The organism is Pseudomonas sp. MF06569 (assembly GCF_059862735.1).
On the sequence record NZ_JCBCUZ010000013.1, the window covers coordinates 57,672 to 112,992 of the forward strand.

Genomic DNA, 55,321 nt, shown 5'->3' on the forward strand with positions numbered 1-55,321 from the left:
CATCGTGCCAACGGTGGGTTTTTGATTCTTGAAGCCGAGAAAATGCTCAGTGAGCCCTTTGTGTGGGATGCCCTGAAGCGTGCCCTGCAATCGCGCAAGTTGAAGATGGAGTCTCCGCTGGGCGAGATGGGCCGTCTGGCGACCGTCACCCTCAACCCGCAAGTCATTCCCTTGCAGGTCAAGGTCGTGATCATTGGTGCCCGCCAGCTGTATTACACGCTGCAGGACCTTGATCCGGACTTCCAGGAGATGTTCCGGGTGCTGGTGGACTTCGACGAAGACATTCCGATGGTCGATGAAAGCCTTGAGCAGTTCGCTCAGTTGCTGACCACCCGGACTTCAGAAGAAGGCATGGCGCCGCTGACCGCCGATGCGGTAGCGCGTCTGGCGACCTACAGCGCACGCCTGGCCGAGCATCAGGGGCGTTTGTCGGCGCGTATCGGTGATCTGTTCCAGCTGGTCAGCGAGGCGGATTTCATTCGTCACCTGGCGGGCGATGAGATGACCGATGCCGGCCATATCGAGCGTGCGCTGAAGGCCAAGGCCACGCGTACCGGTCGAGTGTCGGCGCGCATTCTTGATGACATGCTGGCAGGGATCATTCTGATCGACACCGATGGCGCGGCCGTGGGCAAGTGCAACGGCCTGACCGTGCTGGAAGTCGGCGACTCGGCCTTTGGTGTACCTGCGCGGATATCCGCCACGGTGTATCCGGGAGGCAGCGGTATCGTCGATATCGAGCGTGAAGTTAACCTGGGTCAGCCGATTCACTCCAAGGGCGTGATGATTTTGACCGGGTACCTGGGCAGCCGTTATGCACAGGAATTCCCGCTGGCGATTTCAGCCAGTATCGCGCTGGAACAGTCCTACGGTTATGTCGATGGCGACAGTGCCTCGCTGGGTGAGGCCTGTACGTTGATTTCGGCGCTGTCCAAAACGCCACTCAAACAGTGTTTTGCCATCACCGGTTCCATCAACCAGTTTGGTGAAGTGCAGGCGGTGGGCGGGGTCAACGAGAAGATCGAGGGCTTCTTCCGGCTCTGTGAAGCGCGGGGGCTTACAGGCGAGCAGGGGGCAATTATCCCGCAGGCCAACGTGGCGACCCTGATGCTGGATGAGAAGGTGCTGCAGGCGGTGCGTGATGGCAAGTTCCACGTGTACGCGGTGCGTCAGGCCGATGAGGCGTTGAGCCTGTTGGTGGGTGAGCCTGCCGGTGAGCCGGATGAAGAGGGCCAGTTCCCTGAAGGCAGCGTCAATGCGCGCGTGGTAGAGCGGTTGCGTGTGATCGCTGAAATGATCAACGACGACGACCTCAAGGAGGCCGAGAAGGAGTTGCTGGCTGAGGCCCTGGCAGCGAAGAAACCGGCCTGACCCCCTGAAAGATGTCATGTGTGGGGGCGGGCTTGCTCGCGATCCGATCGCGAGCAAGCCCGCTCCCACAAATCACCGATACCCATCGAATAAGCCGTTGGTCATTGGCGACTTTTCTTATGCGCTTTTTCTTCTATTCTCAGGGCATGGACTCCACTGTCGTCACCGGACGATGCAGCCCGTAGTGTGCGGCTGAAGACAGGATCTATCGAGGGTCGCCGCCATGTCGCGCAACCTTTGCCTTACTCGCCAATGCTTGGGCCTGGTGACTCGTATTGAATGCAGCATTCGACCGCTGGCAGGCAATAACGGGATGTGGACGCTTCTCTTTGCTGCAGGTCTGGCAGGTGAGCAGCCCTCTACAATCAAGGCGCAAGGCCCGTTCACAGGGCCTTTCGTGGCCGAAACCATTCTTGAATCAATCGTTGAAAGCCTGACGTTGCACGGTTATCGGCTCGCGGACGATCCGCAGATCTGGTGCCTGCATGTGCAGGCCCAGTTGCGTCAGATCAATGGCGGGCGCTGCAGCGCGTCCCACTAAAACGGCGGTTTTATTGGGGGGTGCTGGCTGGCGCAGCTTTGTCGAGTTTGACTTCAAACCCATATTCGACAGGGTTCAGGGCTGTGCGTGCATAGCTTTCAAGTTGAGTCGGCTGACCATAAAAGTAATGCACGTCGAACACTGGCGGGCCATCTGGCTCGGCGCTATGGCTGACAGCTACCACTTCCTTCAGGTAGTTACCCGTGCCGTCTTTTGCATAAAAGCGCCAGGCCTCTTCCGGGAACAATTTTTGATCAACGATCAGGGTATTGCCTTTGAGCTCAAGGCCTTTGGGCAGGTGGGCGACATCCAGTACCTGCTTGTCTATGTCCGCGATAAACAGCGGGATTGAGCCAATCGCATAGGCCGGTGTTTCGGGGAACAGGTTCAGGTCGTAGGTGATGACACCCGCGTTGGGGTCCACATCAAAGGCTTCGATGGGCAGTTCGAGCGGCTCGCTGCGGTTGCCATTTTCATCTTCGGCAAAGAAGGTCACGGGTGCGTCGGATTTTTGCGGGAGCGCCCCGAGCATTTCGTCGTTGAAGGTGGCCGGGTGGCTGAACTCAAGGGTTGCCGCGCTGGCATCGTCCACTGACTGGCTGATCACCACGCTCTTTTCCAGTTGCTCCGGGTCAAGGGTGGCGTTCTTGAGGTAGCTGGCGGCCTGGTCGTCATACACCACAACGTTGATCGGGAGCGCCTGAATCTCTTTGCCCACCACGTTTTTGTCGAGCTTGAGCACTGGCAGGTCGAGGGATTTGCGGGTGACATTGGCCGTGGAGAAATCGAGCACGTTGATATCGACACTCTCTACCGTGCCGTTGAAGTACACCTTGCTGTAGTGGTGGGGGTGCTTCTGCTCAAAGGCTTGTTGCTCGTTATCCAGTTGCTGCTCAAAAGCCTCGCTCCAGGCGGTTTGCTTGAGCATTTCGGCCAGTTGCTGCTGATAAAAGGCCAGTTGTTCGGCGTTTTCGTTAATCGAACCCGAGCGTGACAGAAACTGTCCGGAGTGGTCGCGGGCCTGGATGATCAGCGGGTTGAGCGGGGTATCTCGTACCTGTTCTGCCAGCGGGGCGCTGTTGACGATATCCACTTCGGCATAGTTTTGACCCAGCGTCAGCAGGGTCACGCTGATTGTGCCGTCGGTACGGGTTTTGCCCACATCCTTGGCATTCAGGTTGAAGTTGACCACCTTGCCTGGCGCGATCACTTCCACTTTGCCATGCAGGATCAGGGGTTGGGGTTGTCGAGTGTTCTCGACCTCAAGCCCGTCAATGTAGGGGTAAGTGACGGTCAGGTCGTCCGGGTTGCTCAGGTTGGCGCTGGAGGGGCTTAGCTGGATGCCTGGGTCGGTTTCAGACCACTCGGGAGCAAAGGGCACCACCTGCTTGTTGCTCAGGGTCACGGACTGCCATTCCAGCGCGTGGGGGAACGGGAATTCGGACGCGCTATTGAGCGGGAACGGGAAGACGGGTTCCAGGTCCGTCAAGTAATCGGAGCTGGAGTTTTTGCGCAGTACAAACAGACCGTTGATATAGGTATCGCTTAACGCCTGGCTGCTGGGGTAGTGCTTAAGCAGTGCAAGGTCGTCCGTGGCGTATTCGGTCTCGATGGGTTTGTCTTGAAGCTTGAGGCGCGCACGCTCCAGCAACAGCAAAGAACCGCCCAGGTCGGCGATTGCATCTTTGAGCTGTTGATCCTTGATGGTGTCCAGGCTCTGTTCAAACGCAGCACTGCGTTCTTCCAGAGTGGCCTGCTGGTGTTCGTCGTCAGGCGAGCAGCCGGCAATGGCGAGCACAGCCATCGAAAACCCAAAACAGGCCAAGGGAAATCGCAGATCCATGGTTCGGTTTTCCTGTCCGTAAACAATGCTTGAGAGGAGGACACTAGCAGAAAATGTTTTTACAGGCTGTTTCGAAGCCTTTAACTATGCGGTTTTCTCACTGATATACTCGCGCCCATTTTTTTAATTCCTGTGAGATTCAATGGAACGCTTTATCGAAAACGCAATGTACGCCTCGCGCTGGATTCTGGCGCCTATTTACTTCGGGCTCTCGCTGGGTCTGTTGGCTTTGGCGTTGAAGTTCTTTCAGGAAGTGTTTCACGTAATCCCCAACGTGTTTGCGTTAAGTGAGTCGGATTTGATCCTGGTCATTTTGTCGCTGATCGACATGGCACTGGTGGGCGGCCTGTTGGTGATGGTGATGATTTCCGGATACGAGAACTTCGTCTCGCAACTGGACATCGACGACCACAAGGAGAAGCTCAGCTGGCTGGGCACCATGGACTCAACCTCGCTGAAGATGAAAGTGGCAGCGTCGATCGTGGCGATCTCCTCGATTCACCTGCTGAGAGTGTTCATGGATGCGCGCAATATCGAGACCGAGTACCTGATGTGGTACGTGATCATTCACATGACCTTTGTGGTATCGGCCTTTGCGATGGGCTATCTGGATAAATTGACCAAACACTGACCCCAAGCCTGTGCGCGCACACGAACCCGGGCTGCGAAGGCTTTGAGGGCTGTGGTAGTCTGCTGGCCCTTTTTTGGTTCCGGGTGTTCGGGGGCTGCGGTTAACGTGGCATTTTCCGGGCACCCCCACAGCGGAGCAGTGTTATGTCCGAAGTAAATCTGTCGACCGACGAAACTCGTGTTAGCTATGGCATTGGCCGTCAGCTGGGCGACCAACTGCGCGACAACCCGCCACCGGGCATCAGCCTGGATGCAATCCTGGCTGGCCTGACTGACGCTTTCGCGGGCAAGGAAAGCCGTGTAGGTCAGGAAGAAATGTCGGCCAGCTTCAAAGTGATCCGCGAGATCATGCAAGCTGAAGCGGCTGCCAAGGCAGAAGCTGCTGCAGGCGAAGGCAAGGCATTCCTGGCTGAAAACGCCAAGAAAGACGGCATCACCACCCTGGCTTCCGGCTTGCAATTTGAAGTTGTGACTGCAGGTGAAGGCGCCAAGCCATCCCGTGAAGACACTGTACGTGTTCACTACCACGGCACCCTGATCGACGGCACTGTGTTTGACAGCTCCTACGATCGTGGTCAGCCAGCTGAGTTTCCGGTTGGCGGCGTGATTGCCGGCTGGACTGAAGCCCTGCAACTGATGAACGCCGGCAGCAAATGGCGCATCTACGTGCCGAGCGAACTGGCTTACGGCGCCCAAGGCGTTGGCAGCATTGCTCCGCACAGCGTGTTGGTATTCGACGTTGAGCTGCTGGACGTTCTGTAAGAACCCGGTGCTTTAACGTTGGCTGCGGGTTTGCTGGCAAACCCGCAGCTGCACCGGCCACGTCATATGTGTATTTTGGCGTTGTGCTGATGAGTGTCAGTCGTGCCGCAAGGGCGCAATGCTCGGGCATAGCAAAATAGAAACAAATTGCGCACCAGCTCCTTGAGCACTACCGGTTCGCTTGAGTTGAGCCCGCTGAAATCCAGGTCGCCCTGGTCCTGCAGTTCGTTCAGCGCTTCTTCTTCCAGTACCGCACAGACTTCCCCGGTTTCCCGATGCAGGATTCGCAGATAGGGATGTGGACGGTCCAGCCAGGCATCAATTAAATAAGTCATGGTCGTCATCTCCTTGATGAATACCAATGAGAATAATTCTTATTCAATTAATAGCAAGTGCCTATTGGCGGATTTATCGTCTTTGTGCGTTAGAGCTGCTGCGGATCAAGGTTGATGGCTTTTTGATGTTGCGCGGGAGTGTTGCGAGGGAAATTGCACCTTCCTGCGCTAAACGCAGGAAGGAAAGCAACAGGATCAGACTTTACGCACGAACTCGGATTTGAGTTTCATGGGGCCGATACCGTCGATCTTGCAATCGATATCGTGGTCGCCATCGCACAGGCGAATGTTTTTGACCTTGGTGCCCACTTTGACCACCAGGGACGTGCCCTTGATTTTCAGGTCCTTGATGACGGTGATGGTGTCGCCGTCGGTCAGTACAGTACCTGCGGAGTCCTTGTAGACTTTTTCATCGCTGGCTTCTTCCGCTACGCCATTGGCAGACCACTCATGGGCGCATTCCGGGCAGATCAGCTGGGCGCCGTCTTCGTAGGTGTATTCGGAATTGCATTTTGGGCAGGGCGGCAACGTGCTCACTAAAGCTCCTTAAGAGTCAGGATGGCTAAAAGGCGCGCATTATATAGGGTTTTAGTGCGGGGCGGGGAATGGCGGGGCAGATTGACCGTGTGGGAGCGGGCTGCCCGCGATTGGAGCGCCGCGGTGGCGGCGCTTGCATCGCGAGCAAGCCCGCTCCCACAGGCAGTTAGTGCGTGCGCGCTACTGCAAATTCGCTCAGCTCAACCAGTGCGTCGCGGTATTCGCTTGGCGGCAGGGCTTGAAGGCAAACAATTGCGCGGGCTACGTAGTCACGAGCCAGTTGAGCGGTGTACTCCAGCGAGCCGGAGGCCTCAACGGCGGCACGAATGCTCTCCAGGTCTTCAATGCCACCTTTCTGGATGGCCTTGCGCACCAGGGCTGCCTGTTCGGGCGTGCCTTCGCGCATGGTGTAGATCAATGGCAGTGTCGGCTTGCCTTCGGCCAGATCGTCACCGACGTTCTTGCCCAGGGTTTCGGCGTCGCCGCGGTAGTCGAGCAGGTCATCCACCAACTGGAAGGCTACGCCCAGGTGATCGCCAAAGGTTCGCAACGCTTCGCTTTGTTCTGGCGTGGCACCGGCCAGTGCTGCGGCACTGTGGGTCGAAGCCTCGAAGAGCATCGCGGTTTTGCCGCGAATGACTTCCATATAGGTTTCTTCAGTGGTGCTGGCATCGCGCACTTTGGACAACTGCAACACTTCGCCTTCGGCAATGATGCGGGTGGCTTGCGACAGGATTTTCATCACTGGCATCGAGCCCAGCTCAACCATCATTTCGAAGGAGCGCGAATAGAGGAAGTCGCCAACCAGAACGCTGGGCGCGTTGCCCCACGTTGCATTGGCTGTTTTGCGACCACGGCGCATGCCCGACATGTCGACCACGTCGTCGTGCAGCAGAGTGGCGGTGTGCAGGAACTCGATGGTCGCGGCCAGCAGGCGCATATCGTCGCCTTCGCGGCCAAGGGCCTTGCCGCACAGCAGCACTAATAAAGGACGCAGGCGTTTGCCGCCGGCTGAAGTAATGTAGTCGCCGATTTTTGAGACCAGCGGTACGCGTGAAGTCAGCTGCTTCTTGATGATGCCATCGACGGCGCTAAAATCGTCCGCCACCGCGCGGTAGAAAGCTTGGGGTTGCATCAGCGACAGGTGCTCCAGAAGGGTTGCGCGGCATGCTAGGTCGGGGGGCTGGGCCTGTCAAGGCGCGATAGACGGCCCCTTGCAACCCCGGCATGGCTTGCGTACAATCGCGCACCCTGAACTTCCTGGGCAGCACCTGCCTTACGCAATTGCACTTGGGCCGTTCCAGCCCCATGCAGCCATGCCAGCCAATACCTTTACCTATAAAGCGCTGGGTGAGCAGGATTATCGGAGAAATACCATGTCGTACGCAGTAATCGTTACTGGTGGCAAGCAATACAAAGTAGCTCCAGGTGAATACCTGAAGATCGAAAAACTGGAAATCGCTACCGGCGAATCCGTAACTTTTGATCGCGTTCTGTTGGTCGCCAATGGCGATGACGTGAACATCGGCGCTCCAGTTGTTCCTGGCGCCACTGTTGTTGCTGAAGTGATCTCCCAAGGTCGTCACGATAAAATCCGCATCATCAAGTTCCGTCGTCGTAAGCACCACATGAAGCGTATGGGCCACCGCCAGTGGTACACCGAGATCAAAATCACCGGTATTCAGGCTTAATTTCAGCCTAATTCCTCACTAGGAGAATTGACTCATGGCACACAAAAAAGCTGGTGGTAGTACCCGTAACGGTCGCGACTCAGAAGCCAAACGCCTTGGCGTGAAGATGTATGGCGGCCAGGCTATCATTCCGGGCAACATCATCGTGCGTCAGCGCGGCACCCAATTCCACGCTGGCTACGGCGTTGGTATGGGTAAAGATCACACCCTGTTCGCGAAAGTGGAAGGCGTGATCAAGTTCCAGGTTAAAGGCGCCTTCGGTCGTCGCTATGTAAGCATTGTTCCGAAGACTGCAGTCGTCGCGGCGTAATAGCTTGGTAGCTGGAAGAGCCCTGTCTTGCGACGGGGCTTTTTCGTTTGTGGGGTGAGTCTCTTGCAAAACTGTTTGTATGGGCTGCTGGCGCTGGATTTTACGGTCGTTGATTGAGGTCGCTGCGCTCATTTTTGCAAGAGTCTTATGTCTTGGTTTTTATCGGCTCGTCCTGATGACGAGAGGCGTGTTTTGTTATGAAGTTTGTTGATGAAGTATCGATCAAAGTAAAAGCAGGCGACGGTGGTAACGGTTGCATGAGCTTCCGTCGTGAGAAATTCATCGAAAACGGTGGTCCGAACGGTGGTGATGGTGGTGACGGCGGCTCGATCTACATGATCGCCGACGAAAACCTCAACACCCTGGTTGATTACCGCTACACCCGTCACTTCGATGCCCAACGCGGCTCGAACGGCGGCAGTGCAGATTGCACAGGTCGCAAGGGTGAAGATCTGGAGCTGCGTGTTCCGGTCGGCACCACGGTGATCGATGCGGGCACTCAGGAAATCATCGGCGACCTGACCAAGGCCGGCCAGCGTTTGCTGGTGGTTCATGGTGGTTGGCACGGTCTGGGCAACACCCGTTTCAAATCCAGTACCAACCGGGCTCCACGCCAGACCACTCCGGGTAAGCCGGGTGAGCAGCGTGACCTGAAACTGGAGCTGAAAGTGCTGGCTGACGTTGGTCTGCTGGGCTTGCCGAATGCCGGTAAAAGTACCTTTATCCGTTCGGTGTCTGCGGCCAAGCCAAAGGTAGCGGATTATCCGTTCACCACGTTGGTGCCAAACCTGGGTGTAGTCAGCGTGGATCGCTGGAAGAGCTTTGTGATTGCCGATATTCCCGGCTTGATCGAAGGTGCTTCTGATGGTGCGGGCCTGGGGATTCGCTTCCTCAAGCACTTGGCGCGTACCCGTCTGTTGCTGCACCTCGTCGACATGGCGCCGGTTGAAGGCAGTGAAAGCGCTGCTGATACCGCAGAAGTCATCGTCAACGAGCTGACCAAGTTCAGTCCGTCCCTGGCTGAGCGTGATCGTTGGTTGGTCTTGAACAAGTGCGATTCGTTGCCGCAAGACGAGCATGATGCGCGTGTTAAAGAAGTGGTCGATCGTCTGGAGTGGGCGGGTCCGGTTTACGTGATTTCGGCCATCGCCAAAATCGGTACCGACAAGCTGTGCCACGACATCATGCGTTATCTGGAAGATCGTGCTGACCGTCTGGCCAATGACCCGGCCTACAAGGAAGAGTTGGCTGAGCTTGATCAGCGCATCGAAGATGAGGCGCGTGCGCAGTTGCAAGCGCTGGATGACAAGCGTGCCCTGCGCCGCAGCGGCGTGAAGAGCGTCCACGACATCGGCGACGATGACTGGGATGAAGAAGACGTTGAAGACGATGATGGTCCTGAAATCATTTACGTCCGCGACTGATTCGTTGCAGTAAACTACAGCGCCGCTCAATGAGCGGCGTTTTAGCATCTACGAGTTGGTAATCAAAAATAATTCCATGGGTAGCGCTCGGTCGCGCTGCTCTCAGGCATAGGTTGGATGATGATGCGGAGCAAGGTGACGGGTGCGCAGCGCTGGGTGGTCAAGATCGGCAGCGCGTTGCTGACAGCGGATGGCAAAGGCCTGGATCGCGTAGCGATGGGGGTTTGGGTCGAGCAGATGGTGGCGTTGCACGAGGCTGGCGTTGAGCTGGTGCTGGTGTCTTCGGGTGCGGTTGCGGCCGGTATGAGTCGATTGGGCTGGACGGTGCGACCGAGTGCCATGCACGAACTGCAGGCGGCTGCGGCCATTGGTCAGATGGGTCTGGTGCAAGCCTGGGAGTCGAGCTTTGCCGAGCACTCCCGGCATACCGCACAAATCTTGCTGACCCATGACGATCTGTCTGATCGCAAGCGTTACCTCAACGCCCGCAGTACCTTGCGTGCGCTGGTGGAGTTGGGCGTGATCCCGGTCATCAATGAAAATGACACGGTGGTCACGGACGAAATCCGCTTTGGCGACAACGATACGCTGGCGGCGCTGGTGGCCAATCTGGTCGAGGCGGACCTGCTGGTGATTCTGACCGATCGCGACGGCATGTTTGATGCCGATCCGCGCAATAACCCCGATGCAAAAATGATTTACGAAGCCCGTGCCGATGACCCTGCGCTGGATGCAGTGGCGGGCGGTACGGGGGGTGCGCTGGGTCGTGGCGGCATGCAGACAAAGTTGCGTGCGGCGCGTCTGGCGGCCCGTTCGGGTGCGCATACCATCATCGTAGGTGGGCGTCTGGAGCGTGTGCTGGATCGTCTGAAGGCTGGCGAGCGCCTGGGCACGTTGCTGTCTCCTGAGCGTGGCCTGCTGGCAGCGCGCAAGCAGTGGCTGGCCGGGCACTTGCAGACCCGCGGCACGCTGGTGCTGGATGAGGGGGCTGTCGCGGCCTTGTCCAAGGGCAATAAAAGCTTGTTGCCGGTAGGGGTCAAGGCGGTTCAGGGCGGTTTCCGTCGCGGAGAAATGGTGGTGTGTGTGGCGCCGGACGGGCGAGAAATTGCCCGTGGCCTGGCTAACTACAGCGCTGCGGAAGCGCAAAAAATTATTGGGCAGTCATCGGATGCGATTGTCGGCTTGCTGGGTTATATGGCGGAGCCAGAGCTGGTTCATCGCGATAACCTGATCCTGGTTTGAATGTGAGGTGTGGCATGCGCTTGATTGGCGGTTTGTTGGGGTTGATGTTGGCGATGCCATTGCTGGCGTCGGCTGAAGAAATTGGCACGGTGTCGACGGTATTCAAATTTGTCGGGCCGAACGATCGCATTGTGGTCGAGGCGTTCGATGATCCGAAGGTCGATGGCGTGACTTGCTACTTGTCTCGTGCCAAGACGGGTGGGATGAAAGGCGGGCTGGGTTTGGCTGAGGATCGCGCTGAAGCCTCGATTGCGTGCCGTCAGACCGGTCCGATCAGCTTCAAGGGTGAGCTCAAGGATGGTGAGGAGGTGTTCAAGGAGCGCACTTCGCTGGTGTTCAAGACCATGCAGGTGGTGCGTTTCCTCGACAAGAAGCGCAATACGCTGGTGTATCTGGTGTACAGCGATCGCCTGATCGAAGGGAGTCCGCAGAACGCAGTGACGGCGATTCCTATCTTGCCGTGGGCGCACGAGTAACGGGTCTCAATTAAAAAAGCTGCGGTTATCGCAGCTTTTTTTTACCCATTTTTTACTGTGTTGGTGCTTTGACGCTTTGACGTTTTTGTAGTCGTTGACGAGCGTTGTGTTCAGAAGGGGGCAAATCACAGGCAATAAAAAACCGACCCTGAGGTCGGTTTTTTAAAAAGCTTATCGCTTAAGCGGCGGTCGCAAGGTTCAAAGCCTTGACGTGGCCATTCAGGCGGCTCTTATGGCGAGCAGCTTTGTTCTTGTGGATGATACCTTTATCGGCCATACGGTCGATAACAGGAACAGCCAGAACATAAGCAGCTTGCGCTTTAGCAGCGTCTTTTGCGTCGATGGCCTTAACTACATTCTTGATGTAGGTACGAACCATGGAACGCAGGCTGGCGTTGTGGCTGCGACGCTTCTCAGCCTGTTTTGCACGTTTTTTGGCGGAAGGTGTGTTGGCCACCGTCGAGCTCCTCGAAAGACTTTTGGGAAATAACAAACAAAATAGGCCGCGAATCATGCCGATGACGAGAACTCTTGTCAAGGGCGTTTGATGCGATCCGCTGAGTGGTGGATCGAGGCAGACGGGATATTTATTTCCGGCGCTTGACCTGTAAACTCGCGAGCTTGGCTCTGTGCTGTTGCGGCGCGCAGTATCGCATAAGTGGGCGCTTTGTTCGCCTGCTCTTTCTCTATAGGCAAAAACTCTTTCAATGAACCTGCTCAAGTCGTTGGCTGCCGTCAGCTCAATCACCATGATTTCCAGGGTTCTGGGCTTCATTCGCGACACGATCATTGCGCGTGCCTTTGGTGCCGGGATGGCCACGGATGCGTTCTTTATTGCCTTCAAACTGCCTAATTTGCTGCGCAGGATTTTCGCCGAGGGTGCTTTTTCCCAGGCTTTTGTGCCGATTTTGGCGGAATACAAGAGCCAGAAAGGCGAGGAGGCGGCCCGTACATTTGTGGCGTATGTCGCCGGGCTTTTAACCCTGGCACTGGCCATTGTTACCGTGCTGGGCATGGTCGCTGCTCCCTGGGTCATCTGGGCAACCGCCCCGGGCTTTGCCACGACCCCGGAAAAATTCGAGCTGACCAGTGACATGCTACGGGTCACGTTCCCTTATATATTGCTGATCTCGCTGTCATCGCTGGCGGGGGCGATCCTCAATACCTGGAACCGATTTGCAGTGCCGGCCTTCGTGCCGACCCTGCTCAACGTCAGCATGATCATTTTTGCGCTGTTCCTGACGCCGTATTTCGATCCGCCGATCATGGCGCTGGGTTGGGCGGTGCTGGTCGGCGGCCTGGCCCAGCTGCTGTTCCAGCTGCCCCATCTGAAGAAAATCGGCATGCTGGTGCTGCCGCGCCTCAACCTGCGTGACACCGGCGTCTGGCGGGTGATGAAGCACATGGTGCCGGCCATTATCGGTGTCTCGGTCAGCCAGATTTCGCTGATCATCAATACGATATTCGCGTCTTTCCTTGTTGCGGGCTCTGTGTCCTGGATGTACTACGCAGACCGCTTGATGGAGTTGCCGTCAGGAGTGCTGGGCGTGGCGCTCGGGACGATCCTGTTGCCGACCCTGTCCAAAACCTACGCCAATAAAGATCGCCAGGAATATTCGCGGATTCTCGACTGGGGATTGCGCCTGTGCTTTGTATTGGTGCTGCCGTGCTCGTTGGCGTTGGCCATTTTGTCCGAGCCGCTCACCGTTTCGCTGTTCCAGTACGGTCAGTTCACCGCCTTTGATGCGGCCATGACCCAGCGTGCATTGATCGCGTATTCGCTTGGGTTGCTCGGGATTATCATGATTAAGGTCCTGGCGCCGGGCTTTTATGCGCAACAAAACATTCGAACGCCGGTGAAAATTGCGATTTTTACCCTGGTGGTGACGCAGTTGCTCAACCTGGTATTTATTGGGCCTTTGCAGCACGCCGGTTTGGCGTTGGCCATTAGCGTGGGTGCCTGTATCAATGCCGGTTTGCTGTTCTGGCAGTTGCGTCGCCAAAAGTTGTTTGTCGCGCAACCGGGCTGGACCAAATACCTGTTCAAGCTGGTGTTGGCGGTGCTGGTGATGTCCGGGGTATTACTGGGCTTGATGCATCTGATGCCAGCCTGGGATCACGGCAATATGCTGGAACGGTTTATCCGTCTGGGCGGGTTGGTCATCGCGGGCGTGCTGGCTTATTTCGGCATGCTGCTGCTGTTGGGCCTGCGTTTGAAAGATTTCGCACGCAAGTCTCTTATGTAAGGTAATTGCAGGTCAGACGTCGATTTTGTCGAATTGACCTGATTTGCCGTGCGCTGTTGCCTGTCGTACCGGGCTGGGTGTGGTTATAATCGACCACTTTATGAGCAAGAAGCGCGTTATGCAGCTGGTTCTAGGCCTTCACAATTTGCGGCCCCAGCATCGGGGCTGCGTCGCCACTATTGGCAACTTTGACGGTGTACACCGTGGTCACCAGGCTATCCTGGGTCGGCTGCGTGAGCGTGCGCTGGAGTTGGGCGTGCCCAGCTGCGTGGTGATTTTTGAGCCGCAGCCGCGCGAGTTCTTCAATCCAGATACGGCTCCGGCACGTCTGGCCCGGTTGCGCGACAAGCTGCAACTGCTGGCCGACGCCGGGGTTGACCGGGTGCTGTGCCTGGCGTTTAACCAGCGTCTGTGCAAGCTCAGTGCTGCCGAGTTCGTCGATACCATCCTGGTCGATGGCCTGGGTGTGCAGCACCTGGAGGTCGGTGACGACTTCCGTTTTGGCTGCGACCGGGTTGGCGACTTCGACTTTTTGCAGCAGGCCGGCCAGATGCAGGGCTTTACCGTCGAGGCGGCGCAAACGGTCGAGCTCGATGGTGTGCGAATCAGCAGCACCAAGGTACGTGATGCCTTGGCTGATGCAGACTTCTCCCTCGCAGAACGTTTGCTGGGGCGCCCTTTTCAAATTACTGGCAGGGTATTGCACGGGCAAAAACTGGCGCGCCAATTGGGTACGCCGACCGCCAATATTCAGCTCAAGCGTCGCCGTGTTCCGTTGACCGGGGTTTACCTGGCCAGCGTCGACATCGATGGCAAGACCTGGCCCGGCGTCGCCAACATTGGCGTCAGGCCAACCGTAGCAGGGGATGGCAGCGCCCATCTTGAAGTACATCTATTGGATTATGCCGGTGATTTGTATGGCCGGCGCCTGACCGTGGCATTCCACCACAAGCTGCGTGATGAGCAGCGTTTCGCCTCCCTGGAGGCGCTCAAGACGGCGATCAATGCGGACGTCGCCGCCGCCCGAGCCTATTGGCTGGGTCAACCGCTTAAAAAGAGCCTGAAATGACCGACTACAAAGCCACGCTAAACCTCCCGGACACCGCCTTCCCAATGAAGGCCGGCCTGCCACAGCGCGAACCGCAAATTTTGCAGCGCTGGGACAGCATTGGCCTGTACGGGAAGTTGCGCGAGATTGGCAAGGATCGTCCGAAGTTCGTACTTCACGACGGTCCTCCATACGCCAACGGCACGATCCACATCGGTCATGCGCTGAACAAGATCCTGAAAGACATGATCATCCGCTCCAAGACCCTGTCGGGTTTTGACGCACCGTACGTGCCGGGCTGGGACTGTCACGGTTTGCCGATTGAGCACAAGGTTGAAGTGACCCACGGTAAAAACCTGCCCGCGGATAAAACCCGCGAGCTGTGCCGTGCCTACGCGACCGAGCAGATCGAGGGCCAGAAAGCCGAGTTCATCCGCTTGGGTGTTCTGGGTGACTTCGCCAACCCTTACAAAACCATGGACTTCAAAAACGAAGCCGGTGAAATCCGTGCCCTGGCCGAAATCGTCAAGGGCGGGTTCGTGTTCAAAGGCCTCAAGCCTGTGAACTGGTGTTTTGATTGCGGTTCGGCCCTGGCTGAAGCGGAAGTCGAGTACCAGGACAAAAAGTCCGCGGCCATCGATGTTGCCTTCCCGGTTGCCGATGAAGCCAAGCTGGCCGAGGCCTTTGGCCTGGCAGCCCTGAGCAAGCCGACAGCGATCGTGATCTGGACCACCACCCCGTGGACCATTCCGGCCAACCAGGCGCTCAACGTACACCCGGAATTCACCTACGCGCTGGTCGACGTGGGCGACAAGCTGCTGGTACTGGCTGAAGAGCTGGTCGAGTCCTGCCTGGCGCGCTACAACCTGCAAGGTTCGGTCATCGCGACCACAACCGGTGCAGCGCTGGAGCTGATCAACTTCCGTCACCCGTTCTATGATCGCCTGTCGCCAGTTTACCTGGCCGAGTACGTTGAACTGGGCGCTGGCACGGGCGTGGTTCACTCCGCCCCGGCTTACGGCGTAGACGACTTCGTGACCTGCAAAGCCTATGGCATGGTCAACGATGACATCATCAACCCAGTTCAAAGCAACGGCGTGTATGTGCCATCGCTGGAGTTCTTCGGTGGCCAGTTCATCTGGAAGGCCAACCAGAACATCATCGACAAGCTGATCGAAGCCGGTGCGCTGATGTTCACCGAAACCATCAGCCACAGCTACATGCACTGCTGGCGCCACAAAACTCCGCTGATCTACCGCGCGACTGCGCAGTGGTTTATCGGTATGGACAAGCAGCCGACGACCGGCGACACCTTGCGTACCCGTGCGATCAAGGCCATCGAAGACACCCAGTTCGTTCCGGCATGGGGTCAGGCTCGTCTGCACTCGATGATTGCCAACCGTCCTGACTGGTGCATCTCGCGTCAGCGCAACTGGGGCGTGCCGATCCCGTTCTTCCTGAACAAGGAAAGCGGTGAGCTGCACCCACGTACCGTCGAAATGATGGAAGAAGTGGCCAAGCGCGTTGAGCTCGAAGGCATCGAAGCCTGGTTCAAGATGGACGCTGCCGAGTTGCTGGGCGACGAAGCGCCGTTGTACGACAAAATCACCGATACGCTGGACGTGTGGTTCGACTCGGGCACTACGCATTGGCACGTTCTGCGCGGTTCGCACCCGATGGGTCACGAGACCGGCCCGCGTGCCGACTTGTACCTCGAAGGTTCCGACCAGCACCGTGGCTGGTTCCACTCCTCGTTGCTGACCGGTTGCGCCATCGACAACCACGCGCCGTACCGTGAACTGCTGACCCACGGCTTCACCGTGGACGAGGCTGGTCGCAAGATGTCCAAGTCCTTGGGCAACGTGATTGCACCGCAAAAGGTCAACGACACCCTGGGCGCCGACATCATGCGCCTGTGGGTTGCCTCGACAGATTACTCGGGTGAAATCGCGGTTTCCGACCAGATCCTGCAGCGCAGTGCTGACGCCTACCGCCGTATCCGCAACACCGCACGCTTCCTGCTGTCGAACCTGACCGGCTTCAATCCGGCTACCGACATCCTGCCTGCCGAAGAAATGCTGGCACTGGACCGTTGGGCCGTGGATCGCGCGTTGTTGCTGCAGCGTGAGCTTGAGCTGCATTACGGCGAGTACCGCTTCTGGAACGTCTACTCCAAAGTGCACAACTTCTGTGTGCAGGAGCTGGGCGGTTTCTACCTCGACATCATCAAGGACCGCCAGTACACCACGGGTGCCGACAGCAAGGCCCGTCGTTCGTGCCAGACCGCGCTGTTCCACATCTCCGAAGCGCTGGTGCGCTGGATCGCGCCGATCCTGTCGTTCACCGCAGACGAGCTGTGGCAATACCTGCCGGGCGAGCGTAACGAGTCCGTCATGCTCAACACCTGGTACGAAGGCCTGACTGAATTGCCGGAAGGCGCCGAGCTGGGCCGCGCCTACTGGGAACGGATCATGGCGGTCAAGGTTGCGGTCAACAAGGAAATGGAAAACCTGCGTGCAGCCAAGGCCATTGGCGGCAACTTGCAGGCAGAAGTGACCTTGTTTGCCGAAGATGAGCTGGCAGCTGACTTGTCCAGACTGAGCAACGAACTGCGCTTTGTACTGATCACTTCAACCGCCAGCGTTGCACCTTTTGTGCAGGCTCCAGCGGATGCCGTGGTGACCGAAGTCGCCGGTCTCAAACTCAAAGTGGTCAAGTCCGCCCACGCCAAGTGCGCCCGTTGCTGGCACTGCCGTGAAGACGTCGGCGTGAACCCGGAGCATCCGGAAATTTGCGGTCGTTGCGTCGACAACATCAGCGGCGCCGGCGAGGTACGTCACTATGCCTAATACCAGCACTACCGGGCGCTTCGGGCGCCTGGGCTGGCTCTGGTTGACCTTGTTGGTCCTGGTCATCGACCTGACCACCAAGGTCTACTTCGACAACTCGCTGCAGATGTATCAGCAGATTGTAGTGATCCCTGATCTCTTCAGCTGGACCCTGGCCTACAACACCGGCGCGGCCTTCAGCTTTCTGGCTGACAGTGCCGGCTGGCAGCGTTGGCTGTTTGCGCTGATTGCTGTCGTGGTCAGTGGCGTGCTGGTTGTCTGGCTCAAGCGTCTGGGGCGCAATGACACCTGGTTGGCCATTGCCCTTGCCCTGATTCTGGGTGGCGCATTGGGTAACCTCTATGACCGGATTGTTTATGGTCATGTGGTCGATTTCATTCTGGTGCATTGGCAAAATCGCTGGTACTTCCCTGCGTTCAACTTCGCCGACAGTGCGATTTGCGTAGGTGCCGTGATGCTGGCGCTGGATATGTTCAAAAGTAAAAAGTCCGGAGAACCCGCTCATGACTGAACAGCGTATTGGTCAGAACACGCAGGTCACTCTGCATTTCGCATTGCGCCTGGAAACAGGCGATACCGTTGACAGCACCTTCGACAAAGCCCCGGCTACTTTCAAGGTGGGAGATGGCAGCCTGCTGCCTGGTTTTGAGGCCGCGTTGTTCGGTTTCAAGGCGGGTGACAAGCGCACGCTGGAAATCCTTCCGGAAAACGCTTTCGGCCAGCCCAACCCGCAAAATGTGCAGGTTATTCCACGTTCGCAGTTCAAGGACATGGAGCTGTCGGAAGGCTTGCTGGTGATTTTCAACGACGCGGCCAACACCGAGCTTCCGGGTGTGGTCAAAACCTTTGATGACGAGCAAGTCACCATCGATTTCAATCACCCGCTGGCAGGCAAGACCCTGACCTTCGACGTGGAAATCAAAGACGTCAAAGCGCTGTAATTCAGTGCCCGGCTGCGGCCGGGCCTGATTGGCATTATTTTTCTGCGCGTCCCACGAGGCCTAGCATGCATATCAAACTCGCCAACCCCCGTGGCTTCTGCGCTGGGGTGGACCGTGCGATTGAAATCGTCAATCGCGCACTGGAAGTATTCGGTCCGCCTATCTATGTTCGCCACGAAGTGGTGCACAACAAATTTGTCGTCGAAGACCTGCGCTCCCGTGGCGCGATTTTCGTCGAAGAGCTGGACCAGGTGCCGGACAACGTCATCGTGATCTTCAGTGCCCACGGGGTTTCCCAGGCCGTGCGTGCTGAGGCTGCGGGTCGTGGTCTGAAAGTATTCGATGCAACTTGCCCGCTGGTCACCAAGGTGCACATCGAGGTCGCGCGCTATAGCCGTGACGGTCGCGAATGCATCCTGATCGGCCACGCCGGTCACCCGGAAGTCGAAGGCACCATGGGTCAGTACGATGCCATTAATGGCGGCGCGATCTATCTGGTCGAAGACGAAAAAGACGTCGCCAATCTGCAGGTCAGGAACCCGGAAAAGTTGGCGTTTGTGACCCAGACCACCTTGTCGATGGACGACACCAGTCGTGTGATCGATGCCCTTCGTGCGCGCTTCCCGGCCATTGGCGGGCCGCGCAAGGATGATATCTGCTACGCCACGCAAAACCGTCAGGATGCGGTCAAGCAACTGGCCGATGAATGTGATGTCGTATTGGTAGTGGGCAGCCCGAACAGCTCCAACTCCAACCGCTTGCGCGAACTGGCTGAACGCATGCAGACCCCGGCCTACCTGATCGACGGTGCCGAAGATCTGCAAAAAAGCTGGTTCGACGGCGTGCAAAGCATTGGTATTACCGCTGGTGCTTCTGCACCTGAAGTACTGGTGCGTGGCGTGATCCAGCAGCTTCACGCCTGGGGCGCTACCGGTGCCGATGAGTTGGCTGGCCGCGAAGAGAATGTCACGTTCTCAATGCCCAAAGAACTGCGGGTTCGCGCCATTACCTGATTCACCGCACACAACGCCTGTGCAGCCTGATCGCTGCGCAGGCTGATGCGCCCGCTTTTTGCCAGCACCACCTGATAGTGGCTCTGTGCAGTCCTTGCCTGACAAACATGCAGCGTTCCCGCCTGAAAAGCGCCTTTGCTCAGCAGTGGCTCCCCCAGCGGACTAAATCGCACATAGTGTTTGACCGGCGCATTGCCCGCAATCGGTATGCGTCCACTGCCTTGTGTCTCGACCAGGACCGGGTTGCTCCTGTCGAGATGTCCCTGGCCACTCACGTCCAGAATGGTCCTCCAGCCTTGGCTCCAGTCCTCATTCACTGCATGAACCACCACATATTGATGGCGTAGCAATGCTTCTGTGCGAGCGTTGCGCAGGCTGCTGGCTAGCTGTTCGGCAGTGACCTGACGACGCTGGCCCTCTGTGAGCGCGCTATAGGCCGGGCTGGCAAATCGGGCGGTGATCGCCACGATCATCAGCGACAGCAGTAACGAGGTCAGGCTCATACCGCGTTGATACACAGTGGCCTCCTTGAGTGGTTGTAGTGTGCTTTCTCGGTATAGCTGATCCGGTATCCGCTGATGCCCGGCAATGGTTTCATCATGTTTGCGGTTTTTGCATGGGCTATGGCTTACGAAGTCAGGCGACAAAATCTGTCTGCCTTTCCAGATTGCGTCTTACCTGTAAGGCCCGAGAGTGAGGCTAGGCTTTTGTCTGGGCGGCACAGGGCGTGTCGTCGACCTCAACGACACGGAAGACACAGATGCCTCGGTTACATAAGAAACGCCAAGCCGGAATGACTTTGATCGAAGTGCTGATCGCATTGCTGGTTCTGTTTATCAGCCTGCTAGGCAGCGCCGGTATGCAACTCAATGCCCTGAAGCACACTGCCAGTGCGTTAGTGAGTACCCAGGAAAGTTTTATTGCTTACAGCAGGCTGGACCAGATCCGCGCTGAATCAGGCGCTGATTACCCGGTTTCGCGGCTGGATCAAATCAACCTGATTGTTGGCGATACGATCGCCGCAGCATCGTGAGCAGTACACGCTCGGGTTTTGGCCTGATCGAACTGATGGTGGCGCTGGCGCTGGGCTTGCTGGTGGTGTTGGGGCTGACGCAGGTGTTCTTGAGTGCTCGTGAAACTTACCTGACTCAGCGCTCATCGGCGCAGATGCAAGAAGATGCCCGTTATGTACTGAGCAAGCTGGCCCAGGAAATCCGTATGGCAGGTATGTTCGGTTGCCTTTCGACTGATCGCATTGTCGATGCTCCCTCGCAATTTCAAACGCCTGTCACCTGGCAGGATGCGTCGCTTTCCATGATCAGCGCAGACATAGGGCTGCAGGCGGCCCGGCCGGACTGGACGGTGGTGTCTGACTGCACAACCACTGCCAAAGCCTACCCCGGTGCTCGATTATCTTTAGCTCCTGGCGAAACTGGATTCCCTGTACGTGAGCTGTTTTACCGCTTTGACAATGGGCAGTTGAAGGTTGGGCCCAATAAAGCCGTGCTGCTCGACAATGTTGCTGCGTTTAACGTGAGTTTTGGCGTGGCCGGTTCGAAGGGCGCGCAGTCGGTGCCGCGCTATGAAGATCGTCCGAGTAAAACTTCCAGCATCCGCAGTGTGCGTATCGGGCTGACATTGCGTGACCCGGGTGGACGAGTCAGGGATCAGGCCTATCAACTGGTTGTCGCTTTGCGTAATCGGCTGGCTTGGGGCGGTTTCCCTTGAGCGCCCAGCGCGGCATGGCGCTTTTGGCCAGTCTGGTATTCATGTTGTTGCTTGGCGTAATCGGTATGGCCTCTATGGCCAGTGCGGCACGGCAGGAAAAAATGGCTGCAGGCGTCCAGCACGTCAATCACTCATTCCAGGCTGCGGAGGCGGCACTACGTAGCGGTGAATCCTGGCTTGATAGTGAATGGAGTGCAGTGTCGGGATGTGCTTCGCCAGTAACGTGCAGCCCGCCAATCGAGGCGCGGACTCAGGCTGTGCCTGCCGCCGATCCGGTGTCAGGGGTGCGCTGGGTAAGCGTTGCTGACGGGTTGTATGGTATTCAGAACCTCGGGCAGAGCGTTGCACCAGCCCACCTTCCAGCCCCTACCGCCACCCATTTGTACCGAGTGACCGGGATTGGTTTGCGCGGGCAGTCGCGCACTGTACTGGAAAGTATTTATGCGCGTTATCAAGGCGCAGAAGAGGCGGCGCCCCATCGTTTTCGCAGGGTCATGTGGCGACAGCTGCAATAGGGAATTCGTAATGCATGGACATGGAGCAGGTTTTACCCTGATCGAATTGATGATCGTAGTAGTGATCATCGGTATCCTTGGAGGGTTCGCTTATCCGTTGTACAGCGACTATGTGAAGCGAGCGTATCGCTCCCAAATCATCGTCCTGCTCTCGGAGCAGGCCCAGCGTCTTGAACGTATTTATACAAAAAACGCGGTATACAGCGGCGGGCATGAACTCAGTTCAGGTAATCAATACTACGACATTACGTCCGAACTCACAGATCACTCTTTCTTGCTGACGGCGACGCCAAAAAAAGGCTCGGCAATGGCAGGCGATCAATGTGGGCACTTTACGCTGGCCCACACCGGTCTTGCAGGGATTGCCCAGGCAGCCCCTGAGGTGAGCTTGCAGCAGTGCTGGGGGCGTTAACGATTAATTATGAATGACGGGCTGGATCTCTAAATGGCTAGGCAGCAACGGGTGGTGATTGTCGGGGGCGGAGTGATCGGCCTGCTGACTGCGTTTAATCTGGCCGCCGATGTAGAGCAGGTCATTGTGCTGGAGCGTGGCGATGTAGGGCAGGAATCATCATGGGCGGGCGGGGGTATTGTTTCGCCGCTTTATCCGTGGCGCTACAACGGTGCCGTCACGGCGCTGGCTCACTGGTCACAAGATTTTTACCCGCAACTGGCCAAGCGTCTGTTTGCCTCGACGGGTATCGATCCCGAAGTGCATACCACCGGCCTGTATTGGCTGGATCTTGAGGATCAAGCCCAGGCGCTGGAATGGGCCCAGCGTGAGGGGCGGCCACTTTCAGCTGTGGATATGTCGGCGGTTGACGACGCTGTACCGGTGCTTGGTGGCGGTTTTTCTCGCGCAATTTACATGTCAGATGTGGCCAATGTGCGTAACCCGCGGCTGGTGAAGTCGCTCAAGGCTGCGTTGCAGGCAATGCCCAATGTCACGATCCACGAGCAATGCGAAGTGCTGGGGTTTATCCGCGAAGGCGATAAAGTTGCGGGTGTGAACACGGCTCAGGGTGAGATTCGCGGTGATGAGCTGGTGTTGTCGGCGGGTGCATGGAGCGGTGAATTGTTGAGCGGGCTGGGGCTTGAACTGCCTGTAGAGCCGGTCAAGGGCCAGATGATCCTGTACAAGTGCGCGCCCGACTTTTTGTCGTGCATGGTGTTGGCAAAAGGGCGCTATGCCATTCCGCGTCGCGACGGCCATATATTGATCGGTAGTACGCTGGAGCATGAGGGGTTTGATAAAACGCCTACGCAAACTGCTCTTGATAGCTTGAAAGCCTCGGCGGTCGAGCTTATTCCTGCACTGGCTGATGCCGAAGTAGTAGGGCATTGGGCGGGCTTGCGCCCGGGTTCGCCGGAAGGCATTCCCTATATTGGGCGTGTTTCGGGTTTTGACGGGTTGTGGCTCAACTGCGGGCATTATCGAAACGGGTTGGTTCTGGCTCCGGCTTCCTGCCAGTTATTTGCAGATTTGTTGCTGGGGCGTGAGCCGATCATCGATCCGGCACCCTATGCGCCAGAGGGGCGGATTTAAACATCCCTGCCTGCAATCATATTTGTGGGAGGGGGCGTGCTCGCGATGGCGTCAGCGCGATACACATGACAATCCGGGCAAGCAGCATCGCAGGCAAGCCAGCTCCCACAAGAGCCAGCTAGTTGCTGGCACAGGTGCAGGGCGGCTTCTTGAAAATCAACCGCGTGTTTTTGGCCCTTGCTCCAGGTGGTTCTGGGTGCAATACCATTCCTGCTGCAGGCTCAGTGCGCGATCCCGTGGCAGATGCACGCCACAGTGGGCGCACCGCACCATAGGCAGGACGCCTGGATCGACCGGTTTTTTAGTCTCGGCCAGATTGGCTTTGTATTTGCGCCAGAGCCACACACCTGCAGCAATCAGAGCAGCCCAGATCAGTAAACGAAGCATGGTTATTCGCTATTCGAGAAAAGAGGCCTCAGTTTAGCCAAGGACTTGGCAGGCGCACAGCGCCAAATCGAACATAAAAAAAGAGCCCCGAAGGGCTCTTTTTTTTGGCACCGAACAATCAGTCGAACAGGCCAAGGGTCATGTAGCTGAACCACGAGCGGCTTTTACCTTCCGCTTCAGGCTCTGGTATTACTTCACCATCGGCATCTTTAGGCTTCAGTTCGGCCGGAATTGCATCCTTGGCGTCCTGATATTGCTTCTGGATGTCCATGTTTGCACGGGTTTCACCCGGTGGCAGCGGTGTGCTGGACTCGATCAGGCCCAAGGTTGCCTTGCTCAGCCAGGAGCGGCTGTCCGACTCGGAAGTCTGCGGCACAAACTGACCGTCAACCAGGCTTGGGTGATCAGGGTAGTTGTCTTTGAGCACTTCAAGGCTGGTGCTGGCCAGTTGGTCAAGGTGCATACGCTGGTAGGACTCGACCATCACCGCCAGGCCGTCACCGACCGAAGGGGTTTCCTGGAAGTTTTCGACCACGTAGCGACCACGGTTGGCTGAAGCTACATAAGCCTGACGAGTCAGGTAGTAATCAGCTACGTGGATTTCATACGCTGCCAGAAGGTTGCGCAGGTAAATCATGCGCTGCTTGGCATCAGGTGCGTAACGGCTGTTCGGGAAGCGGCTGGTGAGCTGTGCGAACTCATTGTAGGAGTCGCGCGCAGCGCCAGGATCGCGTTTGGTCATGTCCAGCGGCAGGAAGCGCGCCAGCAGGCCCACATCCTGGTCAAACGAGGTCAGGCCTTTAAGGTAATAGGCATAATCAACGTTGGGGTGCTGTGGATGCAGGCGGATAAAGCGTTCGGCAGCAGACTTGGCAGCTTCGGGCTCAGAGTTCTTGTAGTAGGCATAAATCAGTTCAAGCTGGGCCTGATCGGCGTAGCGCCCGAACGGGTAGCGTGACTCCAGGGCCTTGAGTTTGGCGGTAGCACTGGTATAGCTGTGGTTGTCCAGGTCGGCCTGTGCCTGCTGGTACAGCTCGACTTCGCTGAGGTTTTCGTCAACTACTTCTTTAGTCGACGAGCAAGCGGCAGTCAGTGCGAGGATGGCGATCAGCAGCAGGTGTCTCACTTGCATGGCGGCTTGCGTCCCTATGACGGCCGCTGTCTTGGGCGGGTCCGTCCTGTTATGATGAGCGCCCCGTGAAAAGCCTCGGGGCAAAAGACGCCGTATTTAACCACAAGCGCGCAGCCGAAACCAAAGGCTTGGCGCGGTCCTGATGAGCATGTCCGAGAAAATTCAACTTCGCGAAGAGGTGCCGTCCGAACTGGGTGGCCAACGCCTCGATCAAGTCGCCGCACAATTATTCGCTGAGCACTCGCGCTCGCGCCTTTCCGCCTGGATCAAAGACGGCCGCCTTACTGTGGACGGAGCCGTCATACGCCCCCGTGACATTGTTCACGGCGGTTGCATCCTGGAGCTGACTGCAGAGCAGGAAGCACAGGGTGAGTGGATCGCTGAAGACATCCCCCTGGATATCGTCTACGAAGACGATGACATCCTGGTCATCAACAAGCCTGCGGGCCTGGTGGTGCACCCGGCTGCAGGGCATGCCAGTGGTACTTTGCTCAATGCCTTGCTGCATCACGTACCGGACATTATCAATGTGCCGCGTGCGGGGATCGTGCATCGCCTGGACAAGGACACCACGGGTCTGATGGTGGTCGCCAAGACCATTCAGGCGCAGACGCAGCTGGTTACTCAGTTGCAGAGCCGCAGTGTCAGCCGGATCTATGAGTGCATTGTTATTGGTGTCGTTACTGCCGGGGGCAAGATCGATGCGCCCATCGGCCGTCACGGCCAGCAGCGCCAGCGCATGGCGGTAATGGAAGGTGGCAAGCAGGCGGTCAGTCATTACCGTGTGCTTGAGCGTTTCCGTTCCCACACCCATGTACGGGTCAAGCTGGAAACCGGGCGTACGCACCAGATTCGGGTGCATATGTCCCACATCAACTTCCCGTTGGTCGGAGATCCTGCCTACGGCGGTCGTTTCCGCATTCCGCCGTCGGCCAGTGTGACGATGGTTGAATCGCTCAAAACCTTCCCGCGTCAGGCGCTCCATGCCCGTTTCCTGGAGCTGGATCATCCGACGACCGGTAAGCGCATGAGTTGGGAATCGCCACTGCCGGACGACTTTGTCTGGTTGTTGACGTTGCTCAAGCAAGACCGTGAGGCATTCGTCGGGTGAACACCTTCCTGATTCCTGACTGGCCAGCGCCGGCGGGCATCAGGGCCTGTGTGACTACCCGCGCGGGCGGCGCCAGTCTGGCGCCGTTCGACAGCTTCAACCTGGGCGATCATGTGGGCGACGACCCTGTCGCAGTTGCGCATAACCGCCAGCGCCTTACCCATATTTTTGACGTACAGCCCGCTTGGCTTAGCCAGGTTCACGGGGTTGTGGTCGCACCTGCAAACCCCGATCTGATTGTCGAGGCCGACGCGAGCTGGACGGCAACGCCCGGTATTGCCTGTACGGCGATGACGGCGGACTGCCTGCCTGCGCTGTTTTGCGATCGTGCCGGTACTCGCGTTGCGGCCGCCCATGCCGGTTGGCGCGGGTTGGCGGCAGGCGTGCTTGAAGCGGCGGCACAAAGCCTCAATGTTGAGCCGCAGGAGATTCTTGTGTGGCTCGGGCCGGCCATTGGCCCCAAGGCATTTGAGGTGGGGGCAGAGGTGCGGGAAGTCTTTGTGAAAGACATGCCCCATGCCGAGGCCGCCTTTGTGCCCAGCGTCAATGACGGTCGCTACATGGCCGACATCTACGAGCTGGCCCGTTTGCGTTTGGCTCGCTTCGGCATCTCTGCTGTATACGGTGGCGGTTTTTGTACCGTGACCGACCCGCGCTTTTTCTCCTATCGGCGCAGTCCCAAAACTGGCCGCTTCGCCTCTCTGGTCTGGATCGAAAAGACCGTCTAGCTGACCTGCGTCATTTCTCTACGGCTTGAAACTCCCGTAATCGCCCGCATCTACTATGGTATCTGGCAGGTTTCTTCATTCAGGAGTTTCCATCCCTCCGGCCTGCTCATAAGGAAGGTGACGAATGCGTATAGATAGATTAACTAGCAAGTTGCAGTTGGCCTTGTCCGATGCTCAATCCTTGGCCGTTGGCCTTGATCATCCGGCCATAGAGCCTGCGCACTTGATGCAGGCATTGCTGGAACAGCAGGGCGGCTCGATCAAGCCATTGCTGATGCAAGTCGGTTTTGATGTAAACAGCCTGCGCAAAGAGCTGACTAAAGAGCTCGATCAGCTGCCAAAAATCCAGAACCCTACTGGCGACGTGAATATGTCGCAGGATCTGGCGCGTCTGTTGAATCAGGCTGACCGTCTGGCGCAACAAAAAGGCGATCAGTACATCACCAGTGAAATGGTGTTGCTGGCTGCGATGGACGACAACAGCAAGCTGGGCAAATTGTTGCTGGGTCAGGGCGTGACCAAAAAGGCCCTGGAAAACGCCATCAACAACCTGCGTGGCGGCGAAGCGGTCAATGACCCGAACGTTGAAGAGTCGCGTCAGGCACTGGACAAGTACACCGTCGACCTGACCAAGCGTGCCGAAGACGGCAAGCTCGACCCGGTCATCGGTCGTGACGATGAAATTCGTCGCACCATTCAGGTCCTGCAGCGCCGTACCAAAAATAACCCGGTACTGATCGGTGAGCCTGGTGTAGGTAAAACCGCGATTGCCGAGGGGCTGGCACAACGAATCATCAACGGCGAAGTGCCTGATGGCCTCAAAGGCAAACGCCTGCTGTCCCTGGATATCGGTGCGCTGATTGCCGGTGCCAAGTTCCGCGGTGAGTTCGAAGAACGCCTCAAAGCGGTACTGAACGAGCTGTCCAAACAGGAAGGCCAGGTCATTCTGTTTATTGACGAGCTGCACGTGATGGTCGGTGCCGGCAAGGGCGAGGGTGCAATGGACGCGGGCAACATGCTCAAGCCTGCGTTGGCCCGTGGTGAGTTGCACTGTGTAGGTGCCACCACGCTCAACGAGTACCGTCAATACATCGAGAAGGACGCAGCGCTTGAGCGTCGCTTCCAGAAAGTTCTGGTGGACGAACCGAGCGAAGAAGACACCATTGCGATCCTGCGTGGCCTGAAAGAGCGTTATGAGGTTCACCACAAAGTGGCGATTACCGACGGCGCAATCATTGCCGCGGTCAAGCTCAGCCATCGCTACATCACGGATCGTCAGTTGCCTGACAAGGCCATTGACCTGATGGATGAGGCGGCCAGCCGTATCCGCATGGAGATCGACTCCAAGCCTGAGGTACTGGACCGTCTGGAGCGTCGCTTGATTCAGCTCAAGGTTGAAGCCCAGGCGCTGAAGAAAGAAGAAGACGAGGCGGCCAAAAAACGCCTCGAGAAATTGCAGGAAGAAATCGAGCGTCACGAGCGCGAGTATTCGGACCTGGAAGAAATCTGGACCTCGGAAAAAGCCGAAGTGCAGGGCTCTGCCCAGATCCAGCAGAAGATCGAGCAAGCGCGCCAGGAGCTTGAAGTGGCACGGCGCAGCGGCAACCTCAACCGCATGGCTGAGTTGCAGTACGGGATCATTCCCGATCTGGAGCGCAGTCTGCAGATGGTCGACGAGCACAGCAGCAAAACTGAAAACCAGTTGCTGCGCAGCAAAGTGACCGAAGAGGAAATCGCTGAAGTGGTCTCGAAGTGGACGGGTATCCCTGTCTCCAAGATGCTCGAAGGCGAACGCGACAAGCTGATGAAGATGGAAAGCTTGCTGCATGAACGTGTGATTGGTCAGGACGAGGCCGTTGTGGCGGTGTCCAACGCGGTACGCCGTTCCCGTGCAGGCTTGAGTGACCCGAACCGCCCAAGCGGCTCGTTCATGTTCCTTGGCCCGACCGGTGTGGGTAAAACCGAGTTGTGCAAGGCGCTGGCCGAGTTCCTCTTTGATACAGAAGAGGCAATGGTGCGGATCGACATGTCGGAGTTCATGGAGAAACATTCCGTGGCTCGACTGATTGGTGCACCACCAGGCTATGTGGGTTACGAAGAAGGCGGTTACTTGACCGAAGCCGTACGGCGCAAGCCTTACTCGGTGATCCTGCTGGACGAAGTCGAGAAGGCTCATCCGGACGTGTTCAACGTGTTGCTGCAAGTGCTTGAAGACGGTCGTCTGACTGACAGTCATGGTCGCACCGTAGACTTCCGCAATACGGTGATCGTGATGACTTCCAACCTGGGCTCTGCACAGATCCAGGAACTGGTAGGCGATCGTGAAGCACAACGTGCTGCGGTGATGGATGCGGTAAGTACCCACTTCCGTCCTGAGTTTGTAAACCGGATCGACGAAGTGGTGATCTTCGAGCCTCTGGCTCGTGATCAGATTGCCGGCATCGCTGATATCCAGTTGGGTCGTCTGCGTGGTCGTCTGGCCGAGCGCGACCTGAGCCTTGAGTTGAATCAGGAGGCTCTGGATAAGCTGATTGCGGTAGGTTACGACCCTGTGTATGGCGCACGCCCTCTGAAACGTGCAATCCAGCGCTGGATCGAGAACCCTCTGGCACAGCTGATTCTTTCGGGTCAGTTCTTGCCGGGCACTACTGTGACAGCCAGCGTGAAGGACGACGAAATCGTCTTCGTATAAGGCTTGAAAGCAGTACTTTAAGGGAGGCCTCGCATTGCGAGGCCTTTTTTTACTTAGGGTGTTGATCTGTAAGGAAAACGCTTGTAAGATGCGCCCCGCAGTAAGTCACCCGCAACGGCAACTTGGCCCAAACCAGGAAGCCCGCTAGAAGAGCTAAGTAATTGTCTTCTAACGAAAAATAAGGGTTGACAAGGGTTTTAAAGCTTGTAGAATAGCCGACCTCAGAGACGCCAACGCAGAGATGCGAAGAACTCGAAGAGTGTTGCAAAGCAGTACAGCAACAACGTTGTAGATTGAAATATGTAGTTCCGCGATAGCTCAGTTGGTAGAGCAAATGACTGTTAATCATTGGGTCCCTGGTTCGAGTCCAGGTCGTGGAGCCATTTTCAAGCCGGGGTATAGCGCAGTCCGGTAGCGCGCCTGCTTTGGGAGCAGGATGTCAGGAGTTCGAATCCCCTTACCCCGACCATTTTTGGGTCGTTAGCTCAGTTGGTAGAGCAGTTGGCTTTTAACCAATTGGTCGTAGGTTCGAATCCCACACGACCCACCATTTTTGGCTCCAGTTCACTGGGGCTAGATCTTAAGATCAGAGGCCAAAAGCACTGATCGCAGAAGGCGCCTCTAGAAGGTGCCTTTTTTTACCGGGGTATAGCGCAGTCCGGTAGCGCGCCTGCTTTGGGAGCAGGATGTCAGGAGTTCGAATCCCCTTACCCCGACCATTTTCTGCCCAGCAGTAATGGGTGTAGAAAATAAGGTACTGATGCCAATCGCATCAGCGACCATAAAAAAAGCGTCCTTCGGGACGCTTTTTTTATGCCTGTAGAAAACCTTCCTCAGGTTGCAGGTGCTGCGGATGCAGGAGGCGTGCTTGCACTTGCGCTTGCGGTAGCAGCCTTGTTGTCCGCGTCCTGAAGATCCTGCAAGGCTGCAGAATATTGATCAGATTCGGCCTTGGGCACCATCTGCCATGACGGTTTGCGCAACGCATAGAAGATAAACGGCGGCACCCCGGCCACGACCAGTCCGAGCAACAGAATCCCCGCATACTCGAAAAACGGCATGCTGCTGAAATTATTGGGCGGAATAAAGCCGAAAATCAGCGCCACGCAGGTCGAGAACAGCCCCAGGAAACACCAGCCATGCAGCCCTTTGAGCACATAGCCACGTTTTACGTTGGGCTGTGTCTTGCGCAGTTTCATGGCCGCCATAAACATAAATACGTAAATGATCAGGTACATCAGCGCCGCCATCGCACTGATCATCCAGAACGCATCCGATACGTTGTCGAGAAAGATATAGATAGTCGAGAGCAGCGTGACGATAACGGCCTGCAGGTACAGGATGTTTTTCTGCACGCCCTTGCTGTTCACTTTCTGCATCACGGGTGGGAGCATCCCGGCCTTGCCCACGAACAGCAGGCCGGTGGACGGTCCGGCAGTCCAGGCCAGGACCCCGCCCAGTGCTCCGATAATCAGCAAGATAGCCATGATCGGTGTTGCCCACGGCATGTTGAAGCCCGCAAAGAAGGCGGCATAAGCCTGGATAACACCTGCCGTGAGGCTGGTCGAGTCAGCAGGAACCACCAGTGAAATAGCCACGGTCGGTGGGATAAACACCAGCAAGATCATAAAGAAGGCCAAAAGAATCGCCCGAGGCATTTCTTTTTGCGGGTTACGCAACTCGCGGGCGTGAATGGCGTTCATTTCGATACCCGCAAACGCCAGGAAGTTACTCACAATCAGAACCAGGCCAGTGATGGCGCCGGTAAATTCTCGCCATAAATCCGGGTGCAGATTGTGTGAGCCGGTTCTGACCGTGGAATGTGTATCGAAAATGGCCGGAATCAATGCATCCCAGGTGAGCGGCGTTGCGGATTTATGCCCCAGTACCAGCCAGGCTACGCCGAGCAGAACCAGCAATGCGGCAGGCAATGCGGTGCCCAGCAGCATGAACCAAGACGTCAGTTTTGACAGTGTCGTCAGGCCATTGAGGGCGACAAATGTCGATAACCAATACAGGACAATAATGACGGAGGCCGTGAATACCCCGCTTTTGGCCAGTTCCGGGTTGATCAGATACGCCATGGTACTGGCGCCAAATCCAAGCACGATCGGGTACCAGACAACCACTTGGACCCACATGAACCACATGATGAAAAAGCCTGGCCGATCGCCGTAGGCTTGTCTGACCCAGCCATAAATCCCGCCGTTCCAGCCGGTTCCCAGCTCAGAAGCAACCAGCGATACGGGGATGAAAAACAGCAGTGCCGGAATGATGTAGAGAAAAACCGAGCCCAGGCCATACACGGCCATGCTGGGCAGTGAACGGATACTGGCAACCGCGGCAACCATCATGAAACAGATGGTGAGCCATGACATGTAAGTTTTGGTTTTGCTGGCGGTAGTCATGAACGCCTTCCTCATTTTGCGTGATTAGTGCAGCAAGCTCAGGTTGAGCGTGCGGCTGAGGTATTCGGCGGCCAGCTGGCCGCGAACGCTATTGCCTGCCACATCCAGTGGCGGAGCAAAGGCTGCGATGGCGCATACGCCAGGAACCACCGCGAGAATCCCGCCACCGACCCCGCTTTTACCCGGTAGACCGACCTTGTAATACCAGTCGCCAGTGGTGTCATACAGACCATTCAAGGTCATCTCGGAGAGGATGGGTGCCACGTGTTTGGCTGCCACTACCTGTTTGCCAGTTATCGGGTTGACGCCGCCGTTGGCCAGGCTCGCGCCCATGGTCACCAGGTCATGACAGGTAATCGCTACCGAGCATTGGCGGGTGTATACGTCGCACACTTGCATGGGGTCGGCGTACATATACCCGTAACTTTGCAGCAGCCAGGCAATGCCGCGATTGTGCTGGTTGCTGCTGGCTTCGGATTGGTAAACCTCGTCGTTTACCGTCAGTTCGCGTCCGGCAAAAGCGTTGTAGGTCGCCTGTATCTGAGCCCAGCGAGTTTGCGCAGAATCGGCCTCAATCAGGCTGACTGTGGCCATCGCGCCTGCGTTCACAAAGGGGTTGAGCGGTCGGCCCTTATGCAGCTCCAGGGCAACCACCGAGTTGAATGGCTCTCCGGTCGGGTCGCAGCCGATCTTGCTGCGCAAGGACTGAGGCCCGACCTGATCGAGCACATGGGCGAGGGTAAATACTTTGGAAATCGACTCGATGGCGAAGGCGTAATCCGTGTCGCCTACCTCGGCATGGGTGCCATCACAGAACATGATGCTGATGCCGAACAGGTGGGAGGGCACTGAGGCCAAGTAAGGAATGTAGCTGGCATTCTTGCCGTGCTGATTACCTGAATACCGTTGCAATGCCTGCTCCAGCGCCTGTTTTACCGTGCTGTCTGCGGTCGTGGGTCTTTGCTTCATCGTGCTCGCTCCGTGAGAACTTTCAAGAAACGAAACTATAGATCGGAAAACTCACGGTGGTCGGAAATCGGACAGCAGACTCAAAATGCTTGTCTATGCTGCCTTGGCGAAGGCTGAGTCAGAGTGAATATGACTGGCCCGGTTAACGTTCATTACTCAAGGAGAGTTCTCATGGCGCTGCACCGCATCAAGCACAACTCGGGCACCGATCCCGTTTTTGGTTCTTCAGAACTGGCTCACGCCGCTGCGACCAAGGGCTTCCCGGAGGCGGAGCAGTCGCCACGAGAGGTTTATCAGTTAGTCCACGATGAGCTGTACCTGGATGGCAACGCCCGCCAGAACCTCGCCACCTTCTGCCAGACATGGGAAGAGGATGAAGTCCACAAGCTGATGGATCTGTCGATCGACAAGAACATGATCGACAAGGACGAGTACCCGCAATCGGCGGAGCTGGAAAATCGTTGCATCCATATGCTGGCGGACCTATGGCATTCCCCGGCGGCGGCCACCACCCTCGGTACTTCCACCGTGGGTTCCAGTGAGGCCTGCATGCTCAGTGGCCTGGCTGCGTTGTGGCGCTGGCGTGCGGTGCGCAAAGCGGCTGGCAAGCCTGCGTCCACTCCGAATATGGTGTGCGGTCCGGTGCAAGTCTGTTGGCACAAATTTGCCCGTTACTGGGACATAGAAATTCGTGAAGTGCCGATGTCGGAAGGGCATTGGTTCATGACGCCAGAGGACATGCTGGAGCGGGTCGATGAAAACACCATCGTGGTGGTGCCGACCTTCGGGCAGACATTTACCGGTCTGTATGAAACCGTAAAACCGCTGTCCGATGCCCTGGACGATCTGGAAAAAAGCACCGGCCTGAGTGTCGATCTTCACGTCGATGGTGCAAGTGGCGCCATGCTGGCGCCGTTCTGCGCGCCGGATATTCTGTGGGACTTCCGTGTGCCGCGGGTCAAATCCATCAGCACCTCCGGCCACAAGTTCGGCCTGGCACCGATAGGCGCGGGATGGGTGGTTTGGCGCGATGCCAAGGAGTTGCCTGAAGGCCTGATCTTCCACGTGAACTACTTGGGCGGCGACATGCCGACTTTCGCCCTGAACTTTTCGCGTCCAGCCGGGCAGATCATTGCCCAGTACTACAACTTCTTGCGCCTGGGGCGTGAGGGGTATGAGCGTATTCATTCGGCGTGCTACGAAACGGCGCAGTTTCTGGCGCGAGAGCTGGTCAAGATCGGGCCGTTCGAGATGCTTTTTAACGGTGATCCGCAACTGGGGATTCCGGCGCTGACCTGGCGTTTAAAGCCGGGGGCGAAAACCACCTACTCCCTGTATGACCTGGCGGATCGCCTGCGCATACGTGGCTGGCTGGTGCCCGCGTACAGCTTGCCTGCCAATGTAGAAAACGTGGTTGTGCAGCGGATTCTGGTGAAGCAGGGGATGTCGATCGACATGGCCAAACTGTTGCTGGCCGACTTTGTACGGGATATTAAATTCTTCGAAGAGCATCAGCCCCACGGCTTTAAAGGCCGTGAAGCCGAGGCAGGAAACCACGCAGGGCGCTGATTAAAGCCACACCATCAACCTGTGTGGGAGCGGGCTTGCTCGCGATTCAGGCGTCTAAAGTACCGGCGCCATCGCGGGCAAGCCCGGCTCCCACAGGGTTTAGAGTGTTTGTCAGTGCAATTTCAGGCGCGGCTCGGTGCCGCGTCCGATCCTGCTGCCCAGCATCAGCATCAAGGTCCGGAAGGTGCCGTAAAGCGCCATTTGGTGCATGCGATACAGCGAGATATAAAACATCCGCGCCAACCAGCCTTCCAGCATGACAGTGCCCATCAGGCTGCCCATCAAGTTACCCACAGCCGAAAAACTCGACAGTGAAATCAGCGAGCCATAATCGCGGTACTTGTAGTCCGGCAGTTGCGAGGTGCCTTCAATCCGCAGTTTCAGCGACTTGGCCAGCAGCGAGGCTTGCTGGTGAGCCGCCTGGGCGCGAGGCGGAACCATTTTGTCGGTGCCCGGCTGCGGGCAGGCCGCGCAATCACCAAAAGCAAAAATATTGTCATCGCGGGTGGTTTGCAGGGTAGGGCGCACCACCAATTGATTGATGCGGTTGGTTTCCAGGCCTGCGATTTCCTGCAAAAAGCCCGGTGCACGAATCCCGGCAGCCCATACCTTGAGGCTTGCAGGAATCACCTGGCCGTCCTTGGTAATCAGGCTTTCGGCGGTGACTTCGCTCACCGCAGAGTTGGTCAGGACGGTCACGCCGAGTTTTTCCAGGGTTTTATGCACAGGCCCGCCAATACGATCCGGCAGTGCCGGCAATACCCGTGGGCCGGCTTCGATCAGGGTGATATGCATGTTTTCAGGCTTGATGCGATCCAGGCCATAAGCCGCCAGTTCGTGTGCGGCATTGTGCAATTCGGCAGCCAGTTCAACCCCGGTCGCGCCCGCGCCGACAATGGCGACGCTGATCTGCTCGAGTACGTCACCTTGCCCGGCGTGAGCGCGCAGGTAGTGATTGAGCAATTGCTGATGAAAGCGCTCGGCCTGCTTGCGGGTGTCCAGGAACAGGCAATGTTCGGCCGCACCCTTGGTGCCGAAATCATTGGTAGTGCTGCCAACGGCAATCACCAGCGTGTCGTAACTCAGGTCGCGAGCAGGCACCAGCTCCTGACCGTTTTCGTCGAGGGTTGCCGACAATGAGATCTTTTTCAGCTCACGATCCAGCCCGCTCATACGGCCCAGCTGAAATTGGAAGTGATTCCATTTGGCTTGAGCGACGTAGTTGAGTTCGTCTTCAGATGAGTTCAGTGAACCGGCAGCGACTTCATGCAACAGCGGTTTCCAGATGTGGGTCAGGTTGGCATCGACCAGCGTGACGCTGGCCTTGCCGCGCTTGCCCAGAGTCTTGCCCAGGCGGGTCGCCAACTCCAGGCCGCCGGCGCCGCCGCCGACGATAACAATACGATGGGTCATGGGTATCACTCACAAGGCTTGAAAAGAATTCTGTGCCTGAACCTACCCGGGCGAGCGCAACGCAGCTCATAGCGCCAGGTAACTCAGGAGGCGGCTCAAAAGGCCCATGCCGATCACCACTATCACCACGATTGCAAGGAGCAGCCAGGGCCTGAAAGGCCGGCGCTCAACCTGATGTTGTGGCAGTTGCAGGTACTCTTCGACATGCTTCAGATCATCTGGGTTCAGGCGGCTGGGCATTTTTTTGGCCTCGTCAAATAGACGTTGCAGGAAGTGTAAAAGCTACAGCATTGATCAACCGGGATGAAAAGAAGCATAGCCGTCAGGTCCCAATGGCTCGACCCGCAGTTCGTCCTCCAGACGAATGATCCCGCTTTCGATCACCCGGGCCGTGATTCCGCCGTGGCCACGTACTGCCTGGAACGTGCCCCGACCCAGGCGTTGCTCCAGTCGCGCACACGGCTGGCACCAGCCAGTGGTTTCAAAAATGGCCTGGCCAATCTTGAAACGTCGGCCTTTGAGGCTGAACAGGTTGATTCCGCTGATCACCAGATTGCGTCGTAAATCCTGGGCCAGGACCGGATGCTCCCCGGATCGCCCCAGCAGGGAGTTGATGACGGCGATGTGCTCCCACTGAATCAGCGTCACTTGTCGGGCATTACGGGCGCCGGGCCGGGCATGATCGCCAGTCAGTCCGGCTTCGCGACGGGCTTCTACGGCGTCCAGCTCAAGCATGTCGGCGCGTGACTCGGGGCGCACCCCGATCCAGCGCACTCGACCGGTTTGCGGGACGTCAGCAATCAGCTCCTGCAGAGGGCTCACAGGCTGATACCGACATCGAAAATAATGCTGCGCCCCAGGTTGTTGCGTAGAAAGTCCGGCGCATCCGGTTGTGCAAACAGTACGCGGGCAAAGGTCGGCCCTACCAGTGACAGCGACCGCCAGCCCTGGCGCAAATATTCAGTCGGAGGCGGGAAGTGGCTGTTGAGGTCCAGGACTTCGCGCTTGAGGCTGGAAAACGCAATGATGTCCAGCTGGCCCAGGTCGATATCGCGCTCTTGGTAGTTGTTGGCTTTTTTGTGCAGGGTAGGGCCCAGGCGCTGCAACAGCTTGCTCGCCGGAATCCGCTTGGGTCGCGCTTCGCGACGTACCAGCTGGCTCAGGGAGTAGGCGCTGCGGCGACGCTGGAGCTCTTCGCGCCATTCATCGTTCAGGCGCCGGCCTTCATCGAGCACAAAGAACACTTCAAAGCGCGCATCACCAAACAGCACGTCCGGGGGCTCCTGGCTCGCCTGGATGAAGTCTTCGTTGTGATAGGGAATGTTCAACCCTTGCAGCAGGCGCTGGCAAACCCAACGCTCACGCTCCCATTTGCGGGCATTGGATAAAAAGGCATTGGCTTGCTCGGCCTGGATGGTGAGCAAGCGTAGATAGTCTGAGTCGTCCATGAACGCAGCTTAGCCTTGAAACAGGTGTTACTGAAAGTCCGGGTGTAGACTCAGGCGCATTCAACAGGGAGGGTTGAGCGGTGTGTTTTGAACAGGCAGGGCAAGGCAGATGATAAGTACCCAGGTGTTATCCACGCCAACGATGGTGATCGGCTGGCTGATCTTTGTTCCCGTTGTACTGTGGGCCATCTGGCGCGCCCCCTGGGTTGAGCTGTTTAGCGACACGCGTCGCCAGCACCTGTTGTTTGGCACGGTATTCGGGCTGTTTTTACTGTGGCTGGTACGGCGCGACTTCGAAGTCGGGGTGTCGTATCACTTTATTGGCTTGACGGTGGTCACGTTGCTGCTCGACTGGCCGCTGGCGGTGGTCGGTGCGCTTCTGGCGCAAGCCGGGCTAGTGTTGTTGGGTCGTCAGGATCTGGCCGCCATGGGTGTCAATGGCGTGTTGCTGATTCTGTTGCCAATCGCCGTGACCGAAGGGTGTGCGCGCATTGTCGAGCGGGCGCAGCCGCGTAATCCCTTTGTCTATATCTTCTGCTCGGGTTTTTTTGCCGCAGCATTGGCGGCGTTGCTGTGCGTAGGGGCGGTGCTGGGGGTGTTGTGGATGGACGGGTTATTCGTCATGCCGTTCTGGCTGGAGGACTTTGTCGGCTATCTGTGGCTGATCATCTTTCCCGAGGCGTTTATCAACGGGATGCTGGTCACGGCACTGATGGTGTTCTGCCCTGAATGGCTTGAGACCTTCAACCGTACCCGCTACCTGGCGGCGCCGGGCAAGGATGATGGCCCCGAATAAATTGCCTTGCCCTGTGGGAGCCGGTTTTGCCCGCGATGGTATCGCTGAGGTTTACCTGACAGGCCGATTTGCCTGAATCGCGAGCAAGCCCGCTCCCACGTGTTTAGTGCAGGCGTTCGCTCAGGTCCTCTGAGAACAGATCATCTTCAGCATCCGGGCTCACCGGAATCTTGTGTTCTTCGGATGCCCAGGCACCCAGGTCAATCAGCTTGCAGCGGTCCGAGCAAAAGGGGCGGAAAGCGTTGGTGGTATCCCATTGCACGGCTGTGCCACACGTCGGGCAGTCTATGGTCATAGGTTTGGTCATGGTTGGCCTCCACGCAAAGTTAGATAAAAGTTATGCAGGCGTTCGACCTCAGTCTGCAACGCCTTCAGATCGTTGTCATTGACCAGCACATCGTCAGCGTGGCGAAGGCGATCTTCGCGACTGGCCTGAGCCTTGAGAATGGCTTGCACCTGCTGCTCGGTGGTGTTGTCGCGCAATAACGTGCGTTGTATCTGCACGGCTTGGGGCGCGTCGATCACCAGCACGCGCTGGGTTGTGGTGTATTGCCCTGACTCGATGAGCAGCGGCGAGACCAAAATGGCGTAGGGCGATTGTGCCTGCGCCAGGTTGTTCGCGATCTCTTCACGAATCAGCGGATGTAGCAGCGCCTCAAGCCAGCGACGTTGCTCAGGGTCGGAAAAGATGAGGTTGCGTAGCGCGCCTCGATTGAGCTGCCCATCGGCTTGCAGCACCTCATCGCCAAAATGCTCTGCGATTGTGGCCAGCGCCGGGCGCCCCGGCTCGACAACCCAGCGTGCAGCATGATCGGCGTCCACCACGTGTACGCCCAGCGCGGCAAAATGTTCGGCGGCGGCACTTTTGCCGCTACCGATACCGCCGGTCAGCCCGAGAATCCAGGGTTTGGAAGGTGGAGTCATCGTGTCAAACCGAAATCTGCCAATAGAAGCCAGTTATTTGACCACCCCAGAGCAATGCAATCCAGCCGGCAATTGCCAGATACGGCGCAAAGGGGATGGGGGTCGAGGTATTGGCCCGGCGCATGGCCAATAGACTCAACCCCACCAGCGCCCCCAGTAGCGAGGACAACAGGATGGTCAAGGGCAGAACCGTAAACCCGCCCCAGGCGCCAAGCATGGCCAACAACTTGAAGTCGCCATAGCCCATGCCTTCCTTGCCTGTGATCAGCTTGAATACCCAGAACACCGACCACAGGCTTGCGTAGCCCAATGCCGCGCCCCATACGGCCTGCTCCAGAGTCGTGAACGTGGAAAAACTGTTCAGCAACAACCCCAGCCACAGCAGGGGAAGCACCAGAGAGTCGGGTACGATCTGATGGTCGATATCAATCAGGCAAATGGCGAGCAGCCCCCACGTTAGCAGGAGCATGCAACCCGCTTGCACGCCAAAACCGTAATGCCAGGCAACAAACGCCGACAGGATCGCGCAACACAGCTCAGTCAATGGATAGCGCAGGCTGATAGCCGTTTTGCAGCTCGAGCACTTACCCCGCAACACCAGGTAGCTCAGCAGCGGAATGTTCTCCCAGGCCCGCAGTGAATGCTGGCATGCGGGGCAATGGGAGCGGGGCAACATCAAGTTATACACAGGGCCCTCGGCGGGCGCTGGCAGATCCAGCAGTTCGCGGGCCTGGGACTGCCAGTCCTGTGCAAGCATCTTTGGCAAACGCCACACCAGCACATTGATAAAACTGCCCACCAGCAACCCCAGGATCAGGGTGCAGGCGATGAACGCGTCGGGTTCAGTGGTCAAAAAATCCATCATGCTCAGATCACTCGACCCAGGTTGAAAATGGGCAGGTACATGGCGATGACCAGCCCGCCAACCATGACTCCAAGTACCACCATGATTACCGGCTCCATCAACGTTGTCAGGTTATCGACCAGGGTGTCGACTTCGCCTTCATAATAGGCGGCTACGTGGTCAAGCATGTTGTCCAGTGTGCCGGATTCTTCGCCAATGGCGGTCATCTGCACAGCCATGCCCGGAAAGACTCCGGCTGCGCTCATGGCCACATGGATCTGGCTGCCTGTCGCCACCTGTTGCCTGACGCGCAGTACGGCCTCTTTGTACTGGCTGTTGCCAGTGGCGCTGGCCACCGAATTCAGCGCTTCAAGCAGCGGCACACCGGCAGTCAGGGTGGTCGACAGCGTGCGGGAAAACCGGGCCATTGCCGTCAAATGCAGCAAGTTGCCCATGACGGGCAGTTTTAACAGCCATGCATCAACGCGCTGGCGCAATGCAATAGAGTTTTTGTAGCGATGCCGCAAGCCCGCAAGGGTAACGCCTAGAATGCCCAGCAACCACAGACCGTAGACTTGTAGCGTTTGCGAGAGAGCGATCACCCACAAGGTGAACGCGGGAAGTTGTGCGTCGAATGAGTGGAACACCCCCTGAAATTGCGGGACCACTTCAATCAACAAAATGCTGCACACCGCCAGCGCCACCAGCAGTACGGCGACAGGATAGGTCATGGCTTTCTTGAGTTTCTTTTTCAGCGCTTCTGTTTTTTCCTTGTGGGTGGCGACGCGACGCAGTAGCACGTCCAGGGCCCCGGCTTGCTCGCCTGCTTCAACCAGGCTGCAGAACAGAGGGTCAAAACAGGCCGGCTTTTTGCGCAGCGCAGCCGTCAGGCTGGTCCCTGCGCCGATGTCCTGCTTAAGCTCGATGACCTGCTGGCGCATTGCCCGTTGTTCAAACCCCTTGGCAATCACGTCCAGTGCCTGAAGCAGCGGGATGCCAGCGCTGATCAGGGTGGCCAGCTGGCGCGTGAACAGAGTGATATCCAGCGCTGTAACGGATTTTCCTGAAGGGGACTCACTGTTTGCATGGCGCCGGATTTTACTAACGGTAATACCTTGGCGACTGAGACGGGCCCGGATCATGGCGTGGCTGTCGGCCGTGATTTGACCGCTGATCACAGACCCCTTCAGGTCAGAGCCTTCCCATAGGTAGCGCTTGTTCTTAATGGCCTGTGTTGCCATGCATCCATCCCTGGAACGCTGAGCGTCCTGCTGTGTTGTGAGTCCAAAGACTAGATGCGCTGAGCCTGGGCCCGCCTCCTTGAGCGTGTCCAAAGGTGTCAGTGATGCAGTTGTGGAGCATCGGCCCACTAACCTTGATAGCCTGTGCGCACTTTTTTGGCTGCACAGCATTGCTACGGCGCTGATTGGCGCCACTTCTTCGGAGACTCCGCGTGAAACAACAAAAAGGCTTCACCCTGATCGAGCTGATGATCGTTGTTGCGATTATTGGCCTGATCGCTTCGTTTGCATTTCCGGCTTACAACGACCACGTCATGAAGACCCGTTTTGCCGAGGTGAACGCAATCGGCAACACCTACAAGACAGCCGTTGCCCTGTGCTTCAGCCAGAGCAATGACCTGGCGGTTTGCGATGCTGGCACCAACGGCATTCCTGCCCCGGCCGAAGCCACAGACAACCTGGCTGCGGGCATGACGGTGATAGATGGCGTGATTACCATGGCCGGCACTCAGGCCGCCGGTGGTTGGGTCAGCGTGCTGGTCCCGACGTTGAGCGGTTCAGGCGCTACCCTGACCTGGACACAAAACGACACCTGCCTGGCCAGCGGTGCCTGTCAGTAAAACGCGTTGTGTGAGCTTTCCTGCGGTGCCCATTTAACGGGCACCGCAGGTGTAGCCCGGTCAGTTTGGCGGGCATTGTGCTGTGCAATCGCGGACCAAGACCGGTTTGACCAACGGCCCACATTGACGTCCGAAAATGGCGAGAACCGGTAAAGTTGCGGTGCTATTGTGCGGCTTATGAACTCAGATAACTGCCTGTCCACGCCCAGTATCGCCGCCTGCGAAATCGCTCGCTTGAGCCGCGATGCGCGTTTTGACGGGGTGTTTTTTACGGCGGTGCTCAGTACCCGGATCTACTGCCGCCCCGTGTGCCCGGCACGAGCCCCCAAAGCGCAAAATGTGGTGTATTACCCCAGCGCCGCAGCGGCTCAAGCTCAGGGCTTTCGCCCTTGCCTGCGCTGTCGGCCGGAGCTGGCGCCGGGCAATCAGCTTTGGTTGCAGGGGGAGCATCTGGTGGCGCGAGCGCTCAAGCTCATTAATGAAGGTTATCTGGCGGATCATTCGCTGGAGGCGCTGGCGGAACGCATGAACATGGGGAGCAGGCAATTGCGTCGCTTGTTTGTTCAGCACTTGGGGGCGCCACCGATGGCGGTGCATTCCACTCAGCGCCTGTTATTTGCCAAGCAATTGTTGACCGAAACCGACCTGTCGATCACCGAAGTGGCCATGGCTTCCGGCTTTGGCAGTCTGCGCCGTTTCAATGCGGCCTTTGCCGAGGCCAATCATGCCGAGCCCAGGGCCTTCAGGCGCAGCCCAAAGGCTCGTGCGGACAAGGCCCTGGTACTGCGACTGGGTTATCGCCCGCCTTATGAATTCATAGCCTTGCTGGGTTTTTTACAGAGTCGGGCCTTGCCCGGTATTGAGCGAGTCGACGGGCACAGTTACCAGCGGGTCTTTGGCACGGCGGATGCGCCAGGCTGGCTGCGGATCAGCCCATGGCCGGGGGAGCAGCATGCGCTGCAACTGGAACTGCACAACGTGGCGCCAAGCCAGATGCTGGGCGTGGTCACCCGGATTCGACGGATGTTCGACCTGGATGCCGACCCCCTCGCCATCGCCCGCACGTTAAGCCTCAGCCCGCTGCTGGCGCCGGTTATCGAACGGTATCCGGACCTGCGATTGCCCGGTGGCTGGGACGGATTTGAAGTGGCCGTACGGGCCGTGCTGGGGCAGCAAGTCAGTGTGGCCGCTGCGCGAACCCTTGCCAGTCGTATCGTGCAGCGCTACGGAATTGCCATTGAAGCGGGTGCCGGTTCTGGCCTGGATCGTCTGTTTCCGGGACCGCAGCAATTGGTAGATGCCGACCTTGGGCAACTGGGCATTACCCAGGCACGTATCAATACGATCAAGGGGATTGCGGGTGCGCTTATCGATGGCCGCGTCGATTTTGCGGTGGAGCAACCGTTAGAGCGCTTTATCAGCCGCTGGGTGCAACTGCCCGGCATTGGTGAATGGACCGCCCACTACATCGCCATGCGCGTGCTCAAACACCCCGATGCGTTTCCGGCTGCAGACTTGATTCTGCGCCGCGAAGCCAACCCCGGCGGCAGTGCGTTAAGTACCAGTGCGCTGCAGGCACTGGCCGAAAGCTGGCGCCCGTGGCGGGCCTATTCAGTGATGTATTTATGGCGCGCAGCCACCGACTCGGCGTCTGCACGAAAGGTATGAACATGAAAACTGTGTACTACGAACACATGCCATCACCCATTGGCCCGCTGTTTTTGGTCGCCGATGATGAAGGGCTGCGAGAAGTGCGTTTCGAGCTGGAGCGCCGGCCGCATACGCCGTTGGACGGTTGGGTGCATTCGCCCGGCAAACTCGCTGAAGTCCGACGTCAATTGGAAGAGTACTTTGCGGGTGAGCGCCTGACATTCGACTTGCTGCTCAAGCCCCTGGGCACTGAGTTCCAGCAGTCGGTATGGCAAGCGCTGACCACCATTCCCTACGCGGTGACCACTAGTTACGGGCAGCTATCGCAGCAAATCGATCGGCCCAAGGCGTCTCGGGCGGTGGGGGCCGCGAATGGGCGTAATCCGATTCCGATCATCATCCCGTGCCATCGCGTGATTGGCAGCAACGGAACACTGACCGGCTTCGCCGGTGGGCTGGCGGCCAAGCAATGGCTACTGGCGCATGAACTGAAGTGCCAGGGCTTTGCGCTGTCTTGATCAACCAGCAACAACCTGTGGGAGCAGGGCTGTTCAGAGGCTCAAGCGCATCGACAAATCCACTGCCTTGACATCCTTGGTCATGGCACCAATCGAGATGTAGTCCACGCCAGTTTCGGCAATCGGGCGCAAGGTTGTCTCGTTGATGCCGCCGCTGGCTTCCAGTTTGGCTTTACCCGCGTTCAGGCGCACCGCTTCACGCATATCGTCCATGCTCAATTCGTCGAGCATGATGATGTCAGCGCCTGCTGCCAGAGCCTCCTTGAGTTCCTCCAGGCTTTCGACTTCTATCTCTACCGGCTTGCCCGGTGCGATTTTGTGCGCAGCGCTGATGGCCTGGGCAATGCCGCCGCAAGCAGCGATATGGTTTTCCTTGATCAAAAATGCGTCGTACAGACCGATACGGTGATTGTGGCAACCGCCGCAGGTCACTGCGTATTTTTGCGCCAGACGCAGGCCCGGCAGGGTTTTGCGGGTGTCCAGCAACTTGACCTGGGTGTCGGCCACTTGATCGGCCAGGTATTGCGCGTGGGTAGCAACGCCCGACAGCAATTGCAGAAAGTTCAGTGCACTGCGTTCACCGCTGAGCAGTGAGCGGGCAGGGCCTTCAAGGTGGAACAGCACTTGGTTGGGGCTCACACGCTCGCCATCGGCGACTTGCCAATGCACGGCAACCCGGGGGTCAAGCTGGCGAAAGACAGTGTCGACCCAGGCGGTACCGCTGATGACCGCTGTTTCACGGGTGATAATCGTGGCTTTGGCCAAGCGTTCGGCCGGGATCAGCCGTGCAGTGATATCGCCGCTGCCAATGTCTTCGGCTAACGCACGACGCACGTTGGCTTCGATTTCGGCAGTGAGGTCGGCCAGGCGTAAATTCGGCATAACGAGCTCCACAAACAAAGTGCGCCGATTATAGGGCCATGCCGCTGGCGAACCCAAGGTGTGCGCAGAGTCACAAGCAAATGCCTGCAATGTGCTTCTTTCGGCACTTTGAACATTAATACTCACCCTTGGTCATTCAAATGAAGAGTCCACTGGTACAAGCGCCTTCTTTTGCAAGATAATCCGCCTTTGGATTGGCGCCATAGGTTTGACGTATAGCCATTGCCTTAATTTCGATACACCGGCCAGTGCATACGCCACTGCCGGCTTCTGTTTGTGAGCGTTAAAAATGGCTCTGACCACGAGCGTTCACTGGCAAGCGAAGAGACCCTTCAGGGAGGCCAGGATGCAAAATGACGGGAAAGTGGGGCCTGTGCACAGGACCGCCACTGAGTTGGCGATGCATTCGCCACTTGCCCGCCTGCCTGTGATCCTGCTGCAGGTTCATGACAAAGCCGCTCAGCAGCTCAGGATCGAATTGCAGGCGCTGTTCGACAATGCCGATGAAACCTTGTTTGAAATGGCCGACAAGGCTCAAAGCGATACCGAGCAGAGCCTGTTTTTTGAAGCCATGCGCGATGTGCGGCTCAAGCGCAAACACATTGAGCGCGGCTTTCTTGAGCACCTGTTTGATGCCTTTGTCAGTCTGACCCAGCCCGATGTCAGTGAGCCCACGCTACAGGCTGGCGCCCCGTCACAGGCTGCGTTCTCACTGATGGCCAATGACCTTGAGCGGGCTCAAGTGACCAGTGCAATGGTGACGCGGGTACTGAACCGCAACCAGTTGGCCCTGTGCCAGTTGAGCACTCGTCTCAATACCCTGAGTTGCATTCCCCTGGATGAGCAGAACAACCCGCTGGGCCCTGCCCGGCTGTGCGAGTACTTTTTGCAGGCCGAGCGGGATCAGGGCGTGGACATCAAGGTCAAGCTCATCATGCTGCGCTTGTTCGAGAAGTACCTGCTCAGCAGGACCGAGCATCTGTACGCCGATGCAAACCAGTTGTTGATCGCCACGGGTGTGTTACCCGACCTATCGGAAAAGACCTCGTGCTGCGCAGTGAAAGCCGGTGCCCTTGCGCAGGAATTACCCGATACCGGTGAAAATGCGAGCTACCTGGTAGGGCTGTTATTCGATTACATCCGCGATGACCGGAACCTGTCACCTGCGTTGAGAAAGCTGCTGGGACTGTTGCGCGAACCGGTGCTGCAGATCGCCCAGAGCGATCAGAACTTTTTCAGTTGTGACAGCCACCCGGCCCGTCGCTTGCTCAATGTGATCGCTGGCGCCGCCATTGGCTGTGGCGAGAGTGCCGATGACTGCAACGATCTGCTGTATCGCAAAATCGAGCACGTGGTTCTGCAACTGGTGCGGTATGCGGGCAATAACCCGGCGCTGCTTGAATCGTTGCTGCATGACTTTTTGATGTTTACCCGCGGCGAATACAGCCGCAGTGAGTTGCTTGAGCAGCGCACCCGTGATGCGGCGCAGGCTCGCAGTTGCCCCACGTTTGAACCCGAGCCGCAGACAGTGCCCTTGCCCGTTCTTGATGAGCAGGGCCACCTTGGGCTGTTGCTGGTCAGCCAGTTGCGTATTGGTACCTGGATCGAACTCCAGGAAGACGACAACACATCCCTGCGCTGCAAGCTGATTACGATCCTGGAGCCCGGCGGCACGCATATTTTTGTCAATCGCATCGGGGCCAAGGTGCTGGAAAGAAACCGCACCGATCTGATCGTCCAGCTGCGCAACGGGACTGTTTTGCCGCTCGACGACCGCTTATTGATTGACCGGGCGCTGGAGTCGGTAATAGACAGTCTGCGTCAGTCCAGCCCGGAGTAGACGGGTAGTACGCAGATTGCTCCCCATCGGCGCGCTCATCGCGGCATACTGGGCCTTTCGTTTTGCCTGTTGAAGGAGCCTGTATGCAATTGGACCCCGCGAGCGGCTGGTTTCAAGGTGTGCGCCATTGTCCGTCCCCCAACTTCAATGCGCGCCCCGGTGACGAAATCTCCCTGCTGGTTATCCACAACATCAGCTTGCCCCCCGGGCAGTTCGCCACCGGCAAGGTTCAGGAATTCTTCCAGAACCGACTGGACGTCACAGAACATCCTTACTTTGAAGGCATTGCGGACTTGAAAGTGAGTGCGCATTTCCTGATCGAGCGAGATGGCACTGTGACCCAGTTTGTCTCCTGCCTTGATCGAGCATGGCATGCGGGGGTTTCGAGCTTTGAAGGGCGAGAGACCTGCAATGACTTTTCCCTGGGCATTGAACTTGAGGGCACCGATGAGCTGCCCTTCACGGAGGCGCAGTATCAGGCGTTGACAGCCTTGAGCCGGCAATTGCAGGCGGCTTTTCCCGATATCACCCCCCGCAGGATATGTGGTCATAGCGACGTTGCACCGGGTCGCAAGACGGATCCGGGGCCGGCTTTTGATTGGATGCGCTTTCGCAGCGCGTTGCAGCACACAGGAGAGAAACAATGAGTTTTGTGGTGTTACTGCTGGCGATTCTGGTCGAGAAGTTCTCGGGTTTGCGTCAGCGCCTGCAATGTGACGGTGGCTGGCTGCGCGAGTTGCACAAGCTTGAAGCCAGCCCCGGGCTTGGCAATAAACCCTGGTGGGTGTTGTTCATCCTGATTGCATTGCCTGCAGCCGTATTGGGCCTGCTCCTGGTGGTGCTGCACCCTGTGGCTTATGGCCTGTTGGCGCTGCCGATCCACCTGCTGGTGGTGATTTACAGCCTGGGGCGCGGCGATCTGCTGGGCGGGCTCGGGCCGTTTCGCGACGCTTGGCGGCGTGGCGACTTGCAGGCAGCTGCCCATGTTGCCGAGCGTGATCTGGGCGTCAGTGCCGACAGCGGTGAGCAATTGCTGGAGAAGGTGCAGGGGCATTTGTTGTGGCAGGCCTACCAGAGCTTTTTTGCGGTGATTTTCTGGTATTTCCTGCTGGGGCCTGTGGTGGTCTTGAGCTATCGCTTGCTGGCCCTGGCGGCAGAGCACAGCCAGAATCCGGCACTGGTCGAACGTGCCGGGCAGTTGCGTCATGCCTTTGACTGGTTGCCGGTGCGGCTGCTGGCCGCGAGTTTTGCGCTGGTAGGCAACTTCGCCGCGGTCAGTCGAGTGATGCTGCATGAGTTGCTGAGTTGGGACATCAGCGCCGCGCAATTGATCAACAAGGCTGGCTGTGCCGCTGCCGAAATCCCCGCGCCACAGGCCGGACCTGAAGGTGTGGGCAGCCTCGACACCCTCTGGGCCTTGTTGCTGCGCGCGGCGGTGCTTTGGTATGCGTGTTTTGCGGTGTGGGCGTTGCTGCTGTAGAGCCGCATTTCATCGCAGTGGGAGCGGGCTTGCTCGCGATGGCATCGACGGGGCATCCCTGACCCACCGAGTTGTCTGAATCGCGAGCAAGCCCGCTCCCACAAGAAAGTACACAGGCTTGCGCTCAGTGTTTCCAGCCAAAGACTTCACAGGCATTAGTCGTACTGGCCTCGGCTAAACGCTCCGGGCTGATGCCCATCACCTCGGCCAGTGCCTGGCAAATATCGGGCAAGTACTCCGGGCTGTTGCGCTGGTTGGGGTGCATGGCAGGCGCCATGTCGGGGGCGTCGGTTTCCAGCACCAGGGCGTCCAGCGGCAAATCGGCGATCACTTTTCGCAGGCGCAAGGCCTGCGGCCAGGTGGCCGCTCCACCCAGACCCAGTTTGAATCCCAGCTTGATATATTCGCGGGCTTCTTCGCGACTGCCTGCAAATGCATGAACAATCCCGCCGCGCTTTAGCCGCAAGCGCTTCAGTGTCGCAATCACCTGAGCATGGCTGCGCCTGACGTGGAGCAGGGCGGGCAGTTGAAAGTCGGCGGCCAATTGCAGCTGCGCTTCAAACAGCGTTTGCTGGCCGTCACGGTCGAGTTCGGGAAGAAAGTAGTCAAGGCCGATTTCCCCCACCGCACATAACTGCGGATGCCCTGCCAGGCGGCTCAGCCATTGCTCGAGCTCAATCACCTGCTCAGGACGATGATCGTTGAGGTACACCGGGTGCAAGCCAAAGGCGGCATACAGCTGGCTGTCGGTTTGCACCAGATCCCACAATCGCTGCCAATTGCTCTGATAGACCCCCAGCACCACCATTTTTTCAACACCCAACGCTCGACTGCGCGCCAGTAACTGCGGGCGGTCAGCGTCAAAGTCCGGGAAGTCGAGGTGGGTGTGGGTGTCGATCAACTGCATGCTCAGGCCTGATGGATACGCTGTTTGAAATTACGTGCGATCGCATGAATACCGGGCACGTAGTTCTGCTCTTCAATGGCTGCCAGCGCCAGGTTCAGGGCTGTTTCGGCGATCAGTTTGTGTTGCTGGCCCATGGCATTGACGGGCAGCGGCAGGAAGTCCAGCAACTGTGTGTCACCAAAGGTGGCCAGGCGCAAGGGCGGGCGCTGGGTCGGGTGCTCCAGCAATGCGTCGAACATCCCCTGCAACAGCACGTATGAGGTGGTGATCAGCGCATCCGGGAAGTGCCCCTGACGCGCCAGCAACTCATCGATGATCCGGCGTCCACATTCGCGGCTGAAGGCCGCGCCGTGTTCAATCAGGACTTCGCCTTCAAACCCTTCGACAGCCTGCTTGAACCCTGCCTCACGGGCCTGACTGACGCTCAGTTCAGGACGGGCGCCGATCAATACAATCTGCCGGGGCAATGGCTGCAACAGGCTGCGGGTCAATTGCAGGCTGGCTTCGCAGTCATCACTGATAACCGAACAAAAACGCTCCGGCTCCATCGTCCGGTCAATGGCAATGATCGGCATGCCCAGGTCTTGCAACTGGCGGTAGCTGTCATCTTCTTCGGGCAAGCAACTGGCCACGAACAGGGCGTCGCAACGGCGGGCACGAAACAGCTTGAGCAACTGGCGCTCACTTTCCGGGGCATCGTCGGAGCTGGCGATCAGCAACTGATAGCCCCGGGCACGGGCGCCTTGTTCGAGTTGCTTGGCCAGGCGGGCATAACTCGGGTTTTCAAGGTCCGGGAGGATAAACCCCAAGGTGCGCGTGTGCCGACTGCGCAGTCCGGCCGCTTGCGGGTTGGGGGTAAAGCCGTGTTCCTCGACCACAGCGCGTACGCGCTCGACCGTGCTGCTGCTGATGCGCTGCTGCTCGGCTTTTCCATTGATGACATAGCTGGCCGTGGTTACGGAAACACCTGCCAATTGAGCGATATCACTGAGCTTCACGCCGAAAATTCCTTATTTTTTGTAGTACATGTCGACATTTTGGCCAATCCTAACCGATAAAGGCAGCCGACCATCGTCTGCCCTTCGCGTCCTGCCTTTTTGCACCATCCGCGGCGAGCACTCATCAATACGACAAGTTGGACTTCAAGCGCGAGCAATTATGCAGTAACGTGCCGGGTATTCTTGATTAAACGTTTCAGCAGACGTATTTAAAGGTGCTTATCCCGGTAGCGATGTGCTTGCCACACATCCGCAGACACAGCCCGTGATCAGCGACCTAAGCTGACTTAATTCAAAACAATACCGGGTGCCATAGAGCGCCGGAAAGGAGAACGCATGCTCGAGCTCACCATAGAGCAGATTTCCATGGGCCAGACGGCTGTGGACAAGTCTGCGGCGTTGCAATTACTCGCCGATAAACTGGTTGCCGATGGCTTGGTGGCTGAAGGTTATCTGAGCGGCTTGCAAGCGCGTGAGGCTCAAGGTTCGACCTTTTTGGGCCAGGGCATCGCCATCCCCCATGGCACGCCTGAAACCCGCGACCTGGTGTTCACCACGGGGGTACGTTTACTGCAGTTCCCCGAGGGTGTGGATTGGGGCGATGGGCAAATGGTGTACCTGGCGATTGGTATTGCGGCCAAGTCCGATGAGCACCTGCGCTTGCTGCAACTGTTGACCCGGGCCCTGGGCGAGACCGATCTTGGCGAAGCCCTGCGTCGCGCCAGCTCTGCCGAAGCCTTGCTCAAATTGCTCCAGGGCGCTCCCCAGGAACTGGCGCTGGATGCCCAGATGATTGGCCTGGGTGTGTCCGCGGATGACTTCGAAGAGCTGGTATGGCGCGGCGCACGCTTGTTGCGCCAGGCCGATTGCGTGAGCAATGGCTTTGCCGCCGTACTGCAACAAGTTGATGCGCTACCCCTGGGCGATGGCCTGTGGTGGCTGCACAGCGAGCAGACGGTCAAGCGTCCGGGGCTGGCGTTTGTAACGCCGGACAAACCGATGCGCTACCTGGGCCAGCCGCTGAGCGGTCTGTTTTGCCTGGCCAGCCTGGGCGAAGCCCATCAGGCATTGCTGGAGCGCCTGTGCGCGTTGCTGATTGCCGGTCGCGGTCACGAATTGGGCCGGGCCACCAGCCGTCGTGCGGTGCTCGAAGTGCTGGGCGCAGAGTCGCCGGCTGACTGGCCGAGCGCCCGTATTACCTTGGCCAACGCCCACGGTTTGCATGCGCGCCCGGCCAAGGTTCTCGCGCAACTGGCGAAAAGCTTTGAAGGTGAAATCCGCGTCAGGATCGTTGACGGGCAGGACTCGGCAGTTTCGGCCAAGAGCCTGAGCAAGTTGCTCAGCCTCGGTGCCCGTCGCGGCCAGGTGCTGGAGTTTGTTGCCGAACCGAGCATTGCCAATGACGCATTGCCCGCACTGTTGGCGGCTGTCGAAGGCGGTCTGGGCGAAGAAGTCGAGCCGCTGCCGATCCTGGTCGAAGCAGCCCCGAGCGTGGCCGAAATTGCCACGCTGATCACCGCTCCGGTTGCCGGTAGCGTGGTGCAGGCCATCGCCGCCTCGCCCGGCATTGCCATTGGCCCGGCCCATATCCAAGTGTTGCAAACCTTCGACTACCCGCTGCGTGGCGAGTCGTCAGCGGTTGAGCGCGAGCGCCTGCAAAAAGCCTTGAACGAAGTGCGTCAGGACATTGAAGGCCTGATTTCGCGCAGTCAGTCCAAGGCCATTCGCGAAATTTTCATCACTCACCAGGAAATGCTCGACGACCCGGAACTGACTGACGAAGTCGATTCGCGCCTCAAGCAGGGCGAAAGTGCCGAAGCGGCCTGGATGTCCGTGATCGAAGCCGCTGCACACCAGCAAGAGTCCTTGCAGGATGCGCTGCTGGCTGAGCGGGCGGCCGATCTGCGGGATATCGGTCGCCGCGTCCTGGCTCAGTTGTGTGGTGTGCAAACCCCGGCCGAACCTGACCAGCCCTATGTGCTGGTGATGGATGAAGTGGGCCCGTCGGACGTGGCGCGTCTTGATCCGGCACGGGTAGCGGGTATTTTGACCGCCCGCGGTGGCGCGACTGCGCACAGCGCCATTGTCGCTCGTGCACTGGGTATTCCGGCGCTGGTGGGGGCAGGCGAAGCCGTGTTGTTACTGGCGCCGGGCACTCAGCTATTAATCGATGGCCAGCGCGGTCGCTTGCACGTTTCACCGGATGCCGACGCCTTGCAGCGTGCCACCCAGGAGCGCGACAGCCGCGAACAGCGCTTGCTGGCCGCTTTTGCTCAGCGCCACGAACTGGCCGTGACCCAGGATGGCCACCCGGTTGAAGTGTTTGCCAATATCGGCGAAAGCAAAGGCGTCGCCAGTGCCGTGGAGCAGGGCGCCGAGGGCATTGGCCTGTTGCGCACCGAGCTGATTTTCATGGCCCACTCCCAGGCGCCGGACGAGGCCACTCAGGAAGCTGAGTACCGCCGCGTGCTGGATGGCCTGGACGGGCGGCCCCTGGTGGTTCGTACTTTGGACGTGGGTGGCGACAAGCCGCTGCCGTACTGGCCGATCGAGAAAGAAGAAAACCCGTTTCTGGGTGTTCGCGGTATTCGTCTTACCCTGCAACGTCCGCACGTCATGGAAAGCCAGTTGCGCGCTTTGCTGCGCTCGGCAGACAACCGCCCGCTGCGCATCATGTTTCCGATGGTGGGCAGCGTGGCCGAATGGCGGGCTGCTCGCGACATGACCGAGCGTCTGCGGCTGGAAATTCCGGTGGCCGATTTGCAACTGGGGATCATGATCGAAGTGCCGTCCGCCGCCTTGCTGGCACCTGTGCTGGCCAAGGAAGTGGATTTTTTCAGCGTCGGCACTAACGACCTGACCCAGTACACCCTGGCCATCGACCGTGGTCACCCGACCCTGTCGGCTCAGGCAGACGGCCTGCATCCGGCGGTGCTGCAACTGATCGACATCACCGTCCGTGCCGCCCATGCCCACGGCAAATGGGTTGGCGTGTGCGGCGAACTGGCCGCTGATCCGCTGGCGGTGCCCGTACTGGTTGGCCTGGGCGTGGATGAGCTGAGCGTTTCGGCGCGCAGCATTCCCGAAGTCAAGGCGCGGGTGCGGGAGTTGAGCATGGATCGCCTCACAACCCTGGCCGCCCAGGCATTGAGCGTTGGCAGTCCGGATGAAGTTCGTGCATTGGTGGAGGCGCTCTAATGGCCAGCATTCTGACCATCACCCTCAACCCGGCACTGGACTTGACCGTGCGCCTGGGGCATCTGGAGCCGGGCGAGGTCAATCGCAGCCCGATGATGCTGACCCATGCCGCGGGCAAGGGCATCAACGTCGCGCAAGTGCTGGCGGATCTGGGCCACACACTGACGGTGAGCGGCTTTTTGGGCGAAGACAATGCGCAAGCATTCGATGCGTTGTTCAAGCGCCGTGGCTTTGTCGACGGGTTTGTCCGCGTGCCCGGTGAAACCCGCAGCAATATCAAGCTCGCCGAAGACGATGGCCGCGTGACCGACCTGAACGGGCTTGGGCCGCAGGTCAGCCCGCAGGCGCAGCAAGCTTTGCTCGACATACTCGATCGAATTGCACCCGGCCATGATGCAGTGGTGGTGGCCGGTAGTTTGCCCCAGGGCGTGAGCCCGCAGTGGCTGCATGATCTGGTGCTGCGCTTGAAGGCGCTTGGTTTGAACGTGATTCTGGACACCAGTGGCCAGGCCTTGAAAGAAGCCTTGGCAGCGGGCCCCTGGCTGATCAAGCCCAATACCGAAGAACTCAGTGATGCCTTGGGCAGCGATATCAGCAGCCTTGAGGCCCAGATCGAAGCGGCCACTCGTTTGCAGGCGCTGGGTATTGAACACGTGGTTATTTCCCACGGTGCTGACGGTGTGAACTGGTTCAGCCGCGCCGAGGCCTTGCAGGCATTGCCGCCCAAGGTCAGCGTAGCCAGCACGGTGGGGGCAGGCGACTCGTTGCTCGCGGGCATGGTCCACGGTTTGCTCAGCGGGCACAGCCCCGAACAGACCTTGCGAACCGCCACGGCCATTGCGGCGATGGCAGTCACTCAAATCGGTTTTGGTATCAGCGATGCGGCGCACCTGGCGACGCTCGAAAGCGGCGTTCGCGTTCGCCCCCTGACAAAAGAATAAGAGGGATACACATGAAATTAGCCATTGTGACGGGCTGCCCCAACGGCATGGTGACCAGCGTGCTATGCGCCCGTTTGCTCGATGCCGCCGCGCAGCGCCAGGGCTGGAGCACCAGCGTTGAAGTGCATGATCCCAAGCACCCGGAGCGCCAATTGTCGGCGGCCACCCTCGACGAAGCCGAGTGGGTTTTGCTGGTCAGCAGTACACCGCTGGACATGCAGCGTTTTATTGGCAAGCGGGTATTTCAAAGCACCCCGGCCCAGGCCCTGCAGGATGTAGAGGCCGTGTTGCTGCGCGGGATCAAAGAGGCGCAAATCTACACGTCGCCTGCGCCATCCTCGACCCCTGTCGAGAGCGAGAAGCGCGCACCTAAAATCGTCGCCGTCACGGCATGCCCGACCGGCGTTGCCCACACGTTCATGGCGGCCGAAGCCTTGCAGCAGGCGGCCAAGCGATTGGGCTACGAACTGCAGGTCGAAACCCAGGGCTCGGTCGGTGCGCGCAATCCGTTGAGCGCCGAGGCCATCCGGGACGCCGATGTGGTGCTGTTGGCGGCAGATATCGAAGTGCCTGCCGAGCGCTTTGCCGGCAAAAAGATTTACCGCTGCGGCACCGGCATTGCCCTCAAGCAAGCCGAAGCCACCCTGAACAAGGCATTGGCCGAAGGCCAGCAAGAGAGCGCCGCGACGGGCGGCTCAGCACCGGCCAAGCAAGAAAAAACCGGGGTCTACAAACATTTGCTGACCGGCGTGTCCTTCATGCTGCCGATGGTGGTGGCGGGCGGTTTGCTGATCGCGTTGTCCTTCGTGTTTGGCATCTCTGCTTATAAAGAGCCCGGCACGCTGGCGGCAGCCCTGATGCAAATCGGTGGTGACGCTGCGTTCAAACTGATGGTGCCGCTGCTGGCGGGTTACATCGCCTACTCGATTGCCGACCGTCCGGGCCTGGCGCCGGGGATGATTGGCGGTCTGTTGGCGAGCACGCTGGGTGCCGGGTTTATCGGCGGGATCATTGCCGGGTTTATCGCGGGCTATTGCGCCAAGGCGATCAATCGCTATCTGCAATTGCCGCAAAGCCTGGAAGCCTTGAAGCCGATTCTGATCATCCCGTTGTTCGCCAGCCTGTTTACCGGCCTGGTGATGATCTACGTGGTGGGCAAGCCGGTTGCCGGGATGCTCGAGGGTCTCACCCACTTCCTCGACAGCATGGGCACCACCAACGCCATTCTGTTGGGTGTGTTGCTGGGCGGGATGATGTGTGTCGACCTTGGCGGGCCTATCAACAAGGCGGCGTATGCGTTTTCGGTCGGGCTGCTTGCTTCCCAGAGTTATGCACCGATGGCGGCCACGATGGCGGCGGGCATGGTGCCGCCGATCGGGCTGGGCATTGCGACCTTCCTGGCGCGGCGCAAGTTCGCACAAACCGAGCGTGAGGCGGGCAAAGCGGCGCTGGTGCTGGGGCTGTGCTTTATTTCTGAAGGTGCGATCCCGTTTGCCGCCAAAGACCCGCTGCGGGTTATTCCGGCGAGCATCCTGGGTGGCGCGTTGACGGGCGCATTGTCGATGTACTTCGGCTGC

The 55,321-nt window shown here is 58.1% G+C and carries 55 protein-coding genes and 4 tRNA genes (2 of these 59 only partly in view); 38 read left to right on the top strand and 21 right to left on the bottom strand.

Annotated features, from left to right (window positions below):
* Window positions 1–1,371 carry the 3' portion of a Lon protease family protein gene (locus AC19YQ_RS13995; protein WP_133078599.1) on the top strand. Its footprint begins 1,068 nt before the window's first position, so the window shows 1,371 of its 2,439 coding nt (coding positions 1,069–2,439); the start codon falls outside the window, past its left edge; the stop codon is at window positions 1,369–1,371.
* 223 nt (window positions 1,372–1,594) lie between these two features.
* On the top strand, window positions 1,595–1,912 hold the full coding sequence (locus tag AC19YQ_RS14000) for a PA4575 family protein (protein WP_500595350.1): 318 nt from the start codon (window positions 1,595–1,597) through the stop codon (window positions 1,910–1,912).
* Window positions 1,913–1,922: 10 nt separating this feature from the next.
* Here the strand turns inward: AC19YQ_RS14000 and AC19YQ_RS14005 are convergent, their stop codons facing one another.
* On the bottom strand, window positions 1,923–3,755 hold the full coding sequence (locus tag AC19YQ_RS14005; RefSeq protein WP_500595351.1) for a hypothetical protein: 1,833 nt from the start codon (window positions 3,753–3,755) through the stop codon (window positions 1,923–1,925).
* 142 nt (window positions 3,756–3,897) lie between these two features.
* On the opposite strand from AC19YQ_RS14005, the gene AC19YQ_RS14010 reads away from it, so the two are divergent.
* Both AC19YQ_RS14010 and bamJ read left to right on the top strand, forming a co-directional pair.
* Window positions 3,898–4,386 carry a TIGR00645 family protein gene (locus AC19YQ_RS14010; protein WP_019824027.1) on the top strand — a complete coding sequence of 163 codons (489 nt, stop codon included), beginning with the start codon at window positions 3,898–3,900 and terminating at the stop codon, window positions 4,384–4,386.
* A gap of 143 nt (window positions 4,387–4,529) precedes the next feature.
* The gene (bamJ, locus tag AC19YQ_RS14015; protein ID WP_019824026.1) at window positions 4,530–5,147 is read left to right on the top strand and encodes a BamJ family beta-barrel-assembly machinery protein; all 618 of its coding nucleotides are present in this window, start codon (window positions 4,530–4,532) and stop codon (window positions 5,145–5,147) included.
* A 62-nt stretch (window positions 5,148–5,209) separates the two neighbouring features.
* Here the strand turns inward: bamJ and AC19YQ_RS14020 are convergent, their stop codons facing one another.
* From AC19YQ_RS14020 to AC19YQ_RS14030, 3 genes are all read right to left on the bottom strand, one after another.
* On the bottom strand, window positions 5,210–5,482 hold the full coding sequence (locus AC19YQ_RS14020; protein WP_500595352.1) for a PA4570 family protein: 273 nt from the start codon (window positions 5,480–5,482) through the stop codon (window positions 5,210–5,212).
* A 195-nt stretch (window positions 5,483–5,677) separates the two neighbouring features.
* Window positions 5,678–6,019, bottom strand: a complete 342-nt coding sequence (locus AC19YQ_RS14025) for a zinc ribbon domain-containing protein YjdM (protein WP_016779415.1) — start codon at window positions 6,017–6,019, stop codon at window positions 5,678–5,680.
* A 166-nt stretch (window positions 6,020–6,185) separates the two neighbouring features.
* On the bottom strand, window positions 6,186–7,154 hold the full coding sequence (locus AC19YQ_RS14030) for a polyprenyl synthetase family protein (RefSeq protein WP_133078596.1): 969 nt from the start codon (window positions 7,152–7,154) through the stop codon (window positions 6,186–6,188).
* A gap of 241 nt (window positions 7,155–7,395) precedes the next feature.
* Here AC19YQ_RS14030 and rplU point away from each other — a divergent pair, with 241 nt between their 5' ends.
* The 5 genes from rplU to AC19YQ_RS14055 all read left to right on the top strand — a co-directional run bounded on the left by rplU (window position 7,396) and on the right by AC19YQ_RS14055 (window position 11,162).
* A complete protein-coding gene (gene rplU / locus AC19YQ_RS14035) occupies window positions 7,396–7,710 on the top strand; it encodes a 50S ribosomal protein L21 (RefSeq protein WP_003443915.1) in 315 nt (104 codons plus the stop codon).
* 34 nt (window positions 7,711–7,744) lie between these two features.
* Window positions 7,745–8,020 (top strand): 50S ribosomal protein L27, encoded by a 276-nt coding sequence (rpmA, locus tag AC19YQ_RS14040; RefSeq protein WP_003443913.1) that lies wholly within the window; start codon window positions 7,745–7,747, stop codon window positions 8,018–8,020.
* Between the two features lie 197 nt (window positions 8,021–8,217).
* Window positions 8,218–9,444: an Obg family GTPase CgtA gene (gene cgtA / locus AC19YQ_RS14045; protein WP_500595353.1), complete on the top strand. Its 1,227-nt coding sequence runs from the start codon at window positions 8,218–8,220 to the stop codon at window positions 9,442–9,444.
* 123 nt (window positions 9,445–9,567) lie between these two features.
* Window positions 9,568–10,686, top strand: coding sequence for a glutamate 5-kinase (proB, locus tag AC19YQ_RS14050; protein ID WP_219261011.1), 1,119 nt, complete (start codon window positions 9,568–9,570; stop codon window positions 10,684–10,686).
* Between the two features lie 14 nt (window positions 10,687–10,700).
* Window positions 10,701–11,162, top strand: coding sequence for a CreA family protein (locus AC19YQ_RS14055; RefSeq protein ID WP_133078595.1), 462 nt, complete (start codon window positions 10,701–10,703; stop codon window positions 11,160–11,162).
* A 178-nt stretch (window positions 11,163–11,340) separates the two neighbouring features.
* On the opposite strand, the gene rpsT is transcribed toward AC19YQ_RS14055, so the two are convergent.
* Window positions 11,341–11,619, bottom strand: a complete 279-nt coding sequence (gene rpsT, locus AC19YQ_RS14060) for a 30S ribosomal protein S20 (protein WP_003443902.1) — start codon at window positions 11,617–11,619, stop codon at window positions 11,341–11,343.
* A 250-nt stretch (window positions 11,620–11,869) separates the two neighbouring features.
* Between rpsT and murJ the strand changes: the two genes are divergently transcribed.
* The 6 genes from murJ (at window position 11,870) to ispH (ending at window position 19,259) form a co-directional block, all read left to right on the top strand.
* A complete protein-coding gene (murJ, locus tag AC19YQ_RS14065; RefSeq protein ID WP_219260985.1) occupies window positions 11,870–13,408 on the top strand; it encodes a murein biosynthesis integral membrane protein MurJ in 1,539 nt (512 codons plus the stop codon).
* 118 nt (window positions 13,409–13,526) lie between these two features.
* Entirely contained in the window at window positions 13,527–14,477 is a 951-nt protein-coding gene (gene ribF / locus AC19YQ_RS14070; protein ID WP_219260983.1) for a bifunctional riboflavin kinase/FAD synthetase, read from the top strand.
* The gene (gene ileS / locus AC19YQ_RS14075) at window positions 14,474–17,305 is read left to right on the top strand and encodes an isoleucine--tRNA ligase (RefSeq protein ID WP_219260981.1); all 2,832 of its coding nucleotides are present in this window, start codon (window positions 14,474–14,476) and stop codon (window positions 17,303–17,305) included. The genes ribF and ileS overlap by 4 nt, the downstream gene beginning before the upstream one ends.
* Entirely contained in the window at window positions 17,298–17,816 is a 519-nt protein-coding gene (gene lspA / locus AC19YQ_RS14080) for a signal peptidase II (protein ID WP_133078591.1), read from the top strand. Before ileS ends, lspA begins: the two co-directional genes overlap by 8 nt.
* A complete protein-coding gene (gene fkpB, locus AC19YQ_RS14085; protein ID WP_133078590.1) occupies window positions 17,809–18,246 on the top strand; it encodes an FKBP-type peptidyl-prolyl cis-trans isomerase in 438 nt (145 codons plus the stop codon). Before lspA ends, fkpB begins: the two co-directional genes overlap by 8 nt.
* A 65-nt stretch (window positions 18,247–18,311) precedes the next feature.
* On the top strand, window positions 18,312–19,259 hold the full coding sequence (gene ispH, locus AC19YQ_RS14090) for a 4-hydroxy-3-methylbut-2-enyl diphosphate reductase (RefSeq protein WP_019824001.1): 948 nt from the start codon (window positions 18,312–18,314) through the stop codon (window positions 19,257–19,259).
* Here the strand turns inward: ispH and AC19YQ_RS14095 are convergent.
* Complete coding sequence (locus tag AC19YQ_RS14095) at window positions 19,160–19,777, bottom strand: GspH/FimT family protein (RefSeq protein WP_500595354.1); 618 nt, start codon at window positions 19,775–19,777, stop codon at window positions 19,160–19,162. The two genes, ispH and AC19YQ_RS14095, sit on opposite strands and share 100 nt — an antisense overlap.
* Before the next feature lie 242 nt (window positions 19,778–20,019).
* Here AC19YQ_RS14095 and pilV point away from each other — a divergent pair, with 242 nt between their 5' ends.
* Genes pilV through thiO form a run of 5 tightly spaced genes read left to right on the top strand, consistent with a single transcriptional unit; the run spans window position 20,020 to window position 23,048 of the window.
* Window positions 20,020–20,292: a type IV pilus modification protein PilV gene (gene pilV, locus AC19YQ_RS14100; RefSeq protein ID WP_500595355.1), complete on the top strand. Its 273-nt coding sequence runs from the start codon at window positions 20,020–20,022 to the stop codon at window positions 20,290–20,292.
* Window positions 20,289–20,987: a PilW family protein gene (locus AC19YQ_RS14105; protein ID WP_339473446.1), complete on the top strand. Its 699-nt coding sequence runs from the start codon at window positions 20,289–20,291 to the stop codon at window positions 20,985–20,987. The genes pilV and AC19YQ_RS14105 overlap by 4 nt, the downstream gene beginning before the upstream one ends.
* A complete protein-coding gene (locus AC19YQ_RS14110) occupies window positions 20,984–21,502 on the top strand; it encodes a pilus assembly PilX family protein (RefSeq protein WP_500595356.1) in 519 nt (172 codons plus the stop codon). The genes AC19YQ_RS14105 and AC19YQ_RS14110 overlap by 4 nt, the downstream gene beginning before the upstream one ends.
* A 10-nt stretch (window positions 21,503–21,512) precedes the next feature.
* Window positions 21,513–21,914: a type IV pilin protein gene (locus AC19YQ_RS14115; protein WP_500595357.1), complete on the top strand. Its 402-nt coding sequence runs from the start codon at window positions 21,513–21,515 to the stop codon at window positions 21,912–21,914.
* A 33-nt stretch (window positions 21,915–21,947) separates the two neighbouring features.
* Window positions 21,948–23,048 (top strand): glycine oxidase ThiO, encoded by a 1,101-nt coding sequence (thiO, locus tag AC19YQ_RS14120; RefSeq protein WP_338649146.1) that lies wholly within the window; start codon window positions 21,948–21,950, stop codon window positions 23,046–23,048.
* Between the two features lie 156 nt (window positions 23,049–23,204).
* Here thiO and AC19YQ_RS14125 read toward each other — a convergent pair whose 3' ends face one another.
* Together AC19YQ_RS14125 and AC19YQ_RS14130 are read right to left on the bottom strand one after the other, a co-directional pair.
* Window positions 23,205–23,435 carry a PP0621 family protein gene (locus AC19YQ_RS14125; RefSeq protein ID WP_500595358.1) on the bottom strand — a complete coding sequence of 77 codons (231 nt, stop codon included), beginning with the start codon at window positions 23,433–23,435 and terminating at the stop codon, window positions 23,205–23,207.
* A 118-nt stretch (window positions 23,436–23,553) separates the two neighbouring features.
* Complete coding sequence (locus tag AC19YQ_RS14130) at window positions 23,554–24,567, bottom strand: outer membrane protein assembly factor BamD (RefSeq protein ID WP_500595359.1); 1,014 nt, start codon at window positions 24,565–24,567, stop codon at window positions 23,554–23,556.
* 148 nt (window positions 24,568–24,715) lie between these two features.
* Between AC19YQ_RS14130 and rluD the strand changes: the two genes are divergently transcribed.
* The 7 genes from rluD (at window position 24,716) to AC19YQ_RS14165 (ending at window position 29,817) form a co-directional block, all read left to right on the top strand.
* Complete coding sequence (gene rluD, locus AC19YQ_RS14135; RefSeq protein WP_019823983.1) at window positions 24,716–25,678, top strand: 23S rRNA pseudouridine(1911/1915/1917) synthase RluD; 963 nt, start codon at window positions 24,716–24,718, stop codon at window positions 25,676–25,678.
* Complete coding sequence (pgeF, locus tag AC19YQ_RS14140; RefSeq protein ID WP_500595360.1) at window positions 25,675–26,406, top strand: peptidoglycan editing factor PgeF; 732 nt, start codon at window positions 25,675–25,677, stop codon at window positions 26,404–26,406. The genes rluD and pgeF overlap by 4 nt, the downstream gene beginning before the upstream one ends.
* A gap of 124 nt (window positions 26,407–26,530) precedes the next feature.
* Window positions 26,531–29,098 (top strand): ATP-dependent chaperone ClpB, encoded by a 2,568-nt coding sequence (clpB, locus tag AC19YQ_RS14145; RefSeq protein WP_133078580.1) that lies wholly within the window; start codon window positions 26,531–26,533, stop codon window positions 29,096–29,098.
* 307 nt (window positions 29,099–29,405) lie between these two features.
* Window positions 29,406–29,481, top strand: a tRNA-Asn gene (locus AC19YQ_RS14150).
* Window positions 29,482–29,490: 9 nt separating this feature from the next.
* Window positions 29,491–29,567, top strand: a tRNA-Pro gene (locus AC19YQ_RS14155).
* A 5-nt stretch (window positions 29,568–29,572) separates the two neighbouring features.
* A tRNA-Lys gene (locus AC19YQ_RS14160) sits at window positions 29,573–29,648 on the top strand.
* Between the two features lie 92 nt (window positions 29,649–29,740).
* Window positions 29,741–29,817: transfer RNA gene (locus AC19YQ_RS14165), tRNA-Pro, on the top strand.
* A 114-nt stretch (window positions 29,818–29,931) separates the two neighbouring features.
* On the opposite strand, the gene AC19YQ_RS14170 is transcribed toward AC19YQ_RS14165, so the two are convergent.
* Entirely contained in the window at window positions 29,932–31,506 is a 1,575-nt protein-coding gene (locus AC19YQ_RS14170; RefSeq protein WP_133078579.1) for an amino acid permease, read from the bottom strand.
* A gap of 24 nt (window positions 31,507–31,530) precedes the next feature.
* Window positions 31,531–32,475: a glutaminase A gene (gene glsA / locus AC19YQ_RS14175; protein ID WP_500595361.1), complete on the bottom strand. Its 945-nt coding sequence runs from the start codon at window positions 32,473–32,475 to the stop codon at window positions 31,531–31,533.
* A 171-nt stretch (window positions 32,476–32,646) separates the two neighbouring features.
* Between glsA and gad the strand changes: the two genes are divergently transcribed.
* Complete coding sequence (gad, locus tag AC19YQ_RS14180; protein ID WP_133078577.1) at window positions 32,647–34,044, top strand: glutamate decarboxylase; 1,398 nt, start codon at window positions 32,647–32,649, stop codon at window positions 34,042–34,044.
* Window positions 34,045–34,155: 111 nt separating this feature from the next.
* Here gad and AC19YQ_RS14185 read toward each other — a convergent pair whose 3' ends face one another.
* From AC19YQ_RS14185 to AC19YQ_RS14200, 4 genes are all read right to left on the bottom strand, one after another.
* Window positions 34,156–35,457 (bottom strand): NAD(P)/FAD-dependent oxidoreductase, encoded by a 1,302-nt coding sequence (locus tag AC19YQ_RS14185; RefSeq protein WP_133078576.1) that lies wholly within the window; start codon window positions 35,455–35,457, stop codon window positions 34,156–34,158.
* 66 nt (window positions 35,458–35,523) lie between these two features.
* Window positions 35,524–35,697 (bottom strand): DUF3094 family protein, encoded by a 174-nt coding sequence (locus tag AC19YQ_RS14190; protein WP_338649150.1) that lies wholly within the window; start codon window positions 35,695–35,697, stop codon window positions 35,524–35,526.
* A gap of 54 nt (window positions 35,698–35,751) precedes the next feature.
* Window positions 35,752–36,279 (bottom strand): MOSC domain-containing protein, encoded by a 528-nt coding sequence (locus AC19YQ_RS14195; RefSeq protein WP_338649151.1) that lies wholly within the window; start codon window positions 36,277–36,279, stop codon window positions 35,752–35,754.
* Complete coding sequence (locus tag AC19YQ_RS14200) at window positions 36,276–36,905, bottom strand: DUF1780 domain-containing protein (RefSeq protein ID WP_133078573.1); 630 nt, start codon at window positions 36,903–36,905, stop codon at window positions 36,276–36,278. Before AC19YQ_RS14200 ends, AC19YQ_RS14195 begins: the two co-directional genes overlap by 4 nt.
* 109 nt (window positions 36,906–37,014) lie before the next feature.
* Here AC19YQ_RS14200 and AC19YQ_RS14205 point away from each other — a divergent pair, with 109 nt between their 5' ends.
* Window positions 37,015–37,701, top strand: coding sequence for an energy-coupling factor ABC transporter permease (locus tag AC19YQ_RS14205; protein WP_500595362.1), 687 nt, complete (start codon window positions 37,015–37,017; stop codon window positions 37,699–37,701).
* 103 nt (window positions 37,702–37,804) lie between these two features.
* On the opposite strand, the gene yacG is transcribed toward AC19YQ_RS14205, so the two are convergent.
* Genes yacG through AC19YQ_RS14225 form a run of 4 tightly spaced genes read right to left on the bottom strand, consistent with a single transcriptional unit; the run spans window position 37,805 to window position 40,710 of the window.
* Window positions 37,805–38,008, bottom strand: a complete 204-nt coding sequence (gene yacG / locus AC19YQ_RS14210; protein ID WP_016779444.1) for a DNA gyrase inhibitor YacG — start codon at window positions 38,006–38,008, stop codon at window positions 37,805–37,807.
* Window positions 38,005–38,625, bottom strand: a complete 621-nt coding sequence (coaE, locus tag AC19YQ_RS14215) for a dephospho-CoA kinase (protein WP_326398515.1) — start codon at window positions 38,623–38,625, stop codon at window positions 38,005–38,007. The genes yacG and coaE overlap by 4 nt, the downstream gene beginning before the upstream one ends.
* 4 nt (window positions 38,626–38,629) lie before the next feature.
* Window positions 38,630–39,496, bottom strand: coding sequence for a prepilin peptidase (locus tag AC19YQ_RS14220; RefSeq protein ID WP_500595376.1), 867 nt, complete (start codon window positions 39,494–39,496; stop codon window positions 38,630–38,632).
* Window positions 39,493–40,710, bottom strand: a complete 1,218-nt coding sequence (locus tag AC19YQ_RS14225; RefSeq protein WP_500595363.1) for a type II secretion system F family protein — start codon at window positions 40,708–40,710, stop codon at window positions 39,493–39,495. The genes AC19YQ_RS14220 and AC19YQ_RS14225 overlap by 4 nt, the downstream gene beginning before the upstream one ends.
* Before the next feature lie 212 nt (window positions 40,711–40,922).
* On the opposite strand from AC19YQ_RS14225, the gene AC19YQ_RS14230 reads away from it, so the two are divergent.
* From AC19YQ_RS14230 to AC19YQ_RS14240, 3 genes are all read left to right on the top strand, one after another.
* Window positions 40,923–41,330, top strand: a complete 408-nt coding sequence (locus tag AC19YQ_RS14230) for a pilin (protein ID WP_500595364.1) — start codon at window positions 40,923–40,925, stop codon at window positions 41,328–41,330.
* A 177-nt stretch (window positions 41,331–41,507) separates the two neighbouring features.
* The gene (locus tag AC19YQ_RS14235; RefSeq protein WP_500595365.1) at window positions 41,508–42,998 is read left to right on the top strand and encodes an AlkA N-terminal domain-containing protein; all 1,491 of its coding nucleotides are present in this window, start codon (window positions 41,508–41,510) and stop codon (window positions 42,996–42,998) included.
* A gap of 2 nt (window positions 42,999–43,000) precedes the next feature.
* The gene (locus tag AC19YQ_RS14240; RefSeq protein ID WP_339473460.1) at window positions 43,001–43,498 is read left to right on the top strand and encodes a methylated-DNA--[protein]-cysteine S-methyltransferase; all 498 of its coding nucleotides are present in this window, start codon (window positions 43,001–43,003) and stop codon (window positions 43,496–43,498) included.
* A gap of 33 nt (window positions 43,499–43,531) precedes the next feature.
* Here the strand turns inward: AC19YQ_RS14240 and nadC are convergent, their stop codons facing one another.
* Window positions 43,532–44,380, bottom strand: coding sequence for a carboxylating nicotinate-nucleotide diphosphorylase (gene nadC / locus AC19YQ_RS14245; RefSeq protein WP_133078565.1), 849 nt, complete (start codon window positions 44,378–44,380; stop codon window positions 43,532–43,534).
* 400 nt (window positions 44,381–44,780) lie between these two features.
* Between nadC and AC19YQ_RS14250 the strand changes: the two genes are divergently transcribed.
* The 3 genes from AC19YQ_RS14250 to ampE all read left to right on the top strand — a co-directional run bounded on the left by AC19YQ_RS14250 (window position 44,781) and on the right by ampE (window position 47,700).
* A complete protein-coding gene (locus tag AC19YQ_RS14250) occupies window positions 44,781–46,220 on the top strand; it encodes a DUF1631 family protein (protein ID WP_500595366.1) in 1,440 nt (479 codons plus the stop codon).
* 83 nt (window positions 46,221–46,303) lie between these two features.
* The gene (gene ampD / locus AC19YQ_RS14255; protein WP_500595367.1) at window positions 46,304–46,867 is read left to right on the top strand and encodes a 1,6-anhydro-N-acetylmuramyl-L-alanine amidase AmpD; all 564 of its coding nucleotides are present in this window, start codon (window positions 46,304–46,306) and stop codon (window positions 46,865–46,867) included.
* Window positions 46,864–47,700, top strand: coding sequence for a regulatory signaling modulator protein AmpE (ampE, locus tag AC19YQ_RS14260; protein ID WP_133078562.1), 837 nt, complete (start codon window positions 46,864–46,866; stop codon window positions 47,698–47,700). Before ampD ends, ampE begins: the two co-directional genes overlap by 4 nt.
* A gap of 124 nt (window positions 47,701–47,824) precedes the next feature.
* On the opposite strand, the gene AC19YQ_RS14265 is transcribed toward ampE, so the two are convergent.
* Entirely contained in the window at window positions 47,825–48,607 is a 783-nt protein-coding gene (locus tag AC19YQ_RS14265; protein WP_339473466.1) for a TatD family hydrolase, read from the bottom strand.
* Between the two features lie 2 nt (window positions 48,608–48,609).
* Window positions 48,610–49,605: a catabolite repressor/activator gene (gene cra, locus AC19YQ_RS14270; RefSeq protein WP_326398508.1), complete on the bottom strand. Its 996-nt coding sequence runs from the start codon at window positions 49,603–49,605 to the stop codon at window positions 48,610–48,612.
* A gap of 336 nt (window positions 49,606–49,941) precedes the next feature.
* Between cra and ptsP the strand changes: the two genes are divergently transcribed.
* The 3 genes in view from ptsP to AC19YQ_RS14285 are tightly spaced (at most 11 nt apart) and all read left to right on the top strand, a layout consistent with a single transcriptional unit that may run on beyond the window.
* Window positions 49,942–52,803, top strand: coding sequence for a phosphoenolpyruvate--protein phosphotransferase (gene ptsP, locus AC19YQ_RS14275; protein ID WP_339473468.1), 2,862 nt, complete (start codon window positions 49,942–49,944; stop codon window positions 52,801–52,803).
* Window positions 52,803–53,744, top strand: a complete 942-nt coding sequence (gene pfkB / locus AC19YQ_RS14280; protein ID WP_500595368.1) for a 1-phosphofructokinase — start codon at window positions 52,803–52,805, stop codon at window positions 53,742–53,744. The genes ptsP and pfkB overlap by 1 nt, the downstream gene beginning before the upstream one ends.
* Window positions 53,745–53,755: 11 nt before the next feature.
* Window positions 53,756–55,321, top strand: partial view of a PTS fructose-like transporter subunit IIB gene (locus tag AC19YQ_RS14285; RefSeq protein ID WP_339473470.1) — the 5' portion only. 174 nt of this gene lie beyond the right edge of the window; only the first 1,566 of its 1,740 coding nucleotides appear in the window; it begins with the start codon at window positions 53,756–53,758; its stop codon lies beyond the right edge, outside the window.

What these genes read in the sequence shown, in the direction of transcription:
- ribF (WP_219260983.1), top strand. Translation starts at nt 13,527, where the DNA reads ATGCAGCTGGTTCTAGGCCTTCACAATTTGCGGCCCCAGCATCGGGGC.
- AC19YQ_RS14185 (WP_133078576.1), bottom strand. Translation starts at nt 35,457, where the DNA reads ATGACCCATCGTATTGTTATCGTCGGCGGCGGCGCCGGCGGCCTGGAG.
- rpmA (WP_003443913.1), top strand. Translation starts at nt 7,745, where the DNA reads ATGGCACACAAAAAAGCTGGTGGTAGTACCCGTAACGGTCGCGACTCA.
- ileS (WP_219260981.1), top strand. Translation starts at nt 14,474, where the DNA reads ATGACCGACTACAAAGCCACGCTAAACCTCCCGGACACCGCCTTCCCA.
- AC19YQ_RS14055 (WP_133078595.1), top strand. Translation starts at nt 10,701, where the DNA reads ATGCGCTTGATTGGCGGTTTGTTGGGGTTGATGTTGGCGATGCCATTG.
- AC19YQ_RS14240 (WP_339473460.1), top strand. Translation starts at nt 43,001, where the DNA reads ATGAAAACTGTGTACTACGAACACATGCCATCACCCATTGGCCCGCTG.
- bamJ (WP_019824026.1), top strand. Translation starts at nt 4,530, where the DNA reads ATGTCCGAAGTAAATCTGTCGACCGACGAAACTCGTGTTAGCTATGGC.
- AC19YQ_RS14115 (WP_500595357.1), top strand. Translation starts at nt 21,513, where the DNA reads ATGCATGGACATGGAGCAGGTTTTACCCTGATCGAATTGATGATCGTA.
- AC19YQ_RS14000 (WP_500595350.1), top strand. Translation starts at nt 1,595, where the DNA reads ATGTCGCGCAACCTTTGCCTTACTCGCCAATGCTTGGGCCTGGTGACT.
- AC19YQ_RS14200 (WP_133078573.1), bottom strand. Translation starts at nt 36,905, where the DNA reads ATGGACGACTCAGACTATCTACGCTTGCTCACCATCCAGGCCGAGCAA.
- pilV (WP_500595355.1), top strand. Translation starts at nt 20,020, where the DNA reads ATGCCTCGGTTACATAAGAAACGCCAAGCCGGAATGACTTTGATCGAA.
- pfkB (WP_500595368.1), top strand. Translation starts at nt 52,803, where the DNA reads ATGGCCAGCATTCTGACCATCACCCTCAACCCGGCACTGGACTTGACC.
- gad (WP_133078577.1), top strand. Translation starts at nt 32,647, where the DNA reads ATGGCGCTGCACCGCATCAAGCACAACTCGGGCACCGATCCCGTTTTT.
- rplU (WP_003443915.1), top strand. Translation starts at nt 7,396, where the DNA reads ATGTCGTACGCAGTAATCGTTACTGGTGGCAAGCAATACAAAGTAGCT.
- proB (WP_219261011.1), top strand. Translation starts at nt 9,568, where the DNA reads ATGCGGAGCAAGGTGACGGGTGCGCAGCGCTGGGTGGTCAAGATCGGC.
- ptsP (WP_339473468.1), top strand. Translation starts at nt 49,942, where the DNA reads ATGCTCGAGCTCACCATAGAGCAGATTTCCATGGGCCAGACGGCTGTG.
- thiO (WP_338649146.1), top strand. Translation starts at nt 21,948, where the DNA reads ATGGCTAGGCAGCAACGGGTGGTGATTGTCGGGGGCGGAGTGATCGGC.
- nadC (WP_133078565.1), bottom strand. Translation starts at nt 44,380, where the DNA reads ATGCCGAATTTACGCCTGGCCGACCTCACTGCCGAAATCGAAGCCAAC.
- fkpB (WP_133078590.1), top strand. Translation starts at nt 17,809, where the DNA reads ATGACTGAACAGCGTATTGGTCAGAACACGCAGGTCACTCTGCATTTC.
- AC19YQ_RS14030 (WP_133078596.1), bottom strand. Translation starts at nt 7,154, where the DNA reads ATGCAACCCCAAGCTTTCTACCGCGCGGTGGCGGACGATTTTAGCGCC.
- AC19YQ_RS14205 (WP_500595362.1), top strand. Translation starts at nt 37,015, where the DNA reads ATGATAAGTACCCAGGTGTTATCCACGCCAACGATGGTGATCGGCTGG.
- AC19YQ_RS14225 (WP_500595363.1), bottom strand. Translation starts at nt 40,710, where the DNA reads ATGGCAACACAGGCCATTAAGAACAAGCGCTACCTATGGGAAGGCTCT.
- ampE (WP_133078562.1), top strand. Translation starts at nt 46,864, where the DNA reads ATGAGTTTTGTGGTGTTACTGCTGGCGATTCTGGTCGAGAAGTTCTCG.
- AC19YQ_RS14190 (WP_338649150.1), bottom strand. Translation starts at nt 35,697, where the DNA reads ATGCCCAGCCGCCTGAACCCAGATGATCTGAAGCATGTCGAAGAGTAC.
- AC19YQ_RS14010 (WP_019824027.1), top strand. Translation starts at nt 3,898, where the DNA reads ATGGAACGCTTTATCGAAAACGCAATGTACGCCTCGCGCTGGATTCTG.
- ampD (WP_500595367.1), top strand. Translation starts at nt 46,304, where the DNA reads ATGCAATTGGACCCCGCGAGCGGCTGGTTTCAAGGTGTGCGCCATTGT.
- AC19YQ_RS14170 (WP_133078579.1), bottom strand. Translation starts at nt 31,506, where the DNA reads ATGACTACCGCCAGCAAAACCAAAACTTACATGTCATGGCTCACCATC.
- coaE (WP_326398515.1), bottom strand. Translation starts at nt 38,625, where the DNA reads ATGACTCCACCTTCCAAACCCTGGATTCTCGGGCTGACCGGCGGTATC.
- glsA (WP_500595361.1), bottom strand. Translation starts at nt 32,475, where the DNA reads ATGAAGCAAAGACCCACGACCGCAGACAGCACGGTAAAACAGGCGCTG.
- ispH (WP_019824001.1), top strand. Translation starts at nt 18,312, where the DNA reads ATGCATATCAAACTCGCCAACCCCCGTGGCTTCTGCGCTGGGGTGGAC.
- AC19YQ_RS14235 (WP_500595365.1), top strand. Translation starts at nt 41,508, where the DNA reads ATGAACTCAGATAACTGCCTGTCCACGCCCAGTATCGCCGCCTGCGAA.
- AC19YQ_RS14250 (WP_500595366.1), top strand. Translation starts at nt 44,781, where the DNA reads ATGCATTCGCCACTTGCCCGCCTGCCTGTGATCCTGCTGCAGGTTCAT.
- AC19YQ_RS14005 (WP_500595351.1), bottom strand. Translation starts at nt 3,755, where the DNA reads ATGGATCTGCGATTTCCCTTGGCCTGTTTTGGGTTTTCGATGGCTGTG.
- cgtA (WP_500595353.1), top strand. Translation starts at nt 8,218, where the DNA reads ATGAAGTTTGTTGATGAAGTATCGATCAAAGTAAAAGCAGGCGACGGT.
- murJ (WP_219260985.1), top strand. Translation starts at nt 11,870, where the DNA reads ATGAACCTGCTCAAGTCGTTGGCTGCCGTCAGCTCAATCACCATGATT.
- rluD (WP_019823983.1), top strand. Translation starts at nt 24,716, where the DNA reads ATGTCCGAGAAAATTCAACTTCGCGAAGAGGTGCCGTCCGAACTGGGT.
- AC19YQ_RS14125 (WP_500595358.1), bottom strand. Translation starts at nt 23,435, where the DNA reads ATGCTTCGTTTACTGATCTGGGCTGCTCTGATTGCTGCAGGTGTGTGG.
- lspA (WP_133078591.1), top strand. Translation starts at nt 17,298, where the DNA reads ATGCCTAATACCAGCACTACCGGGCGCTTCGGGCGCCTGGGCTGGCTC.
- AC19YQ_RS14130 (WP_500595359.1), bottom strand. Translation starts at nt 24,567, where the DNA reads ATGCAAGTGAGACACCTGCTGCTGATCGCCATCCTCGCACTGACTGCC.
- AC19YQ_RS14020 (WP_500595352.1), bottom strand. Translation starts at nt 5,482, where the DNA reads ATGACTTATTTAATTGATGCCTGGCTGGACCGTCCACATCCCTATCTG.
- clpB (WP_133078580.1), top strand. Translation starts at nt 26,531, where the DNA reads ATGCGTATAGATAGATTAACTAGCAAGTTGCAGTTGGCCTTGTCCGAT.
- AC19YQ_RS14265 (WP_339473466.1), bottom strand. Translation starts at nt 48,607, where the DNA reads ATGCAGTTGATCGACACCCACACCCACCTCGACTTCCCGGACTTTGAC.
- yacG (WP_016779444.1), bottom strand. Translation starts at nt 38,008, where the DNA reads ATGACCAAACCTATGACCATAGACTGCCCGACGTGTGGCACAGCCGTG.